Raw genomic sequence first — 46927 nt, 5'->3', positions numbered from 1 at the left:
GCCCCACGATGGCCGGCCACGGTGATACCGCCCGCTTCGGGTGGCATCACATTGGTCATCCATCACGGGGCAAAGGTTGCCTGATGCGGCACTAGGCTGGAAAGAGGACAGATCCCGTCCTAGATCGTCGCCGAATCGGAGCGCGCCTTGCCATTCGCGGCCGCGTGGGCGGCGTGCGGCGAAAGCCGAAGTCGCTCCGTGGAGGCGGGTTGATTACCGTCACTGACTGTAGTGAGGACCGCGGCCAAGTGACTCCCCATCAGGTGGCCGCCCGTGGGGAGATGCAACTGGCCGCTGACAGCGTGCCACGGCTGATGGGGCTCCCTGGACTTTCCGAGATCCTCATCACGGCTTCGGTCGGGTGGGGGTGGTCCGGCCAGGGCGGGCGTCAGGCGCGGCTGAGTTCGGCTGGCCTGATGTACGCGACGGAGCCGCTCCAGGCCCAGGGGTACCGGGGGTGGCCGGCTTCTTGGGCGCGGACGCACGCGATCCGGTGCGCGGCCTCGTCCGCCCAGTCGGGAGCGCGGGTGGCGGCTTCCAGGGCGATGACGACGCCGACCACGGCCCGCAGGGGTGCGAGGACCTGCCGGTAGAGGGTGCCGCCGTGGACGGTGGTGACGTCGAGGCCGTAGGTGGTGGCGAACTGGTCGTAGTGACGCGGGCTGCCTCCGAAGCCGTCGCGGGACCAGGCGAGGAAGGCCAGGTCGCACACCTCGGGGCCGTAGCAGGCGTACTCCCAGTCGATCAGCGCGGCCTCGTCGAGGTCGATCGTGATCGTGTTCTGGGTGGCGAGGTCGGCGTGGAGGACGACCGGCTCGCCGGGCCACTGCGTGGTGTCGAACCGCTCGCCGAGGGTGTGGACGTAAGTGGTCAGCCAGTTCCGGTCTTCGGGGTCGAGTACGTGGTCGGGCAGTTGCTCGATCCGGGCCAGCAGACTGGCGGCGGGGTCGACACGGGGCAGGTTCAGGTCGCGGGGAACGGGGAGGGCGTGCAGGCGGGCGAGCGCGCGGCCGAGGGCCCGCGGGGTCGCGGGGCCACCGGTGCCCAGATCATGCGTGAAGGTCACCAGGTGCTGGCCCGCGAGGACCGGCCAGCCGGTTCCGGCCGGGCGGGCGGTGAGGACCCCGTTGTCATGGAGCCAGTTGGCGGTCGCCACCTGCCGGGTAACGGCGAGGCGGTCGGTGCCCTCCTTATGGATCTTCGCGACGACCGAGCCGCTGGGGGTGGCGCGCGGTAAGCGGAGCACCCAGTGCTGGTTGTGGTGGAGCAGGGCGGCACCGTCGGTGTTGAAGCCCTGCGAGGCGCTGGCGCTCTCCAGCGCCTCTCGCACGGCGGGAGGCATACCCGCTGCTGCGGTGGTGTCGACCGCTCCACGCTGCGGGCCGCCAGGAGCACGTCCGGGCATCACGCGGCCCGCCCGGTGTCGGTGCTCGCGCCTGGGCGCGGCTTGATGGTGGGCGGGTTGGGGTCGGGCGGGCAGCTCATGATCGTCCTTCTGGATGGCGAGTCGGAGACGGCCCGGCGAGAGGCCGGCGGTCTCGGTTGGTTCGAGCGGGGCTGGCAGTGTTCAGGCGCGCGGTGCCACCCAGGGCTCCCAGTGCGCTCGGTGCTCGGCGTCCACGGAGGTGCCCTCCGGGAAGTCGTGCACTCCCTTGGTGGGGAGGAACGCGGCGAGCGGCCACTCCAGCTCCCAGACCAGCAGGAGCGGAGCGGCGCCGGGGGCCTGTGCCAGGGCGTCGAAGACCCGCCGCGCGACCGCGCGCAGCTGGTCGTAGTCCTTGTTCGGCTGCCAGATTTCGACCATCACGGGGTAGCCGTCGTAGGCGTTGTGCTCATCCGGCGGCGCGTCGGCGTGCTCGATGAAGACGTTCGGCTCGATGGCGCACGAGGTCCCGGCGGGGCCCTCGACCAGGCGCACCGCCGCCCGGTCGAGGCCGGTGAACTCCTGGTCGACGCGCCCGTCCGCGAGGCGGGCGATGTCGGCCGCGATGGTGGAGAAGGCGCGGCTGGTGACCATGAAGATCCGTGCGCTGTCAGCCACAGTGCGCTCCTCGGCTCTACTGCTCGTAGCGGGTGTTGCCCGGCTGGGGCCGGGCGGCGGGGGTGGCGGGGCGAGCTGGCTGCCGGTTCGCCACAGCCACGGGTAGACGAAGCCGGGAGTGCCCTGCCCGGACAGACAGGCGAGTCGCAGCAGGTACTCCGGGCGCCACTTCGGGTCGTGAACAGCGAGTTCGGCGGCGGTGATGACTCCCTCGGCGGCGGCGCGGGCGGCCAGCACCGCGTAGGTGCGGCCGGTGTCGTCGCGGGTGATGTCGTGGCCGTACTCGGTGTGGAACCGCGCGTAGTCCCGGGGGTCCGCGTTGAAGAAGTCGCGCCGGACGGCTTCAGTGGCCAGGTCGAGGCCGGGAGGGCCGACGGCGGCGGCCCTCCAGTTGATCAGGCGCGGGATGCCGTCGCGTCCGACGACGGTGTTCGACGCGTTGATGTCCCCGTGGATGAGGCGGCGGCGGGTCAGCGGCTCCCTACGCTTCCACAGCCGTTCGACTTCTTGAAGGTGCAGCCACACCTCCCGGCGGGCCGCACCGTTCATCACCGTGACAGGCAGGGCCTTGAGACGGCGCAGCAGGCGGGCGGCGGGCGCGACTTGGGGTAGGCGTAGGCCGGTGGGGGTGGGCAGGGCGTGCAGGAGGGCGAGCAGTACGGCTCGCTCCTCCGGGTCCGCCGTGCCGCCCGGTCCGAGGTCTTCTGAGAAGGACACCATCTGGCTGCGCACGGCGGTCGGGAGCCCGAGCGGCCGGGCGGTCGGTATCCCGTGCTCCAGGACCCAGGAGGCGACCGCGGCCTCCAGTAGAGCGGCTTCGCGGTTCGTCCCCGTGCGGTGGATCTTGGCGATGACGCCGGCGCCGTCGGCGGCGGCGGGGAGGCGGACCACCCCCACGGTGATCGGGGTCGCGCCGGTGGTGTCGAACTGGCGTCGGGAGGCGGCGACTTCGAGGGCGTGCCGTACGGTGGCGGCGAGTTCGTCCGGTGGTCCGGGTTCGGTCACCTCCGGGGCGCCGGCCGGGGTCAGGGCGGTCAAGGGCGTTGTCCTGTCAGCTGGTTGCCGCGGTGGCGGCGCGGGTGTGCGGGTGGTGGGGCTGGGGCGAGCAGCACGTGGCTGTCATCCACGGCGATGAGGGCGGTGCCTGGGACCAGCTCGGGCTGGCCGTCGCAGCCCGGCGCGGGCGGCAGGGCCGGACGCCCAGGCACACGGGGCAGCACCGCCGGCTGTTGCCCGCTGCGGGAGCCAGCGTCCAGCACGTACAGGCGCCCCCGCCCAGCCGCACCGCTGGCTCCGCCCGCAGGCGGGCCAGTGTGTGCAGTGGTGCATCCGGCGGCGGCGCGGGGCTGACCAACGGCACACCCACGCCTCGGTCATGGACGGCGCTTCGCGTGAGCCGCGAGAGCGCCGGTGGCCGTGGCCCGATCGGTGTGGAAGGCGTCGCCGAACAAGCCCGTGGCCTCGATGAGCAGTTCCATGGCGGCCTCCCGCTGCGCGGCCGGGAGGGTGGTGGCCCACCAGGTGAGGCAGCGGGCCCGCCACGGGTCGGCGCGGACGGCGGCGAACAGTCCGGCCGCCCGCTCGAAGCCGGCCAGCGCCTCCTCCCTGTCCCTGCTGCCCAGACCGGCCCTGATCCGGGCGATGTGGGCGAGCGCCCGCGCCTGGCCGAACACGTCCTCCGCTCGCGTCAGCATCGCGCCTGCGGCGTCGAGTTCGGCCAAGGCCCGCTCCGGGGAAGCCATATCCTGGTGGCACAGTCCGATCAGCAGCCGGGTGAGCGCCACCGCCCGCTCGTCGCCCACCTCCTCCCGCACCGCCAGCGCCTCGGTGAAGCGCTCGCGGGCGCGATCGGCTCGCCCGGCGGCCAGCAGCGCGCTGCCCAGGGCATGCAGGGCATCCCCCCGGTGGCGCTCGTCCCCGTCCTCCTCCGCCGAGTAGAGGGCGGCGTCCGCGTCGTCGCAGGCATCCGAGTACTTGCCGACCTGCCGGGCGGCGCCTGAGCGGGCGAGCAGCACCGCCCGGACCTCCTGCCTGCTGCCGCCATCCCGTACCGCAGGCACGGCCCAGTTCGCGCACAGCAGCTGAACACCGGGCTCGGGACGAACACGCCACAGTGTCCGGGACGCCGCCAGGGTGGCCCGCCAGGCGACGTGGTCCCACCGGAGCGCGGCAGCCGCGATCACCGCGATCACGCTGCCTTCTTGTGCGACCGCCCACGTCCGTGCCAGCTCGCAGCTGCCGAACGCGAGCGGCTGCACCGGGCTGTGGTCCCACCTTGGGGCGCTGGCCACCGGCCGGTGCCAGGGAGCGAGCTGGCGTTCCGCGGCGACCAGGGAGGCGAGCCACCACGCCACCGCCCGCCGGAGCCGGTCCAGTTGCTCGGTGGGGTCGGTGCGGCGGGCCGGCAGCGGGGACACCCGGCGTCCGTCCGGGAACACCCACAAGCCCTCGGCGAACGGGTGGGGGCGCAACAGCCCGGCGGTGGCGAGTCGGGGCAGGGCGTCGGCGACCGCGTCCGGGCGGGTGCCGAGCGCGGCGGCGACCAGGCCCGGCTCCAGCGCGGCGAACGGCAGGTCCACCAGCACCGAGAGGACGTCGGCGAGGTCCTGGGGGAGATCCGGTGGCGCAGAGAAGGGGCTCACGATCTGTTCCAGGAGGTTCGGGACGGGCGGGGGAACCGGGCTCACGCGGCCCGGCCGAAGGCATTCAGTCGCTCGGTCAGCTCTTGGCGGTCGAACGTCATGACGAGCAGCGAGTGGTCGGACAGCGACAGGTCGGTGTGGACCTCGAACGACCGAAGAGCGGGGGCGAGTCGCTCGTTGAGGTACGCGCGGTCGATGCGCTGGCCGCCGCCCTGGTCGGGCCTGCGCATCGACCCGGTGGGCGCGAGCGCCTCCGGCTGGCCGAGTTGCTCGGCCGCGTAGCGGGCCAGGTCCACCAGGCCGGCCCGGCGCAGGATCTCGTCCGGGACCGTGTGCGGGGTGCGGCCGTCCAGGGTGCGGTGCGCGGTGAACGGCCGGTCAATGACCGTGTCGAAGTTGGGCAGACCCTCGTCCTGGGCGGAGTAGGAGTTCATGTCACCGGTGACCAGCACGGCCCGCCTGCCCTCCATCCAGCCGGTGATCATGTCCGCCTCGACCTCGCGGGTGTGGGGCGAGCGCGAGGACAGGTGCACCGAGCCCAGGACCAGGGTCGCGGCGTCCGGCGCGGTGCCAGCCAGCCGGACCTCGACGGCGGTGGGGCCGTGCCACCAGTTCTTGTTCTCCGGCCACTCCCCCACCGGCCAGAACTCCCGGGTGTCGAGGAGCAAGCCGGTGGGGTTGCGGCTGGCCGGGGTCGGGGTCGGGTGGACGAACGGGATCAGGCCGCCGAGCGCGCTCCCCGCCTGCCAGGCCATGCGCCCCCGCCAGGTGAGGGAGTGGGTCATCTCCTGCCGAGCGACGGCCGCGAACGGCCCCAGTCCGGCGAGGAACTCGTGGGCGGCGTACCAGCGGTTGAGGTTGCCTCCGCCGCGGCCGTCGGACTCCCATCCGTCGTGCTCGATGTTCCAACTGGCGATCGTGAGCAAGTCGTTGTCGGGGTTCATGCTCTCTCTTTCTCTACAGGGCGGGTGTGGGCCCGTGGGTGTACGAGGACGAGGCGGGTTGGAGCTCGGTCCGGGCCCGGCGGCTGAGCCGCGAGAGCCAGCCGGGCAGGGTGGCGCCGAGCAGCTCGGAGCGCTTGCGGGGTCGCCGGTGGCTCGTCCGGGCGGGCGCGAGCAGGACCGGCCGGCGGGCCGCCGGGCGATGGGTCAGGGTCACCGCCGCAGCCACCGGGGCTGCCGGAGCGGGGAGTTCCGGGGCGGGGGCGGTTGTGCCGACCAGCAGTTCGTCCCAGAGCAGATCGTTGAGGCGGCTGATGCAGGTCGCGCAGGCGAACATCGCGGCCGTTGCGCCGACCACGGTGACCGGGCCGATCCAGATCACCAGGACGTTGTCGCGCCGGCAGTACAGCCAGCACCGGCCGGTGACCCACGGGTTGCCGTCGTTGGGCACTGGTGTCTCGGGACGGTCCGCTCGCGCGAAGGCGGCTATCCCGGGGATCACCAGCTTCGCGGGGAGGTTCTCGTCTATCGGCCAGGTCACGCCGGTTCTCCCTCGGCTGGGCTGGTCTGCCGCAAGGGCGGCCAGGCGTCGGCGGTCGTCACCAGACCGGTGCGGGCCGCGAGCAGGATGCCTTCGTGGCGGGTGCTCGCACCCACGCACCAGAGCGCCGACCTGGCGTGACCGCGGACGGTCGCTTCGGCGATGCCGAGGCGTCGGCTGATCTGGGGGTAGATGAGCCCGGCCGCCATCAGGGGGAGCACGTCCTTCTGGCGGCGCGTCATGTACTGGCCGGCCGCTCGGGCGGGCGGAAGCGCGTCGGCGGAGATCACCTCGAAGTGAATCGCGCGCAGGATCGCGGTGGCGCGGTCCGGGGCGCCCAGGCGCCGCACCGCCGACAGCGCGTTGGCGGACACGTCCACCTCCCTCATCGCCAGCCGGTCGGCCACCTCGCGGTCACTCAGGGCTCCCGCCAGCAGGCGCAGCACCTCGACCTCGTTCGGGGTGAGCTCGGCTGCCGCCGCTCTGAGCGCGGGATCGTCGGGTCCGGCGGTGCTGCCGGTCACGGGCTGGGCCGTGGTGCGGGCGTCGGTGGGCAAGGTGGTCTCCGGGAAGCAGCTGTCGAAGAGGGCGGGTCAGCGGGGAAGGTTGCGAACGATCACGTTGTCGGCGCGCCGGAGCGCGGCGGTGACTTGGCGTCGCTGTTCGTGGGTCGGGCCGTGGCGGCCGAGTCCGGCCTGCTCGACGGTCTCGGCCAGTACGTGCAGGTCCAGCGGTCTCAGCTGGGCGCGGATCAGCGGGTGCTGGAGGACTTCGCGGGCGGTGTAGGCGTCCGCGTGCTGGGTGGCGCGTTCGGCGGTGAGGCGGGCGGCCCGGTCGGTGAGCTCGGTGTCGCCGGTGGCGGTGGCGAGGTCGACGGTGGCCAGGCCGAGACGGGTGTCGGCCAGCGGGTCCTGGGCGCGGTTCATCCGCCCGAAGTGCGCCAGCATCGCCTCCCCCGCGTCGACGGCCGGGTGCCCCGCCGTGAGCTGGCACAGCACGGTGAGGGCCGCACCGACGGCGTGCTCCCAGGGCTCTTCGTGCGGGGTTCGGGCGAGCAGGTCCAGGGCGGCGGCGGGCCGGCCGCCAAGGGCGGTGGAGATGACGGCGACCTGGTGGCCGTCGAAGATCCGGCTGGTGATCCCGTCACCTTGGCGCAGGTGGGCGTGGGCCTGGTCCCAGCGTCCGGCACGAACGAGCGCGCGTGCTCCCTCGTAGAGGCGGACACTGTCGATCCACTCGACGCACTCGTGGTGGTCTGGGCCGGGGCGGGTCAGATCGGCGAGCGGTACCAGGTAACCGTCCAGCATGGCGTCGGTGCGCGAAGTCACCGCGTCCGCGAGGGTGTTGACCAGGTCGAAGGCCACGTCGGGCTCGTCGCACCTGAGCTTGAGGAGGACGAGGTTGACCAGCGGCTCCAGTGCGAAGGTGGCGTAGGGCATGGGCAGGGGGCGGGCCGCGAGGAACAGGGCGGCGTGTTCGTGGCACAGCTGGCGGGCTTCGGCCATCTGGCCGGTGTCGGTGGCCAGCAGGGCGGCCCGGTTGCGCACGCGGGAGGCGGCGCGTAGGTCGTTGTTGCGGTCGGCCTCGTCGGCGACGTCGGCCAGATCCCGCAGGCGGGCGGCGAGCGGGAGGGCGCGGGCGCGCTTGCGCGAGATGAGGGGGAAGCGGCGGATCGCGTCCGCGAGCGGGCCGGGCGCGGTCACCGGTCCTCCCCGTTGAGGATGCTCTCCGCAGCAGCGGCGGCCAGCAGGCCCTGCTCGTTCGCGCTGAGACCGAGCCGGTTGAAGTGGAACAGCAGCAGGTGCGCAGTGACCGCCCGCAGGCCGCGCGTCAGCCGGCCCTCCAGCGCCAGAGCGGCCAGATCCGCACCGGCCGCAAGGTGGCCCTCGAACCAGGTTGCGGCGTAGTGGAGTTGGCCCTTCATCAGCCTGGAGCCGGGTCCGCTGTCGACGCTGATCAGTTGGCGGGCGGAGTTCCGCAGGGTGGGGGTGGGTGCGGTGGCTGGGGTGCGGTGGTCGGCGATGGTCGCCCAGACGTCGCCCTGCTCGTACCAGTCCAGGCCCGCGCCGCGCATCAGCGCGGTGGCCAGCAGGAGAGCCAACTCCTTGCGCTGGTCGGCGCGTTCGCCATCGTGGACGGACAGAAGGTAGGTGAGGGTGTGGCGGCTGTCGGTGTGGAAGTGCCGGTGGGCGACCTCCATGGCGGCCGGGCCGCCGAAGGCGCGGCTTTCGGGTTCGTAGATCACCGGCCGCCACCCGGTCAGCGCGCTTGTGGCCAGGCCGGCCCGCAGCAGGGTGGTGACGGCGGCGGTGGCGGCATCGGCGTGCCGGTCGGAGGGGACCTGGTAGCGCAGGCGCCACCGCTCGCCCTTGCGCAGGAAGTGCCAGGAGACGATGACCCCGGCCTCTTCCAGGGCGGTCATGCCCGGACCCAGGCGCAGGGCGGCGAACATCTCGGCGAGCATGTCGGTGGGGTCGGCGATCAGGAGGTGCTGCTGGAGCCAGGGTGGGGCGGCCGGTGCCTGCGGCACCTCGGGCCGGATCGTGTCGGTGCTGGTCATGGTGGTCCCTCAGGTCAGCAGGAGGCAGGCGTCCCAGCCGGAGGCGGGGAGGTCCTCGCGGGCGGCGGTGTGCAGGGCGAGCGCGATCCCGGCGGCGCCTTCGAGCAGGCCGGCGTCGTCGGCGGCGGGTTCGCGGTCCGCGAGGCGTCCGGCGGCGAACAGCAGCGCGGCGCCTCGGTGCGGGCTGGCCGCGTCGGCGACGATCCGGTGGGCGGTCAGCAGGGCGCCGGTGGTGCCGTGGCACAGCGAGGTGTCGGTGAACTGCCCGGTCTGGCGGGGGTCGCCGAGCGCGGCGAGCATCGCCAGCTCCGCCCTCTTCTGCCGGGCGGTGTCCCCGGTGGCGAGGGCGGCGAGCTGCTGGGCGCGGGCGATGCCGGGGGTGCCGTAGCACCAGGACGGGCGGGCCGGGCGGACCAGGTGCGGGCGGCCTCGGCGTTCGTCGGTGGGGGTGATGCGGTCGGGCCACCAGGTGCCGTGGCCGCCGTCCTGCTGCCAGGTGTCCAGCCAGGCGGTGATCCGTCCGATCGCCTCCCGCTGGCCGGGCACCTCGATGCCGTCGCGCAGGGCCAGGGCCAGGAGAGCGAGCGGGCCGGTGATGCCGTGGGCGATGCCGAAGTTGCCGTGTCCGCCCGGGAACTGCGGGTCGGGCTTCCCGGAGGGGGCCAGGTCGGTCCACCAGCCGACCTCGCCGCCGGGCAGCGGCTCGGTCAGGCGCACCAGGTAGGTGAGCACGTCGCGCAGCAGGGCCCCGTGCGGGTCGCGCTGGCGCAGGAGTGCGCCGGTGCCGGTGAGGCCGTAGATCAGGTCGAACTCGGCGAACGCCGGCCGCTCGCCCTGGGTGATGCGGGCGTGGGCCTGCTCCAGCCGCGCGGTGGTGGCGTGCGCGACGGCGGTGTCCAGGGTGGCCAGGGCCTGGGTGTAGGCGCCGGGGCCGTGGGCGGCGGCGGTGTGGACGGCGAAGGCGACGGCTTCGGCACCGAAGAACAGGCCGGTGGCCGTGTCGGAGCGCACGGTTGAACGCATCGAGGCGCGCAGCCAGGTGTGGACGGTGTCCCAGTCGCCGAGGCCGGTGGCGGCCCGTTCGATGTGCAGCAGGGCGATGCCGGGCGAGCCGTGGGCGAGGGACTGGCCCCAGCTCGGTCCGCGGTCGGCCGGGGGTAGGGCCAACTCGGAGGTGAGGGTGCCGAGGTGGCGTTGGGCGCGGTGGCGCTGGGTGGTGTTCACCGGGCACCGGCCAGCTGCCGGGCGCAGGCGGCGGAGGCGGCGGCCCGTGCGAGGTGGTGGACCAGGCGCTCGCCGTCGGCGTCGATGCCGAGCATCCGCACGACGTGCAGGTGCAGCAGCGAGCCGACAACGGTCTCCGGCCTCAACTCGCCGCTCTGGTTGAGCTGGTGGCGGTAGTCGGCGAGGACGGAGGCACGGGCCGCCCAGGCGTGCAGCAGGTCCCGTCCCGCGGCGGACTCCCGCAGTTCGGCCCAGCCGCCGCTCAGGTCACCGAGGCGCACGGCCTGCTGGTGGAGGTCGCGGTCCACCCGCACCCCGATCCGGTGCGGGACGCGGTCCAGCAGCCAGTCCAGGCCGGCCCCGGTGCCGAGCAGGCCAGTGGTCAGCGCGCACAGCCCCGCTGCGGCCACTGCGCGCAGGTCCTTCTCCGCTTGCCGGGCGTAGGCGAGTTGGAGAAGGACGGCGCGGGAGTCGGCGGCGAACACCTGCTCCGCGAGGTCGAGCACCGCGCCGTGGCCGTAGCGGCCGGTCTCGGGCTGGTAGGTGTCCAGGGTCAGGCGGGTGACCAGGCCCTGCGCGCGCAGTTGGCGGGTCCACTCGCCGACCCGCTCGCCGGCCAGGGTGAAGGCGGCGGCCTGCGGAAGGCGAAGGCGCAGGCGTAGGTGGTGGCCGCCCTCGACGTGCCGAAGGAACCACCACTGCGGCGGGTTGATCCACTGCCCGAGCAGGCGGGGCAGGTGCTCGTGGAGGATCTCCTCCACGCGGTCCGGGTTGCCGTACAGGCGGGCGGACAGCCACGGGGAGGCGCCCGGCAGGTGGCCGCTGTCCGGGCGGACGGTTCGCACGGGGCAGCGGTGCCGTCGGTTCGGGAGCTGCGGGAGGGTGCTGTCCAACTGCACGGTGATCTCGTGCGCCCGGCCTCCGGTCCAGCCGTTCGCGCCGGGCACCGGGGCCTCGCTGAGGACGGCGTCCGCATCGTGCTGGAGGTGATCGCGCAGCAGCGCGAGGTGGGCGCTCTGCTGGAGGTCGAGCGGGAGCTTGAGGTCGCGCTGGCGCAGGTTGACGTGCTGCAGGACGTGGTAGGTGCGCAGCCACCCACGGACGGCGCTCTCCCACTGCGGCCACGTCGCATCAAAGCCGGGCAGGTCGGCGGCGGGGAGCCGCCACTGTGCCGGTGCCAGGACGATCCGGCCGTGGCGCAGGCGGGGCAGGAACGGTAGGCGGCCGGCCGCGCCCCAGTCGAAGCCGGTGTACTGCGGGGTGCGGGCGTTGGTGATCTCGCACAGGAACCGGACGACGGGATCGGTGACGGACCGGAACTCCGCCGCGTTCAGCATCCGGGGCTCCACCGGCAGGCCGTCGGCGAGGTGGACCAGCCACATCCGCCGCTCGTCCGCGCACACCCCCAGCTCCTCCAGCCGCACCCCCGCCGCGCTGCCGAGGCCCGGGTGTTCGCCGAGGTGGAGCACCGGCAGCACCTCCGGCGCGCGGGTGACGTTCTGGACCTTGGGCACCAGCGGCGGCGCGGAGACCTGCACCGCGACGGCGTCCTCCCGAAGCGTCGCCGCCGCCTGGGCCTGGGCCGTCCACTCCTCACCCAGCAGGTAGAGGAAGCGGCCGGTGGTGGTCGCGGCGGCGCGCGGGGCACCGGTCACCGTCAGCGTGAACGAGCTCTGGTCGAGCAGCGCCTGGTTGCCCGCCGCCAGGTGGAACGTGATCTCGGCGTTCGGCTGCACTGCGGCGGGCTCGGCGTCGGGGGCGAGGTGGTCCAGCAGATCGTCGTCCAGCAGCACCTCGACGCTGCCTTCCACGGCGGCCCGCTGGGCGAGGGCGAACAGCCGCTCGTCACGGCGGGACAGCCGCCGGGCCGGCTCGGGAAGCTGGGAGCCCCGGTAGCGGGCGGGCAGGCCCAGCCCGGTGTCCGGGTTGAGCAGGTCGGTGACCGCGACGACCGCGCCCGGACCGTAGAGGTCCACGAACCGGCCGTGGTACTCCGCCCAGGCCGGGTGCCCGTCGGGGCGGGGGCTCAGCCGGGTCAGCAGGGCGGCGGCGCGCTCGGCCTGCTCCCGAACCACCTGCGGCAGGGTGATCTCACCCGGCCAGCGCAGGTCCACCATCAGGCACTGGCCGGACTCCGGCATCAGCTCGCGCATCCGCGCGACCAGCACCCCGCGGGCCTCCCGCTGCGCGGCTGCGGTGCCCTGGTCGTTGTGCCAGCGCACATCCCGCTGCACCGCCCGCAGATCGGCCAGCACCTGCCCGACCTGCGGGACCTCGTCGGCCCGCACCGCGTCCAGGACGCCCAGCAGGTCCTCCAGCGGATCGACCGCCGTCGTCGGTGCCCGCAGCACGCTCAGCAGCACCCGGCTGTCCATCAGCGTGCCCAGCATCCGGCGGGCCGACGCCGCGCTCTGCTGGGGGAAGCGCGCCAGCAGCCGGTCCGTCAGCTCCCCGATGGTGCAGCCCTTCCGGGCGGTCTCCAGCACCAGCTCGACGGCCCCGGTCAGCCGCACAGATGCCTCCACCGGTCCGCTCGCCCCGGTGCCCGGGCGCACCGGCAGCACCAGCCGGCCACCGCGTACGACGCACAGGGTGTTCGCCGCCACCGGCAGCCGCTCCAGCAGCAGGTCTTCCAGACGGCGCACCACCTGGTCCAGCCAGATCGCGTCCACTCGGGCCACCGCTAACGGCTTCGTCCCCTCCGGCACATCGGTCCGGTCACCGAACCGGGCGGGGCCGACTCCGGCGAACAGGCCGAACGGCGTGGCCCGCCCCGCCCGCAGCGCGTAGCGCATCACCGAGAGGACCAGCCGCCGCAGCCGCACCGGCGCGATCGCGCCGCCGGCCACGATCGCGGCCACCCGCTCGGTGAGCTGGGCTCCGGCGGCCACCTCGATCGCCGACACCAACTCACCGTCTGTCCAGGCCGATTCGAGCCAGGCCCGCCACCCCTCGGCACTCGCTCCGGCCTCGCCGGTCAACTCCGGCCACTTCACGCTGAGCGATTCGGTCGGCCGGGCCGAGATCCTGGCCACGGCCGTGGCACCTGCGCGGTACATCGTGTTCCCCCCACGGGTTCGAAGACAGGACGGCCCGGTGCGCGGATCTGCTGGCCGCGCACCGGGCCACTGGGTACTACTCAGGTGCTGACCTGGATCAGACGTTGCCGCCGTTGCTGGTGCAGGCGCCGCCGCAGGTCTGGCCGCACCCGTCGTCGGTGCTGCGCAGCAGGTCGGCGACGACGTCCGCGCCCTCGGTGATCCGCAGGTCCAGGTCGAACTCGCCGTTGTTGGTCGCGGCGTTGACGTTCTGGGTCATGTCCCGTTCCCTCCCAGGTCGGTGGTGCTGTGGACCCCTGCCACGGGTTGTGGCCAGGGGATCGTGAGGCGGCCGTGCCGCTGGTGAAGTGCCGCACCGGGCTGTGCCCACCGGTGCCCTGCACGGGCCGGGATGCGGTCGGGGAAGGCGAACTCCCTCACGGGGCCCCTACCGGGGCGAAGCGCGGTTGCCCGGCCGCATCCCAGCTGATCACGTGGTGGATCAGACGTTGCCGGCGTTGCTGGTGCACGAACCCCCGCAGGTGGGGTCGCAGCCGTCGTCGGTGCTGCGCAGCAGGTCGGCGACGACGTCGGCGCCCTCGGTGATCCGCAGGTCCAGGTCGAACTCGCCGTTGCTGATCTCGGCGTTGACGGTCCGGGTCATATCCCGTTCCCTCCCAGGTCGGTGGTGCTGTGGAACCTGGCCGCGGACTACGGCCAGGAGATCGTGATGCGGGTGTTCCGCTTGTCGATGAAGTAGCCGGACGGGAGTTCGGCGTCGGGGGTGCCCGCCGGCTGGACGGTGAAGACCGGGTCCGCGCCGTAGCGGTGGGTGGTGTCCCAGGTCTTCACCTGCTCGGCGATCACCTCGGTCAGGCGTCCGGCCTCCGGGCCGTGCCCGGCCGCGCCGAGCTCGTACCGGGCCGGCTCCTCCGCCACCTTGCGCAGGGAAAGGTAGGCGAGGCTGGCACCGTCCACCACGGCCGGGCAGGCCATCTTGTTGGCCGGGGTGACAGTCTTGGTGTCCAGCTTCGGGTTCACCGACAGCTGGCCGAAGCGGCGATCCATGACCAGCCACAGGAACAGGGAGTCCAGCGGCTCCTGCTCGCCGACCTCCACCGACAGCCACACCTCGACCTTCGGCTGATCCAGCACGCCCTCCAGCCCGGAGGTGTCCGGCACCGGGTCCTCGTCGAAGCGCAGCCCCACCTCCTCCCCGCGCAGCAGCACCAGGCGCTCGTCGTGCGCGCCCCCGCCCTGCATCCGCACGAACCCGCACGGCCGCGCCGACTCGCTCACCAGGCGCTCCCCGTCCCGGCGCAGCGCGAGCGAGCGGGTGACGCCCCGCATCCGCAGCGGGACGACGATCACACCGTCCTCGGCGAGCTGGTCGGTCCAGGCCCGGGACAGGTCCCAGGCTCCGACGGTGACCACAATCCGGTCGAACGGACCGTGCTCCTTCAACGGCTCCTCGCCGTCCGCCAGCACTACGCTCACCCGGCTGTAGCCGGCCTGGTCGAGGAACCGGGCGGCACGGTCGGTGACGAACGGGTCGATGTCGACCGTCACCACCGAGCCGGTCTCTCCGACCAGTTCGGCCAGCAACGCTGCGTAGTAGCCACCCGAGCCGATCTCCAGCACCCGGTCACCCGGCCGCACCCCGGCCTGCTCCAGCATCGAAGCCTGGATCGAGGGAGCCGACACCGAGCTGGTCGCCAACCCGTGCTCATCCCGCCGGGTCACCACCGCTCGGCTCGCGTCGTACACGGCCTCCAGCTCAGCCTCCGGCGCGAACATCTCCCTCGGCACCGTGCGCATCGCCTCGGCGACCGCGTCGCTCCGGACCGCACCCTCCGCACGAAGACGGTCCACCATCTCCGACCGCAACACCTCGGGTCGGCGCTCGTTCGAGTCGGCCACGCTGTTCTCCCAACTAGTCGATGCAGCTTCGGGCGAAAGGGGGCTTCCCTTCACCCGCACGGCTTGGTCACCCTCTCGCGGGAACGGGACTGCCGCGTCACGCTGCCGTTCCAGGCAGACAGTTCCGCACCCGCGCCGAGACCGTCTTCCGGCCCCGCTCCGGCACAACGTCCAGGTCCGCGGAGCAGGCACGCACCAGCAGCAATCCCCGCCCGCGCTCCTCCGTCGCACCAGCAATCCGAGCGGTCGGCACCAGATCCGGCCGGGTGTCCACCACCTCGATCCGGCAGCCCCCGTCCAACTCCTCGACACGCACCGCGATCTCGTCACCCGGTCGCGTGCCGTGGAAGATGGCGTTCGCAAGGAGTTCCGAGCAGACGATGACCGCATTCTCAAGCGGCGCTCCGTCCCAACCCCAGCCGGCGAGTACGTCGGCCGCGAGGTGACGAACTGCCCGCACTGACGTCAGGTCAGAACGGACGAACGTCTCCCACTTCCGGAGAGGCGCTACCGGGCTTCGGGTCACCATGTGCGTCGCTCCCATGTTCAGGAGCGACGTACGCTCCGGCCTGGTTCGCTTGCGGGGATCAAGGATGCCGGTACTCGCCATAACGGAGCTACAACGCTGAGACATCACTTGACGGCCCGTCGGGTGAACCTCAGGTCCGGCCGATAACACTCGCTAACACTTCCTCCGTAGAGCGAGCGTGGTGCGTCGTCCGAGTGATATCCAGCGGGTAGAAGAACAACGAACCTCGGTGCGCGGACGGGAGGCCCCGGCAAGTGAAGACCCTGCTTGGCAAGTTAATCGACGACGGCCGCATGACCTTCGAGCGGTTCCTGGCCCTCTACAAATCCGCAGCTGCGGAGCTCTACAAGCTCACCAGTGAACGGGCGTTCGATGATCCAGTGCTCACTCCAATGACCCTCCACCGCTGGAAAGTCGGCGGCGTGTCGATGCCGCGCCATCCTGCACCAGAGATCCTGGAACGGATGTTCAGCATCTCTGCGCAGGACCTCTTCTCCTTGTGTACCGATGGGCCGTCCACCTTGCTGGACCCCATGCTCGATGAAAGCGAACTGCTCATGACTGCACGTCAGGCTGCTGCCCACGCAGGCGATGCCGCCGGAAACAACCTCCCCGACATGACCCTCAACGAGCTGGAGGACGACGCCAGGGCTTTGGCACGCGCGTATCTGAGCCAGCCTCCGGTCGCCGTGTACAGCAAGGGTCGAGACCTGCTGGCCGTGGCCCAGGCGATGTTGGATCGGACGCAGATAGTGGCGCAGCGAGCCCGGCTCTACCTCGTCGCAGGCCAGGCGGCTTCCATCCTAGCGACCACCGCCTTCGACCTTGGCTCTCTTTCCGCTGCTGTGTCGTTCGCTCGCTCCGCCGCGATGTACGGGCAGGTGATCACGTACGGCCCCCTCCAGGCACACGCTCATGGCACCCTGGCACTGCTCGCCTACTGGGACCATCGGCCGTCGCAAGCGGTGGAGTTGGTCCGGATCGCCCAGGGCTTCGATGGGCTCGGCGACACCGCCCGCCTGCGGCTGGGCGTGATCGAAGCTCGTGCGTACGCGCATCTGGGTGACTCGGTGCAAGCGCGTCGTGCCGCCGTGGCCGCGCTGGAGCCCGGGAGCGATGCACGCGATGAACTGCACGATGATGTCGCCGGCGAGTTCAGCTTCACCCGCCGCCGGGCGCTGATGAGCAACGGTACGACCTACCTCCTGCTCGCGGACGGGCCGAGTGCGCTCCGCTCAACGCAGGAAGCGATCAGCCAGATGACACCTGCGGGCTCCGGCGAGTCCACTCTGAGCCCGCAGGAGCAGACCGACCTGGCCCAGGCGTACGCGGACATGGCCCGCGCGCATATCCTGGCTGGCGAACTGGAGGGGGCCGCGGAAGTGGTAGCGCCCGTCTTCAACCTGCCGCGCGAGTGGAGGGTCGAAGGCGTGACGGACCGGATGAGCAACCTGCGCCAAGACCTGGCTGCGCACGCCCTAGCTGGGACCGGGACTGCGACTGCTGAGCTGGCCGAACGAATCGAGACGTACATGGCCGTGACAGCGAGTGCACAGATCGGTCCGATCCCGGCGATCGGGGCGTAGTTGCTCAGCCGAGGTCGGCGAGCACCTGCTCCTCCTTCTGCGAGCCGATGCCGTGGGCGTGGCGCCTGGGGTGGTCAACCAGTTCGCCGCCCTCCCTGAGCCACGCCCACGTCTCCGCGATGGTCTGCTCCACCGGTCGGCAGCGCAGGCCGGCCGCGACAGCCCGGCTGGAGTCGACGTCCCAGACGCCCTGGTGCGTCCGCCACAACGGCAGTTCGGTCCACTGCGTGACACCGTGTTCCGCGAGCAACTGTTCGTCTGCCCACACAGGCGTACCGGTGCCGCCCGTCGCCTTGAGGCACTCCAGAATGAACGCTTCGAAGGTGATCCCGGTCGGGTGGGTGATGTTGAAGACCCCGTCTTCCGACGCGGCTGCCCTGTCGACGGCGAAGGCGGCAACGTCGCGCACATCAACGGGCTGAATACGCCGTTCTGCTGGCGCAGGGGCGAGGATGCGGCCACCGCGGGCCGCTCGTCCAAGCCACCACGGCAGGCGGCCGACGTACTCACCCGGTCCGAGGATCACGCCGGGGCGCAAGAAGGTGCAGTTGCCGCCGAAGACGGCCCGGACAGCTCGCTCGCCTCCCGCCTTCTGGAAGCCATAGACCGTCGGAGAGCCGTCCGGGCCGGTGTACCCGAAGGTCTCGTCGGCGTCCGGGGGGCTGTCGAGAATCGGACCGTCCTCCGTCAGCCGGTGGTGCGGCCACCCCTGATAGACCGACACCGTAGAGACGTGGACCCACCGGGTGACGTGGGGTCGCAAGATCGTGGTACTGAGGAAAACCCCACGGGGGGAGAGCTCGGTGCTGGAAGTATCAATCACCGCGTCCCAAGGGCCATGGGTCGCCAGCCGCTCAAGATCGGCATGCCTGGTGCGGTCGCCCAGGACATGGCGAGCTCCAGCCGCTGGCACTCCGGACCGCCCCCTGGTGAAGGTGGTGACCTCCCAGCCCCGTTGCAGCGCCGCGTCCACAACAGCTCGGCCAAGGAACCAAGTGCCACCCAAGACGAGAATCCTCATGGCAGCGATCCTGCCAGTTCTGAGCACCACTCGGGGGGCGTACCCGTCTGTCTGCGGCCAAGGCGGCGTGCGCGCCAGCAACAGATCGGCTCCGGGTGAAGGTCGTGATGTCCCAACCACGAGCGACCCCGCCAACTGGTCCAACCGCAGTCGCCCCTGTCGGAGACCTCCACGTGGGTGGTGCCGTGGTCGCGTGCGACGGCGAGGGTGACGGCTTCCGCCCACGCCCGTATCGGCTCTCTTGATCCATTGCGTGGATGACGTGGGCGGTAACGGCTGGACTACCAAGGCGCACCCTTCAGCTGCCTTCACGCGCCGCTCTGGCGACTGCCTGGTCAGCAAGGCGCATGTTCTGTGCCATGAGGTCCAGCCCGGCCGCTACGTCCGCCCTCGTCACCTGCCACCAACCGGCCCGGTCGTAGATCCACCAACTCGACTCGTACCAGGCGAAGTCGCTGATCGTCTCGCTGAGGTGGCGGGCCGTGCCGTCGGCCAGGGCGACGTCCATCGCGGCATGACTGAGGTCTGCCTGCACGCCTGCTTCGGAACTGATCATCGCGTCCCCCTCACGGCCGGATGGTCGGCTGGATGGTGGGAGCCTGCTGTGCTGGAGGCGGTTGCAGGAGCGGGGCGGGCTCCACCTGCGGGGCTGGCCCGGTCATCCTGACGTCCGGGCTCAGCTTGGGCTCGGCGCCCGGGCCGCGGGTGGTCACGTCGATGCTGCCGAAGTCGGCCGCAAGCTTCGTCCGGATGTCCTCGGCCAAGATCTCCCCGCCCAGTTCGACAGCAGCACCGACGACGACCGCAGTGGTGGCGAGGCGGGCGAGGTAGTCGGGCCGTTCTTCCACGGTCACCTCGACCTTGACCTCGTAGCGCTCCGGGTCCTGCCGATACACCTCCCACTCGACGGTCAGCTGATCAACCGGCTCGCCACGCTCGGCGACAACGACGATCGCCTCGTAGACCTCCCTACGCAGTCCCGCCTCGAACGCCTCGGGGTAGAGCCAGGCGCTCACATCCCGGACACGCTCGGGGTGCTGGAGAAGGTCCGCAAGCACCGCGTCCTGGCGCTCAAGCCGGACGTCGACCTGCACCTCCTGGCCGTTGGTCGGCTGAGTACGCGGCTGGTACGGCTCGGGGGCCGGCTCGCTGAACCTGGCGTTTGGCTGGGCCGGTTCGAGCCGCTGGGCGAGCCGGTCGAGCGACGGTTCCGGCCCGCGCTGGCCAGCGGTGGTCGTGCGGAGCCGGTCGAGGTGGAGCGCGAGGTCGCGCCGGACAGCAGCCTCTTGCACGAGCCGGGCGTAGCTCGCGATAGTTCGGGGCTGCGGTGCGGCGTCGGCAATCCGTCGAAGGTAGTCGGCGCCGACTCCTCGGACGGCAGCCTTCTGAGCGACCAGTTCCGGCATCCGGGCAGCGGGTGCCGTGGGGTTGCTGGTCCGTGACTCGATCAGGGCGGTCATCAAGGCCCGGTTGGTTGGGTGGGCCATCCGGTCCGGGGTCAGGTAAGCGATCTGGTCGAGTTGTCGGGGATCGCGCAGCGCGGCACCGATGACGGCCTGCTCGGCGCGCAGCGCGAGGTCGGGGTGGGTCATCGGTTCGTCCTCGACTTCGATCCAGTGGTGGCTTCCCGGTAGCGGCGGGCTGCGTCGTCGGCGGCTGTCATCCGGGCAGCTGCCTCATCCAGGCGTTCCAGTAGGTCCTCGTTGACGACGCGCAGCCAGTCGCCGCCCAGTTCGACCGCCCACCAGGCATCGGCGAACCGCACGTACTCGGGGATGCCGGGGCTGATCGGTGCGGCGAGGCCGCGGGCGCGGGCGTCGTCCATCTGGACGGCGGTGAGGCGGTCAGGGCTGCCGGCTTCGGCGGTGTCCGCGTGGGCGGCGAGCAGCTTGCCCGGAATCCCGGCCCAGGCATCGGCTTCGGTCCACCGCTTCTGGAGTTCCGGGGACTCGGCGGCCCGGATCTCGGGTGCTCGGTGCCCGGTGCGGCAGGCCGTTGCGTAGACGCCGGTCGCGTTGGCCACCACCGCGCGAAGCTCGGCGTGCCAGTAGCGGGCCGCTTGGCCAACCTGCTGGTCTGCGCCGGCTCCGTAGATTTCCTCCCGCCAGACCTTGAGCGCCCACAGCTCCTCGATCAAGCCCGGGTGCTCGGCCCAGCACTGCGGTAGCCGTGATTCCACGGCTAGCTCGTAGCGGTCGTGCAGCCAGATCACCCAGTCGCAGAGGCCCGCCCACGCCACGACCCGCTCGGGGCCGGTCATAGTGTGCCACTCGACCAGACGCGTACGCGGGCCCGTCCCTGCGGGGCCAGCCCCAGTGCCGGTGGTGGCCGTGCTGTCGGTTTGGCGTCGGCGGATCGGGCGTATCCGCGCGTGCGGGCGGTGCTTGACCCGGCCGATCGGCGTGATCGCGGATTCGGTCATCTCTGGTCCTGGAGCTGGAGCTGGAGCTGGGCGGGCAGGGTGCGGGTGCTCTCGGCGGAGTCCGGCCGGCCCGTGGGGGCTCCGGCCTTCCAGTCGGTCATCACGAGGTGAACGGCAGCGTCGAGCGCCTCGACCGATGTGCTGGGCGTGAGCAGCAGTCGGCGAAGGTAGGCGGTGGTGTCCATCGTGGTAGCGACCAGGGTGGCCAGGCGCGGAGAGAGTGCCGCGATGCTCAGGCGGATGCGGCCCGCGATGGCCTCGGGGGTCACCGGGGCGGCCTCTGCGTGGAGCGCCAGCATCGCCTCGTAGATGCCGTACCGGACGTGGGTGGTGAACGCGTCCACCGGCACCCAGGTTCCGAGGTCGGCGAGTTCGCGCGGGCGCTGGGCGAGGTAGGCGAGCACGAGGTCCTCGTGGTCGGCTCGGGTGGGGCGCCATGTGCTGAGCGGGTGGAAGGGGCCGTCGGCGCTGGCTCGGTGGGTGGTCCAGTCGTCGGTCGGCCACAGAGCGGGCACGGTCTCCTGGTAGCCGGGGCTGAACACCGCCACGACGGGGGCGCCGGTGTGGTCGATACCGGCGTGGTACAGCGCGCCGTCGATGCCGCGTACCGGACCGCTCCAGCGGAGGGTGCAGTCGGTGGGGGCGGCGGGGCGGCGGAGCAGTCCCTGGTGGTGCCGCCGGTCGAAGCGGGCTTCCCAGAGGCGGTCGGCCTCGGTGCTCTGCTCGTGGTGGCCTGTGCTCCAGGTGGGTCGGGGCGTCATGCGGCCACCTCGGTCGGGTCGAGTTCGCCGGCGCGGTAGCGCTTCGCCCACTCGACGCTCTCCTCGTACACCTTCCGGTCGGCGCCCTCGTAGTGGCGCAGCATCCTGACCTTGGCGAGGGGCGTGGTGGCGTGGATGACCAGCGCCTCGCGCTTCTCCTCGTCCAAGGTGCGGATCTCGTCGGGGGTGACCGTCTTGCGGTCCTGGAGGGTGGTCTGCATGGTGGTGCCGTGGCTGCCGCTCTGGTACGTGGTCAGGGACTCGCGGTAGATCCCGGACAACTTCGAGAACTCTTCGAGTTCGGCGCCGCCGAGGCCGCCGAGCGCGATCTTGATGGTGGAGCTGCCCCAGAGCATCTCCGCTCCGTCGTGTCCCCAGATGGCACGGGCCTGGGCCATGTTCTGGAGCACGGCCAGGACGTAGATGCCCGAGCCGCCTGCGAAGCTCATCAGATCGGGGAGGTTCGGCAAGGGGGTGACGTTGGCGACCTCGTCCAGCAGCGCGCCCAGCGGCGGGTCGAGCCGGCCGCCCGGCGAGCGGTCCGCGATCCGCTTGGCGGTGCCGAAGACCTCGGAGACAAACGCGGAGATCAGCGGCGCGAGCGCCTTGGAGTCCTCCTTGTCGACCAGCAAGTAGATGGTCCCGTTGCTCCGCAACCACGCCTCGATGTCGATGCTGTTGCCGGCCTTGGGAACGAAGGTCCGGCGGGCCAGCGGCGAGAACAAGGGAGTCAGAGCGGTCTGGGCCGTGCTGAACAAGTTCGCTCTGGTCTCGCCGGGCTGCCGGTAGAGGGCATCAAGCATCTCGGCAACGCCGGGTTCGGCCCGGCGGGAGTCGGCGAGCAGCTTGATCGGCTCCTCGACGTGGGGGTTGAACGCCCAACGGAGAACGTCCTCCATCGTGCGGTCGGTGATCTCGGCTGCGTGCAGCCAGGCGGCCAGCAGACTCGTTGCGGTCGCGCCGAAGAAGCCGGCACCGCTGGAGTCGGAGGTCTCACTCTTGCCGATGCGGACCATGAGGTCAGCCCGCTGCATGGCCTTGCCGAAGTCCGCGCATCCGCTGGCCGGTGACCACTGGACCTGGTCGGGCCACTCGACCATGCCGGTCGGGGTCATCGCCAGGGTGGGTCCGAGCTTCCGACGGATCAGCGCGGTCGCATCGAGGAGGTCGCCGCGGACGCTGGTGACCAGCATCGGCCCTCGCCACGCCTTGATCCACGGGATGATCACCTGGCTGGTCTTGCCCTGGCGGGGGGCTGCGAGCATCAGCACCGACGACTCGATGCAGGCCCACAGCAGCATCCCCGCCATGGTCCGACCGAGTCGCACGGCGACGTCGTCGGCCTTGATCCGGCGCCCCTTGAGGGAGGGCCGGACGATCGGCCCACGGCGGACGACGGCTGCGGCGGACATCGTCTTCGCCAGCTGTGCCGGGGAGGCATAGCCGCGCACCGAGCGGTTGCGGCGGAGGCGGCGGAGGGCGAAGACACCCGCCGTGATCATCGCAAGGACGACGATCGCGGTGGCGATGGCGAAGCCGAGCGGGCCGGGCAGGTCTGCCCTGGCCGGCTCGGGCCAGGCCAGCTTCGGGTCAGCCAGGTGCTGGGGGACCTGCTTGGCGACGGCGAACGCGTCGCCGAACTGGACGTCGGGCCAGGCGGCATGGGTGATCAGGCCAGCGACCTGGCCGGTGGCCCAGGTTCCGGCGGTGACGGTGACGACCACGATGATGAGCGCGACGATCAGGTAGTCCGCCGGTCCGTCCAGCACCGGCCGCCGGGCGACTGTCGAGTTCGAGGCGGCGGCCATGTCAGATGGCCATCTTCTCGTTGGTGTAGTAGAGCTGGCGCTCGATCGGGCTGAGGATGGTCTGGACCACATGGCTGGAGGTCCGGCCGATCTTCCAGATCGCGCGGCCGATCTGCTCACCGCTCCAAGAGGCGATGTGCGCGCACTCCGTGTCGGTCAACCCGATCGCGTCCCTCGTCATGGCGAGGGGCGCGGTGTCTTGCCGCAGGCAGATCCGCACGTCACAGGACGCGATCAGGTTTCGCGCGATGCTGACCTCTTCACTGCCCTGCGCGCCGACGGCCTCGAAGTCGGCGAGCCTGTGCGTGCTCAAGACCTGGATCGTGCCCTGGGCGCGGGAAAGGCGGAGGTCGCTGTCGAGCTTGCGGATCATCGCGGGGACGCGCATCGCACGCCACAGCTCGTCGCGGACGACCAGGCGGACGGGGCCGCCGGGCTCGTCAATCGCGGCCTGGCCCCAACTGCTCACGCAGGCCAGGGTCATGGCCACGGTCTCGTCGCCGCGGCCGTCGATCCGGGAGAGGTCGACGGTCTGGATCGGCGCGTCGAAATCCGGGCGGACGGTGGTCGGCCCGTCGAACAGGCCCGACAAGCTGCCGCGGACCATGTTGCCGAGCGCATCTGCGGCCGGGCGGATCATCTCCCGCAGCTCGGCCACGTCGGCGCCACGGACCCGGAGGTCCTCCGCCATCTCCGGCAGCGGGTCGCGCAGCAGGGCCCACACCTGCGGGATCGTCGGGTCCACCAGGTGGCTGGCACCGGCGGCCTGGCCGGAGGCGTGCTGGATCGCCAGGGAGAGCGCGGCTTCCTCGGTAGGCGTGAGGTTGCGGCCGAGCCGCATGACCAGCAGGGAGGACAGCAGGGTGATCCGGCGGCGGTGGACTTCGTCCAGGCGCTCGCGCAGCTCCTCCGGGTCGGCCGGCAGGTTGCTGCCGAGCGGTCCGGCGTCCAGCGGATTCAACCTGTTGCGCAGGCCGGGACCGAGCTCGACGGGCTCGACACCGAAGGCGCGTGCGAGCGGCGCGTACTCGTTCTTGATGTCACCGAGAACAAAGGTTCGAACTCCGTAGGCAGCGAGCCTGGTGGCCAGCACCTTGACGGTGGCGCTCTTGCCGGTGCCGGGCACGCCGGTCACCAGCAGGTTGGGGTTGGTGATCAGGCCGCGGTGCAGCCACTCGATCGGGTGGCACGAGAACGCGCCGCCAGCGAGGCAGTCGACGCCGATGTAGGCGCCGGCCGGGGGCATCGAGGCGCCGTACAGCCAGGGGTAGAGGCCCTGGACCTGGCCGGTGCTCCCCCGGAAGACCGGGATCTCAGGCATCCGGGGGGCCCGTCCGGCGAAGGGACGGGCGTAGCCGCGCCGGGGCGCGACCGGCTCGCGGCGCTGCTTGGGCGCCTTCTGCGCGACGGGCTTCGAGGCGGCCGGGGCCGGTCGGCCGAGCACGTCGGTCAGATCGAGGACGGGGAGGTCGGCTGAGCGTCGGCGGGACATCAGGCCACCCGCTTCCGGGGCAGGCCCATGCCGACGGGCAGCGCGCCGAGCGCGAATCCGATGTCTTGGGCCATCCACATCCGCTGGATCTCGATCCGGCCCTGGTTGGCGTCGGCCTCCAGGGCCGCGCAGGCGTCTTCGAGATCGGCCGGGTTGGTGACGGTGACAGTGCAGTAGGCGGTGTAGCGAACCAGGCCGTGGCCGGCGGCGCGCTCCTGGTCCTGGGCTTCAGCGTGCCGAAGTGCCTGCTTCTCGTGCTCGGGGATGATCTGTCCGGTCTTGTGCCGCATGCTGACGGCGACCTCGCGGGCGGTGCGTTCCTGCATCACCTCACGCTCGGCGGCGCGGGGTCCGCGGGGTTCGATGTGGAGGTTGAACGCCCGGCGGTACTTGCCTTCGCCCAGCAACGGGGAGAGTGCGGTGGAGTAGATCTTGTTCTTCGGCCAGTTGCGGACGGCGTAGGTGACGCTGAGCGCGCCGTCGTGCTCGTAGCGTCCGCGCCAGCTCTCGGCGGCGGAGGGGCCCGCCGCGATGGGGTCGACACCGGGTTCGAAGGGGACGTCTTGGCCTCGGAACGCGGCAGCGGTGGCGGCGGCCCGGCGCTCGGCGAGCATCCGGCTGCTGTGCGGGTCGAACGCGGTCCGCATGACCTCGGCGAGTTCGCGCGGGCTCAGCCAGCTTTCGACCTGGAGGTCCGCGGAGGCGATACCGGACGTGAGGGCCCGCAGGTGGCGGACAAGGACGGTGGCGGCTCCGGCGGTACCGCCACCGGCCGCCTTGATGGGGCCGGCCGCCCGGGAGGCGTCCATGGTGATCGCCAGGTACGCCTCGCGGTGGCTGGTGGCCAGGGTGGCGGTGGACAGCAGCGACTTGGTGATGTCCACCGCGACATCGGGCGCCTCGTCGGATACGTGGTCGGCGTGCCAGCGCTGGAGCGCGGCTCCGGACTCGGGGACCAGGCGCTGGAGCGCCTGGATGCGGATGATCGGATTGCCTTCCGTGCACTGCGAGTTGAGCAGCTCACCCCAGCTGGCGACGCGCTGGTCGCGCCGCTGGGAGTCGACCAGGCCGATGCCAGGGAAGCGCACTCGGGCCACGGCGGTGAAGGTGCGGTCGAGTTGGTGCTGGATCACGGCGATCGGGTCGCCGCCGCCTCCGTCCGCTTCGAGGATCGCCAGCGGCGCGAGGATGCCGGGCAGGTCCATCTTCGGCTCGTCCGAGGTGGCCTTGCGGGGCGAGAAGGCTCCGGAGAGGAAACGATTCTGCCCGCGCATGCGGAGGATTTCGAAGGACACAGCGGAGACCGCCCATTCGTCAACGGTGCGGCCGGCGGTCCGGACGAACGCAAGAAGGAAGAGGACAAGGGCGACGGGCCACGTCACGAGGCCCGCCCGGACGTACGAGATCGCGAACGGCCAGATCGCCGCCAGGACCGCGCCGCCGAGCATCGCGGCCCGCTGGACGCTCAGGCCGAAGAGGAAGGCGACCTTCTCCTGCTGCCATCCGAAGTAGGTGCGTGTGGGAGCTTGGGTGCTCATGGCTGGTCGCCTCCTTCGGGCTGGTCAGTGTGGGTGGACGCGACGGGTGGCGTGGCCTGGGCCGGCGGAGCGGCGGGGCGCTCGGCTGGTGCGGCCTCGGGCCTTACCGCGCTGGGGCTCGCGGCTGGAGCTGGTGCCGGAGTGCGTTCCGTCTGTTCCGGAGTGGCGGCGGACCTGGCGGCGGGTGCTGGACGGTTGGTGTTCAGCGGAGCCGCTGCGGCGGAGGTCGATGACGTTGCCGGGGCCGGGGCCTTCGGCTCGGTGGGGGCAGGCGACGTCGTAGCGGGTGCGGCCGGGCCCGGGTTGCCAGGCTGTGCGGTCCTGAGCGGGGAGCCTGGGACGGTGCCGCCTTGCGGCGCAGGGCTGGGCAGAGGCGCGGCGCTCGATGCTGCGGAACCGGCGGGCGGGCCTGCGGGAACCGGGGGCATCTCGATCGTCGGAGGGTCCTGGCGTGGCGCGCTGGCGACCGGCAGGTCCGGCGTCGAGTCCTGGAGTGCCTGCTGGTGGTCGGCCTGCCGGGTGGCCGGTTCGGCGGGCTCGAGCTGCTGCTCCTGCTGCCCCGACCAGTCCGGCTTCGGCTGGTCCGGCAGGTATCCGCTGGTGGGCAGCGGTGCCCCCGCATGACGGTTGACGTAGCCCGCTGGCTGGGCGGCGTAGGGATTCGCTCCCTGCGCACCCGCGTGGCCGGCCATCTTCTCCATGCCGCCCGCCAAGCTGTTGACGGCCTGCTGGGCGAGCCGCACACCGGCTGCGGCGGCCATGCCGATCGGGCCTGCGGCGGCACCGGCGCCACCGGCGGCGGCTCCCGCTCCCCCGGCACCGCCGGAAGCGGCACCCCCGGCCGCACCTCCGCCCTTGCTGGCGAAGTTGGTCATCGTCCGGGCGGCGCTGTCCTGGCCGAAGGTGTCCGGGGACGCACCGGTCGGCGGGCCCCCGGCTGTGCTGAGTCGGCCGCCGGCGAAGCCGAGCAGCGCGGCGAGCCCCGCACCACCACCGACCTGGACGGAGGCGAAGGTGAAGAAGCGAGCCACCGCCGGCCAGGCCAGGGCGGCCAGCAGCAGGACGAGCATTCCGGACAGGGTGGTGTTCAGGTCCTGGCTGTCACCCGCGAGGTTGAAGCCCAGGGCGAAGACGAGGGCGATGATGGGCTTCAAGATGATCAGCTGGAGCGTCATCGAGACGAGCTTCGACCACCACGTCTTGGTGGAGTCCGAGACCTGGCCAGCCGCGCTGATCGGCGAGGTGGCGATGAGCACCGCGATGGCAGCGCCGCGCAGCAGCATCTCGAACCAGAGCACCAAGGTCATCAGGATGCCGATGATCGCCAGGATCAGCAGCAGGGAGGCCGAGTTGCCAGGGTTCCAGGCCACGAGCTTGGCGATCTTGTCGCTGAATGCCTGCTGCCCACCCAAGCTGTTGTCAACGATGTACTTGGTCAGCTCATCGCTGGCCGCCAACGTGGTGGACGCGACGATCAGGGTGAGCAGGAAGGCGAGCACGGCCTTGCCCAGGCCGACTGCCGCGGTCGCCAGAGGCCGGCCGTCGTGGGTGACGGCCGTACGGACGACCTGCCCGATGACCAGCAGGCAGGCCACGAGGGCGGCCACGCCGAGGGAGATCGCGTAGACGCTCCTGACCCCGTTGGACGCGAGGTCGGGGCCGGGCATCTTGACGAAGGCCCCGGAGAAGGTCTTCAGCAACTGGACCATGGCGTCGGCGAAGGACTTGCAGATCGACTCCCAGGCCGAGTTCGCCATCTTGCCGACGGCGTCGCCCGCCAGGCCGCCGAGGACGGTGTCGGTGACGCAGCCGACGGGGTCGGTCAGGCCGCAGGGCATGCCGGCCTCCTGGATTTCGTGGTGCTGGCCATGGTTATCGCTTCAGTTCGTTCCAGCCCTTGGCCGACGCCTGGGCACTGCCCGGCTCGGCGACGAGGCTGGTGTAGTCGGTGGTGGACGTTCCGGAGGGGGCGGGGATTCGCCAGTCGCCGCCGGACCAGACGAGGTCGAGCGGGTAGACGCCCATGCGGGTCTGCATCCCGGTGCCCGGCACGCTGGTCGTGTAGGTCGACAGGAGCAGCACTTGGATGCTGTCTGCGCCGACGGAGCGGACCTGGTACTCGACCGGGTTCAACGTGACGGACGTGCCAGGGTCGAGCTGGCCGCTCGCGGGAAGGCGGAGTGCCTTGCGGGTGGCGGCCGGCCCCTTGGCAAGGGTGTCCGGGGCGTCGGACCAGTCGGCGTCCGCGACGACCCGGGCGACGGCTGCGGCCCGGTCGGGCTCAAGGGTGGAGCCGAGCTGACGCCAGTACTCGACCGCCGCCGACACCGCGCCTACGCTGGAGTGTGGGTAGCCCACCGCGACGCCGTTGACCAGGCGTGCTCCACGAACGAGCTGGAGCGGGCCTGCAAGGGCGGGTGAGGTGGACTCGGCGTTGGGGTCGATGCCGGTGACCGAGCCCGGAGCCGGGATCGCAGCCGGCGGTGAGTAGGTCTTGGGCCCGCGGGGCCCGTTGTCCGACTCGATCGCGACTCCTACGCCGATGGCGGCCAGGAAGACGAAGATGCCGAGGAGCAGGAGCGGAAGAATCCGCCGACGCGGGCGGCGGTCGAGGAACTGGTTCATGGTGTTCCTAGGCCGCGGCGCCGAAGACCGTGTTGACCACCGGGATGGCACACGCGGTCACGATCACGCCGCCCAGGCTCCAGACCAGGCTCCGCTTGCCCTTCTCGGCACTGTCCGGGCGGTTCGACAGGTGTCCTATGCCCATGAGGCCACCGGACACGACGGCCGCGACGGCGCACGCGATCAAGGCGCCCCACTTGGCGTACGAGAGAAGCAGGTTGGCGCCTTTGGACCCGTTGGTCGGGTCGGCCGGTGCGGGGTTCTGGATGTCGGCGAGGAACTGGACGACATGCGCAGTGGTGGACATGGAGGCTCCCAGAAGTGCGGACGTGCCAGCTGCCGCTACGGGCCGCTGGCTACGAGGAGCCGCCCCGACTCGATCGGCGGGGAGGCAGGAAGCCCGGCTTCGGATTCGGCACGTCAGGTCAGTGCCATTCACTCTGGCTAATGGGCTGTGACCAAACGATAGGCAGGAGTGAAGTAGTTCCGTCAACCAAAGTGAATGTGAGGAGGCTCACTCCGCCACTCTCTGTTTTCTCTGGCTAATGACAGTCACTGTGCGCAACGATGAGGCGAAGTCAGCCGAGAGGAGTGCTACGCGCGTCATGCCTGACGAGAACCCCGCTGAGGGCGGGGTGGTCGCACAGCGGCTCACCCACCTGTTCAGCACCGTCCACCCCGCCGGCCGGAAGCCCTACGGCACCACCGAGGTCGCGAAGGCGATCAACGAGAAGGCCGGGGAGCAGATCCTCAGCCCCACCTACTTGTGGCAGCTGAAAACCGGCAAGCGCACGGACCCAACTCACAGCCGCCTCAAGGCGATTGCCGACTTCTTCGGCGTCCAGGTCGCTTACTTCTACGAGGACGACACCGCCCGGCGGACCGACGAGCAGCTGGAGCTCGCGGCAGCCCTGTCGAACCCCCTCGTTCGACGACTGGCGCTCGCCGCGAACGGACTCTCCGGCGACAGCCTGGACGCCATGTTGACCATGATCCAGACCGCGCGCCGGATCGAGGGCCTGCAACCCGCCGAATCCGAAGGCGCGTGACGCACGCCACCCGCACCGAATCATCACAACTTCATACACTCGCCCCACTCTCGGCAATCGTTCGCATACGCTTCTGCGAGTCGGGGGCGAGTGACCGAACGACTACGTCAACTCGTAGCAAGTGCCTCCCGACCAGGGAGGCATTTTCATGAGCGCGATCCGCTGCAAGGCCCGGCAGGACGGCCCCAGTCAGACGTCGACACAGGTCGTCCTTCGTATCGTCGCCGCCCGTCGCGCCGTCGCTTCGGTGCGCTCCGCGTCCGCCGCCGACCATGCGACCGAAGCGTCCTCGGCAACCGCTCCGACCGCACTCATTCCGACCTCGCTGGCCGCCGCCTTCCCCGACCTGAGCCCTGCGGCCCTTCAGCACATCCTCGGACTCTGATCGCGGGAGTCGGACCGCATCCCCCCGGAGACCGTCGCGCCCCTGCCTCGCCCTTTTCACTATGGCTAAGACGTGGCGGCCATCACGTTTACTTTGGTTGACTTGAAGCTGTCGCATCAGCCTATGGTTTGGCACCAATCCATTAGCTGAAGTGAAAAGGCCAGCGCGCGCAGCGCGCCGGCTCCGAGGTGGCTCGTGAAGAAGGCAGCCCAGATGGCCGTCGTGGCGGTCCTCGCCCCCTGCGGGGTCGTGTTCGGGGTGACACTGACCGGCGGAACGGCGTCGGCAACAACTCCGTCTATAGCGGCGGGCAGCGGCGTCGGCGGGATCGGCTGCTTCAAGCCCGTGGCACCCGGCGACGCCGTCGCTGATGGCCAGAAGCTGACCACCGAGCAGATCAACAACGCCCAGATCATCTACCAGGTGTCGGTCCAGCTCCAGCTTCCCGCCCATGCCGCAGTGGTGGCCATCGCGACGGCGATGCAGGAGAGCACCCTGACCAATCTGTCCTGGGGCGACCGGGACTCCGTGGGCTTGTTCCAGCAACGGCCGAGCCAGGGGTGGGGCACGCCTGCCCAGATCATGGACCCGGTCTACTCCTCCAAGGCGTTCTACGCGCAGTTGGTGAAGGTACCGCTGTGGGAGGCGTTGCCGGTCACCGTGGCCGCGCAGAGGGTGCAACGCAGTGCCTATCCCGATGCCTACGCGAAGTGGGAGGGACTGGCCGGGCAACTCGTCGCAACCTTCGGCGGATCGGCGACCAACTGTTCTCTCGGCAACGGCGCGGGCGCCGGGGAGGCAATCACCGAGGCGGTCAACCTGCCAGCGGGCTTCTCGCTCCCAGCGGGCACTCCGGTCCAGGTGGTCACCGCGATCACCTTCGGGATCTCGAAGCTGGGCATGCCGTACCAGTGGGGCGGGACGGGGAATCCGAGCTACGACTGCTCGGGCCTGTTGATGCGCGCCTACGAAGCCGCTGGGATCAGCATCAGCAGGACCACCTTCGAGCAGGTCTACAACGGGACCCCGGTCTACGGCGCCAACCAGCTCAAGCCGGGCGACCTGATCTTCCTCGCCGGTTCCGACGGCACCCCTTCGTCTCCCGGACACGTCGGGATGTACCTGGGCTCGAACCTGGTCCTCGACGCGCCGCGCACGGGAAAGAACATCCAGATCACCCAGTTCACCGGCGGGTACTGGGACGCGGAAGCCGTGGCGTTCCGACGCATCGTCCCGTCGTGACCGCCCACCGGCCGGGCGCGGCCTCGCCGGCACAGCAGCCCGTGCTCGTCGTCCGCGATGAATCACGGGAGCTGCTCAGGTTGGCCTCCGATCCCGGTAGAACGGCCACCACCTGGGACGGGCACTCCGAGATGGTCCTGGAGCAGTCGCTGGCGGAACTGGCCCAGCAGCCCCGGATCAACCTCCGCCTACGGCCCGGCCCTCGCCGGCTGTCCTAGCGAACCACCTTCCACACCTACGAACCGAGAGAACGAAGCCCATGCAGAGTCCTCCCCTGTCTGACAAGGCGCGTCTCGCCCTGGGCCTCGCCGCAGGTGCGGGAACGCTGGCCCTGGTCGCCTCCGTCACCAGCTCGCAGTGGCTGGTCGTCGTGGCGATCGGCACCGTGCTCAGCGCGGTAATGGCCGCTTTTCAGGCCGACCGCCGAAACGTGTGGGTGGCCTGGGCAGGCGGAGCCGCGGTGGCCGCCATGCTCGCCCGGATCGTTCCGAGTATGAGGCCCATCCTGCTCTTCGTGAGTGCCGTCGAGGGCGCAGGGGCTCTGGTGCTTGCGCTGGCGAGGCACCGGCCCACTCGCTGAGGCGGCAACACGAGCGGCTGGCGCGAGCGGTTCGACCGCGTGTTAGTCGGCAACTCGACAGAAGGCGGAGGCCCACACCGTGAACGGTGTGGGCCTCCGCCTTCTGTCCTCTATTACTCCCGGGCGAGCGTTCCTCGGTCCCTGGAGGTCCACCGTTCGGTGGGCGCCCCTCCCCCTGACGCTAGCCACTGAACAAGCACGGCGCCGGGGCGGACGTCGAGAATCAGGCCGCGCAGGTAGCTGCCGGAGCCGTCCTTGGTGGTGGAGAGCCAGTGTCGCCCGATCCAGGTGGTGGGCGGCTGCTGGGCGTAGCGGTCATGAGTGAAGTTCTGCATGGTGTCTCCAGCGGTGGTGGTGTCGATGTCCGGGCCGTGCGACCGAGTTCGGGCCGCACCTGATCACGGCGGCCTCGGCGGTCGCGGGGGAGAGCACCGTTCACCGAAGTCCGTCGGCCAGGAGGCGGAACTGCTGGCCAACCGTCGGCGGGTCATCGCGCCTCTCCGTTCCAGCCGCGGTGGTCGCGCACCAGGCCGGTCGAGGCCCAGAGCCGGACGTCGGCCGGCCGGTAGCGGCGGACGCCGCAGGAGTCTTCGGTGTACCTAGGGCCGACGCCGACGGCACCCAGCTCCCGCAGGTCCGAGGTCGTGATAACGAGGTAGGAGGCCGCCTCGTCCACTGACCACCAGGGGCGGCGGGGCACGCTGCTCAGCCGCTTCATCGCCCGCTCCCCGCGTCGGAGGATCGGGTTTCCAGCCACTGCTGCACATCGCGCGGGTCGTACCGCCGATGCCTGCCCACCTTGAAGGAGCGCGGGCCGGTCCCCTTCCAGTTCATCTGGTAGATCGACTGCTTCGGTACGCCCAGGAACTCCGCGAGTTCCTGCAAGGTCCACAACTTGTCCGTACTCATGAGTACTCACATTCGCTTCGTTCGTCGCTTCGACAACTTGAGTCGTCGTTTGAACAACCGAGATGAGCATCAGCCAGAGTGGTCAGAGTTGTCAATACGGCGCACGAACTTGTCGATTCGACGCACGGACTGCCAGCGCAGCGCACTGCGACTGCCATCGGTCGCATGAGCGTCGAATCGACGCAACCGCAAGGTGAGGGCTGCTTGTCGATTGCACAATCGAGAAACGATGGGTAGAGTCGCCGATACGACGAGCGAGGAGGCCAGATGTCCAGCGGCTCAGCTCCCCCGACCCTGTCGGTGAGCGACGCGGCAGCAGTCCGGCTAAAGGAAGCCCGGACGCGACGCGGGTGGACCACCAAGCAGCTTGCCGACGCCTGCGGCGCGGCCGGCGCGGTCAAGCTGACGTCCGCTGCGCTGAGCAACATCGAAACCGGCCGGAGGGACTCGGAAGGCATTCGAAAGCGCGAGTTGTCGATTGACGAACTCGTCGTACTGGCAGTGGTGTTGGATATCGCGCCGGTCCACCTGCTGGGCCTGCCCGACAACTCCGAGCCAGGGACCACGCTCCAGCTGACTCCCAAATTGGCAGTCAGCGACGCCGAGTTGCTACTGGAGTGGTTCTGCGGGCAGAAGGCTTTGCCCCAGAGCGACTCCCGACAGTTCTACTCGGCGGCGCTCCAGCGGATGCCAGCCAACGACGGCCAGCAGGCCATCGCCGACCTCACCCGCTCGGTGCTCCAGGACAGGGCCGCCGCCCTGTCGGAGTCCTTCAACTCGGAGATGGCAGCGACTCTGGAGAAGATCAACGCTGCGGTTCAATCGGGCGCGAGCCCGGAGGAACTTGCCGCCCTACTCAGACCGGGCGAGACCGGCCCCAAGTAGGCCCTGCGTCACCCCGGCGTCCGGCACGGCCGCGACGCCAGTTCAGCGAACCCGATTGCGAGACCAACCGGTCCCGCACCCGCACGGGCAGAGAAGAGGACACGATATGGCATGCACGATTCAACGATTGGCAGAAGATCATGTTCCCCGCTCGAACCGAGGATCGCGCTAAGCACGCGGACTACCAGCTGGCCGTCACGCGCGCTCGTGCAACTGGCCGCACACCGCCGGCCCGCTGCCGCGTCTACTGGCGCGACGAGACAGGCTCTCGCCGAAGCTTGAGCCTGCCCACCCGGCTCCTCGTGCAGGCCACGCAAGGCGACATCACCCACAACTGGGTGCCGCTGTCGCTCGACCGCCTTATTGACACTGTTCCACAATCCCGGCGATTCCCCCCGGCTCGGACCGCCGCAGCTCCCCAGCCGGTTGGCCGCTCGACCTACACGCTGCTGCATCTCGGAACCAGGCTTGCCATCACGATCACGCGAGCGAATGTCGAGGGTCCGCTGTCACTGCGCGCCCCTGCGGCCCGATGTGTGCTGCAACGGCAAAGGCCCCCCGTCGTATCGACAGGAGGCCATCTGACCAGGCAGTTTGCCGATCCCCCTGGCCTGAACCAGGTGATGGGAGCCGCCTTACAAAGGCCAGGCCGACTACCTCTGGAGGTTGATCGGCCCAGCCCTCAGTACCGCTGTGCGCCCGGCAGGATTCGAACCTGCGACCCTTCGCTTAGGAGGCGAACGCTCTATCCCCTGAGCTACGGGCGCTTGCACCTTCGCCCTGCGAGACAGGCGCGAAGCATGGACGCGTCCGCATGCGGTCGCCCTCGGGCCATGCTACCGGTTGCGGCGGCAGCCTTGGACGAGAGTTACCGAGGTGGGCGCCGATCACCCCGGATGCCCGCTGGCGCAGCAGTGCCAAGCAGTACAGAGGTGCGGTGTCTGATGATGCATCCGCCGCACTGAGCGCATAACCACCCCCCTTGCCAGGACGAGCAGCACGCTGCTCCCCCGTCGTACTTGGCAAGAGGGCCAAATTCCCTGTCATGCATATATCAAAGCAAGGTGCAGCCCATGGCCCGCGTATGGATCGAAGACCGCAACGACCAGCCCGACTACAGAGAGGCGCTGGAGAAGGCCAAGAAGAACAAGCAGCAGGGCCCGGGACGCTACCGCGTCCGCTGGTATGACCAAGGCAACAACGAACGCCAGAAGACCTTCCGCAAGAAGGGCATGGCGGACGACTACCGAGACGAGATCGCCAAGCGACTTGGCGATGGCAGCTACCGCGACCCCGCCGCCGGCCGCGCCACCGTCGCCGCAGTGGCAGAGGACTGGTACACCGCTCAGATCAACTGGGCGCGCTCCACCCGTGCGCGCTACCGGGGGGTCCTGGACAAGCACGTCCTCCCACGATGGGGCACAACTCCTGTTTCCCGCATACAGTTTGACGACATCGCCCAGTGGATGTCTCAGCTACTCAAGGAGTCCACGGAGGCGGAGAAGCCGCTCAGCCCGGCTGCCTTGAAGAAGATCCACCTCGTACTGAAGAGCGTCCTCGGGTACGCGGTCCGGTCGAACAGGATCGCCTTCAACCCCGCGATCGGCGTGCCGCTGCCGAAGCACCAGCCGAAAGAGCACGTGTACCTGGACAACCTTCAGGTGGAGGCTCTGGCCAATGCTGCTGGCGAATACCGGCTGCTGGTCCTCTTCCTCGCATACACGGGCGTGCGCTGGGGCGAGGCGACGGCGATCCGCATCAAGCGGGTTGACCTGGCAGCGCGGCGAGTCCGAATCTCGGAAGCCTGGGCATACGACCACGAGCTCTACCTGAGCACGACCAAGACCCATGCAAGCCGTACGGTGCCCATTCCCGCATTCCTCGCCAAGGAGCTGATAGCCCTCGTGGAGGGGCGAGATGGCGAGGAGCTTCTGTTCACCGCTCCGCGCGGCGGCACCGTGATGGTCAGGAACTTCGTTCGCCGCGTCTTCAACAAGGCGATCACCGCAGCTGGCCTGGACGGCATGGGGATCACGCCGCACAAGCTCCGGCACACCGCGGCTTCCCTCGCCATCGCCAGCGGCGCCAACCCGAAAATCGTGCAGACGATGCTCGGCCACAAGACCGCCACGATGACGTTGGACGTCTACGGGCATCTGTGGCCGGACAGCCTGGACGAGGTTGCCGACCGCATGGACGAGCAGAGGAAGACCCTCCTCGCCCAGGCACGGAAGCGCGCCGAAGAGGCTGCCGCGGAGGCGGCAAGGCTGGCGGCCGAGCTCGCCGAACTCGAACAGGCGGCCTGATCTCTCTCGTTGTCATCCGGGCGAAATCCGGGCGCTGAGCGCTCTGACGACGGTAACTACGCGTTACATGGCCTCTGACCTGCACGTTCTCTGGCCGGGGAGGCTCCTAGGGCCGCATGACACAGGCTTTAGGAGAGCTGTGCTCTATCCCCTGAGCTAATGAGGCGTAACCGGTAACAGACTAGCGGATCGTGCGCCCGGCTCTCGCGCTCTTTCCGCCGCCGCCTCCCGGCCCACGCCCCGTCGGGGGGTCAGGATTCGGCGGCTTCCTCGGCGGCCCTGACCTGCTCCGCGAAGTCCTCCGCCGGGAGGCGCTCCACGGTCGCGCCGTGCTCGGTCGCGAACTCCGCGACGGGCGACGGGGACTCCTCCTTGATGTCGAGGACCAGCAGTCCGGTGCCGTCCGCCACCCGGGGACCGAGCACGATCAGCCCGGCGCCGCCGGTGGCGCCGCGCTCCTGCTCGGCGGCGTTGCCGAGGGCGGCCCCGGCCGCGAAGCCGAGGAAGACGCCGACCGGGCCGCCGAGCATCCCGATCAGTCCGCCGACCACGCTGGAGCCTACCGTGGGCACGCCCGCGCCCCGGGCGAAGCTGTCGCCCATCTCCAGCAGGCCGTCCGTCGAACGCTCCAGCACCGCCGCCTGCCGCAGGCCCGGCAGGTGCTTGGCGGGCTCCAGCGCGGCCCGGCAGGTGTCGGGGTCGGCGAAGGCGAGCAGGACGACGTTGTGCTGGTCGGTCATCGCGTTCCGATCGGTCGGATGGGCACCGGGAGGACTGGCGCCGGAAATGACGGGCAGCCGTTCGGTGCCGCTGTCAGGCCATCCTGGACCCGGCGGTCCTGACGGTGCCACAGGCCACGCCCATTCAGGGCGTGCCGGGAACCGACGAGATGTCACCCCGGCGTCGTGGCGGGCGGGTGGTGCTGATGGGGTTGGGGCAGGATCGGGAGGGAGCCGGGAAATGGGTCGGTCGGTGGAGGGTGCGGTGCGGGCACAGCGGTGGGCGCAGGTGGCGGTGGGCTGTGCCGGGGCGGCGGTCCTGGTCCTGGTGACCCTGGTCGGGCTGCGCGGGATCGGGGTGATGGTGGTCGGACTGCTCGGGCTCGGGGTGGCGGCCGCCGGCGTCTGGTGGGCACTGGCCCACCGGGGGGCCACCCGGCTGTTCGGCGTGGTGCTCGCGGTGGCGGCACCGGTCTGGGTGCTGGGCTTCCTGGTGGACAGCGGGATGGGCGTGGCCTCCCTGCTGGCCGTGGCGCTCTGGACCGGGGCGATGACCGCCGCGGCGGAGGCGCTGCGGCAGGACCGCAAGGAGCGGACCGTCCGGGAGACCCCGGCCGCGCGGCCCGCCCGGCCGGTGCTGATCATGAACCCGAAGTCCGGCGGCGGCAAGGTCGAGAAGTTCGACCTGGTGGCGAAGGCCGAGGCGCTCGGCGCCCGGGTGCTGCTGCTGGACGGACAGGACGTCAGCGAGCTGGCCCGGCAGGCCGTCCAGGACGGCGCCGACCTGCTCGGCGTGGCGGGCGGCGACGGTACCCAGGCCTTGGTGGCGGCGGTGGCCGCCGAGCACCGGCTGCCCTTCCTGGTGATCTCGGCCGGCACCAGGAACCACTTCGCGATGGACCTCGGCCTGGACCGGAACGACCCGGCCCGCTGCCTGGACGCCCTCACCGACGGCACCGAACTGCGCATCGACCTCGGGTCGGTGGCCGACCGGCCGTTCGTCAACACGGTCTCCTTCGGCGCGTACGCGGAGATCGTGCAGAGCCCGGAGTACCGGGACGCCAAGGCCGCCACCGCACTCGGCGCGCTGCCCGACCTGCTGGCCAACAAGCTCGGCGCCCGGCTCACCGCGCAGGCGGACGACACCCGGCTGGCGGACCCGCAGGCGCTGCTGATCAGCAACAACCCGTACGAGACCGGCGACCTGCTCGGCGCGGGCAGCCGCCCCCGGCTGGACGGCGGCAGCCTGGGGGTGCTGAGCCTGCGGGTGGACGGCGCCGCCCAGGCCGCCGAGCTGGCCCTGCGCGGCGAACAGGCCCAGGGGCTGACCGTGCTGACGGCCCGGCAGGTCACCGTGACCGCCGACACCGAGGAGATCCCGGTGGCCGTGGACGGCGAGGCACTCACCCTGCCGACCCCGGTGCGGTGCGAGATCCGGCCGGGGGCGCTGCGGGTGCTGGTGCCGCGCGACCGCCCCGGGGCGACGGCGGTCGCCCCGCTGCGGAACTGGCGACAGGTCGGCAGGCTGGCCCTGGGGCACTGATCGCGGCGCGGGTGCGCGAGGATGACCGAACCGGAACGGAAGAGGAAGTGGCGAGTGATGCGTAGCCCGACGGCCGGACCGATCGTGCTGGACCTGGCAGCCCTGGACCGGGCGGTGTACGGCGCGATCGCGATCACCCCGACCCCGTCCCTGGACGGCGCGATGCGGCGGCTCTCGCACACCGCGAACCACTCGAAGATCTCCTTCGCGCTGGCCGGGCTGCTGGCGCTGCGCGGCGGGCGCGCCCGGCGGGCCGCGCTGCTCGGGGTGGCCGCGATCGGGGTCGCCTCGGCGTCCGCCAACCTGCTGGGCAAGAACCTGGTCCGGCGGGAGCGGCCGGATCGGCTCGGCGCGCTGGTGCCCGAGGCCCGGCACGTGCGGATGCCCACCTCGGCCTCCTTCCCGTCCGGCCACTCCGCCTCGGCCTTCGCCTTCGCCGTCGCGGTGGGCGCCGAACTGCCCCGGACCGCCGTCCCGCTGTGCCTCCTGGCCGCCACCGTGGCCTACTCCCGGGTCCACACCGGCGTCCACTACCCGGGCGACGTCATCGCGGGCGCCCTCCTCGGCGTGGCCTCCGCCACCGCCGTCCGGATCACCCTCGGCTAGCTCAGCCTTGTGCAGGGCGCTCGGTCCTACGGTCCAGGGGCTCGGGGAACGGCGACGGTTCGTGGCCGGCGGGTGTCACTGCGAAAGTGCCTGACCACCTACGCGACGATCACCTTCTACGCGGCCGGCGTCGCAGTTCCCCGAGCCCCTGACTCCTCCGGACCACCTGCCAGAAAGTCGTCGCCGCCCACGCGGCGGAGCCGCACGACAACCGAGCCCCGAGCGCAAGTGCCCCGGCCCCGGATGGGGCAAGCCGGGAGGTGGGGTCGCGCCTGACGGGGTGTGATGGGGGTGTGGATTTCTGGGAGTTCGTCAGCAGCCGTCGGGAGCAGCTGCTTTCGGATGCGTTCCAGCACGCCAGCGCGGTCTTCCAGTGCATGCTGGTGGCCGCCCTCGCCGGGGTGGCGATCGGGGCGCTGACCTACCGCAGCGACCGGGGCGGCCGGATCGCGGTGCTGACCACCGGCACCATCCTGACCCTGCCCTCGTACGCGTTGCTGGGCCTGCTGATCCCGGTGCTCGGCCTCGGCGTCCCGCCGACCGTCACCGCGCTGGTGCTGTACGCGCTGCTGCCGATCGTCCGGAACGCGATCGTCGGGCTGCGCGGGGTGGACCCGGCGCTGGTGGACGCGGCGCGCGGGATCGGGATGACCGGTGCGGCCCGGCTGCTGAAGGTGGAGCTGCCGATCGCGTGGCCGGTGATCCTGGCGGGCATCCGGGTCTCCACCCAGATGAGCATGGGCATCCTGGCGATCGCGGCGTTCGCCTCGGGGCCGGGGCTGGGCAACGAGATCTTCTCCGGGCTGGCCGGTCTCGGCAGCGCCAACGCGCTGAACGAGGTGCTGGCCGGGACCCTGGGCATCGTGCTGCTCGCGCTGCTCTTCGACGCCGCGCTCGTGCTGCTGGGGCGCCTGACGGTATCGCGAGGACTGCATGGCTGACGTCACCGGCGCGACCATCGAGCTGGAGCAGCTGACCAAGCGCTACCCGGGGAGCCCGAACCCGGCGGTGGACTCGGTCAGCATGGAGATCGCGGCGGGCGAGACGGTGATCCTGGTCGGCCCGTCCGGCTGCGGGAAGTCCACCACGCTGCGGATGATCAACCGGCTGATCGAGCCGACCTCCGGCCGGATCAGGATCGGCGGCGAGGACGTCACCGACATCGACCCGGTGAAGCTGCGCCGCCGGATCGGCTACGCGATCCAGTCCTCCGGCCTGTTCCCGCACCTGACGGTGGCGGAGAACATCGCCCAGGTGCCGAGGATGCTCGGCTGGGACAGGCGCCGGGTCAAGGACCGGGTCGAGGAGATGCTCGACCTGGTCGGGCTCGACCCGCGCGAGTTCCACGACCGGTACCCGCGCCGGCTCTCCGGCGGGCAGCAGCAGCGGGTCGGGGTGGCCAGGGCGCTGGCGGCGGACCCGCCGGTGCTGCTGATGGACGAGCCGTTCGGCGCGGTGGACCCGATCACCCGGGACCACCTGCAGGACGAGCTGATCCGGCTGCAGCACGAGCTGCACAAGACCATCGTCTTCGTCACCCACGACTTCGACGAGGCGATCAAGCTGGGTGACCGGATCGCCGTGCTGCGCGAGCAGTCCAGGATCGCCCAGTTCGACACCCCCGAGGCGATCCTGACCAATCCGGCGGACGAGTTCGTCTCCGGTTTCGTCGGGGCGGGGGCGGCGCTGAAGCGGCTCAACCTGACCCGGGTTCGGGACGTCGGGGTGGCCGACTGGCCGGCCGTCTCGGCCGACGAGCCGCTCCAGGTGATCTTCAACCGGCTGCGGATCGGCGGGGTCAGCGAGCTGCTGGTGCTGGACCGGCACAGCCGCCCGTACAAGTGGCTGCGCCGGGGCGACCTGGCCCGGGCCCGGGGGTCGCTGGCCCGGGCGGGCACGCCGGTGACCCACACGGTGAGCCGGGACGCCACCCTGCGGGACGCGCTGGAGGCGGTGCTGACGGACAGTTCGGGACGGGTGCCGATCACCGGGCGGCGCGGCGAGTACCTCGGTGTGGTGGACATGGAGACGCTGCTCAACTCGGTGCACGAGCTGCTGGAGGCGGACCGGCTGGCCGCGCTGGAGGGCCACGAGGAGCTGGCCGAGCACCAGCAGCCGCACACCCGAGCGGAGTTGGAGGGCCGGTGATCACCCGCGGCAGACTGCTCACCACCCCGGCCGTGCTGGCCGGGGTGCTGCTGGCGACCTACCTGTGGATCGTCAACGCCCCGCTGGACTCGATCGAGCGGAACGCGCTGAACGGCGGCCAGGTCCGGCTCTACCTCTGGCAGCAGGTCGAACTGACCGCCGTCTCCACCTTCTTCGTGCTGCTGCTGGCGCTGCCCGCCGGGGTGCTGCTGACCCGGGGGTTCGCCCGGCCCGCCGCACCGGCGGCGGTGGTGCTGGCCAACCTGGGCCAGGCCACCCCGGCGATCGGGCTGCTGGCGCTGCTCACCTTCTGGCTCGGCATCGGGGCCAGGACCGCGCTGGTGGCGATGGTCGCGTACGCGGTGCTGCCGGTGCTCAGCAACACCATGGCGGGGTTGCGGGCGATCGACCCGGCGCTGCTGGACGCCGCCCGGGGCATCGGGATGTCCTCGCCCGGGGTGCTGGCCAGGGTCGAACTCCCGCTGGCGGTGCCGCTGATCCTGGCGGGCGTGCGGACCGCGCTGGTGCTGAACGTCGGCACCGGCACGCTCGCCTCGTTCGCGGGCGGCGGCGGTCTCGGCAACCTGATCACGGCGGGCATCACCACCCAGCGGACCAGGGTGCTGGTGGTCGGCGCGGTGCTCACCGTCTGCCTGGCCCTGCTGGTGGACTGGCTCGCCTCGCTGGCCGAACTCCGGCTCAGCCCGAAGGGGTTGGAGGTCGGGCGGTGAGGCGGTCGGCGGCCCTGGCGGTGGTGGGCGCGCTGCTGCTGGCCGGCTGCGGCCTGCACAGCGGCAGCGTGATCCCGGCCGACGTGTTGCCCGGCTCGCTCGGCCAGGGCCGGCCACTGGCCGGGGCCGACCTCACCATCGCCTCCAAGAACTTCACCGAGAACGTGATCCTGGCCGAGATGATCGGCCTGGTCTGGACGGCCGCCGGGGCCACGGTCACCGACCGCACCAACATCTCCGGCTCGATCGGCGCCCGGCAGGCGATCGTCTCCGGCACCGCCGACGCGATGTACGAGTACACCGGCACCGGCTGGATCACCTACCTCGGCCACACCGACCCGATCACCGACCCGCAGCAGCAGTGGCAGGCGGTGCACGACGCCGACCTGGCCAACGGCGTCACCTGGCTGCCGCAGTCCGCGCTGAACGACACCTACGCCTTCGCGGGCAACGCCGCCAACGTGGCGAAGCACGGGCTGCACACGCTGTCCGACCTGGCGGAGCTCTCGCACCGCGACCCGTCCGCCGTGTCGCTCTGCGTGGACAACGAGTTCAGCGTCCGGGACGACGGCCTGCCGGGGGTGACGGCGGCGTACGGGATGACGGTGCCGCGTTCCAACATCCGGACCATGGACGCCGGGATCGTCTACACCACCGTCGCCGACGGCTCGGCCTGCATCCTCGGCGACGTGTACAGCACCGACGGCCGGATCGCCGCGCTCGGCCTGAGCGTGCTGGCGGACGACCGGCACTACTTCCCCAACTACAACGCCGCCCCCGAGCTGCACAGCGCCACGCTGGCGAAGTACCCCGTGCTGGCGGAGCTGCTCGACCCGGTCTCGGCCCGGCTCGACAACACCGTCGCCCAGCGGCTGAACTCCAAGGTGGACGTGGACGGCGAGGACCCCCGCCAGGTGGCCCGGGACTGGCTGATCGAGCAGGGCTTCATCACCGCGGGCTGACCAGCAGGGCTGCCAGGTACTCCTCCGGACGGTCGGTCAGCACGGCCGGGGTGAGGTCGGTGCGGCCCAGCTCGCGCCAGGGGGTGGCGACCTGCTGCGCGTCGGGGGCGTAGGCGAGGGCGTCCAGCAGCCGCCAGTACAGGTGGGCCTCCGGGTCCGGGTCGAGGACACCCCCGGCGGCCGTGTAGCGGGCGGCGAACCGCAGGCCCTCGGCCGGGCCGTGCAGCAGCGCCAGCGCGGTGGAGCAGTGCGCCACGTCGAGGTCGGCCGGGCCCCAGGAGGTCTCCGCCCAGTCCACCACCCCGCTGATCCGCAGCTCCGCGCCGGTGCCGCTGAACAGGATGTTGCCGGGGTGGAAGTCCCGGTGCAGGTCCCCCGGTACGGCGGCGGGTCCCGGCGGATCACCTGCACCGCGCGCTCCCAGAGCTCGGGACGGGCGGTGTCCTCGGGGATCCGGACCCGCTCCGGCCCGGTCCAGGGCTGGTACTCCCGGGGGCGGGCGGCGACGGCGGTCCGGTGGATGGTCACCAGCTGACGGGCCGGCAGCTCCGCCCGGGCGCCGGCCTCCCCGTCGTCCAGCCGCACCGTGCCGGGCAGCAGCGTCATCAGCAGCGAGGGGTGGTCGCAGTGCAGACCCGCCGGGTCCACGGCGCGCAGCCCGGCGGCGGGCCCGCCGTTCGGCCGGTCGATCCGCAGCCGCCGCATCTCGGAGGTCCAGCCCCCGCGCAGCCGTTCCACCGCCCCGATCCGCTCCCCCGCCCCCAGGGTCGAGGTGACCCAGGCCCGGGTGGTGGACCAACAGTGATCGTCAACACGCTCTTCCTCGGCCACGGCGGCGAACCTATCGGGCAAGGTTAGGCCGATGACGGGTCTTTCCGGGGAGGGTGAGTTGACGGCGGATCGGATGATCGGGCTCCTGCTGGACCAGGGGAGTTTCAGCTGCTGGGACCAGCCGGTCGAGTACGACGGGGACGAACCCTCGTACGGGGCGACGCTGGCCAGGGCGAGGGCCAGGACCGGCCTGGACGAGGCGGTGACCACCGGCCGGGGCCTGCTGGCCGGCCGGCCGGTGGCGGTGGTGGTCTCGGAGTTCGGCTTCCTGGGCGGCTCGATCGGGGTGGCCACCGCCGAGCGGATCACCAGGGCGGTGGAGCGGGCCACCGCCGAGCGGCTGCCGCTGCTGGCCCTGCCGGTCTCCGGCGGCACCCGGATGCAGGAGGGCACCGCGGCCTTCCTCTGCATGGTGCGGATCTCCGCCGCCGTGCTGGCCCACCAGGAGGCCGGGCTGCCCTACCTGACGTACCTGCGGAACCCCACCATGGGCGGGGTGTTCGCGTCCTGGGGCACGCTCGGCCACCTGGTGCTGGCCGAGCCGGGGGCCCGGCTCGGCTTCCTCGGTCCCCGGGCCCACCAGGAGCTGCGCGGGGTCGAGCTGCCCGCCGAGGTCCAGCTCGCCGAGACGCTGGCCGGGCGCGGCCTGATCGACGCGGTGGTGCCGCCCGAGCAGCTGGCCGAGGTGGTCGGGCGGGCCCTCACGGTGCTGGCCGACCCGGCCGGACCGGCCCCCGCAGCAGGCCCCGCGCACTCCCCGGCTCCGGCCGACGCCTGGGAGTCGGTCGGCCTCAGCCGACTGCCCGGACGGCCTGGGACGGACGCGGTGCTGGCGGCCGCCGACCCGGGCCGGGTGGAACTGGCCGCCCCGGACCGGGCGTTGGTCCGGGCGCTGGTCAGATTCGGCGGACAGCCCGCCGTTCTGGTCGGCCAACGCCCGGGCTCGGCACACCCGTTCACCGCGGCCGACCTGCGCGCCGTCCGGCGGACGGCCGGGATCGCCGAACAGCTCGGACTGCCGCTGGTCACCCTGGTGGACACCACCGGGGCCGAACTCTCGGCCCAGGCCGAGCTGGACGGCCTGGCGGTGGAGATCGCCCGCTGCCTGAGCGCCCTGGTGGCGCTCCGCACCCCGGTGCTCTCGGTGCTGCTCGGCCAGGGCTCGGGGGGTGGCGCGTTGGCGCTGCTGCCCGCGGACCTGGTGCTCGCGGCCGAACACGGCTGGCTGGCCCCGCTGCCGCCCGAGGGCGCCTCGGCGATCATGCACCGGGACGGCGCGCACGCGGCCGAGCTGGCCCGCTCCCAGGGGATCGGCGCCACCGACCTGCTGGCGGCCGGTCTGGTGGACCGGATCGTCCCGGAGCGGCCGGACGCCGCCGAGGAACCGGATGCCTTCGCCGACCGGGTGGCCGGGGCGATCGCCGCCGCCCTGGGCGAGCTGACGGACCGTCCGATCGAACAGCGGACGGCGGACCGCCGAGCCCGCAACCGTCGGCTGGGGAGCGGCTGAACAGGGCGAACGCGGAGCCGGCGGAGGGGATTTTTACACTGATCATCCGGGCGCTAGGCTGAATTCGATTAGTCACCATTCAGACGGATGATCAGATCAGATCTTGAGTCACCTCAGAAACCTCCTCCGTAGCGTCTGGCTGTGGCCTGCCCTGGCCATGCTGCTGGTCGGTCTGCGCCACACCACCCGCCCCGAACTGTGGCGCGACGAGATCTCCAGTTGGAGCGCCGCCACCCGCGACCTCGACCAGCTCTTCGGGATGCTGGCCAACGTCGACGCCAGCAACGGCGCCTACTATGTCCTGCTGCACTGCTGGGCCGCGGTGTTCGGCGACTCGGTGCTCAGCCTCCGGCTGCCCTCCGCGCTGGCGATGACCGGAGCGGCCGCCTTCACCGCGCTCGCCGCCCGGCGGCTGTTCGGCAGCCGGACGGCCGGCCTGGCCGCCGGGCTGCTGCTGGCCACCGTCCCGCTGATCTCCCGCTACGCCCAGGAGATCCGCTCCTACGCCGTGGTGACCTGCGCCGTGGCGGCGGCCTGCTGGCTGCTGCTCCGGGCACTGGACCGGCCCGGAGTGGGCCGCTGGTCCCTGTACGCACTGGCGATGGCGGTGGCCGGCTGCTGCCACCTGGTCTCGCTGAGCAGCCTGGTCGGTCAGGTGTTCCTGGTGCTCGCCCAGTGGTGGGCCCGCCACCGGGAGCCGCGCGCGGCCCGGGTGCTCTGGCACTTCCCGCTGGCCGTACTGGTCGCTCTGGCCCCGGCCGTCCCGGTGGCCGTGTACGGCGACCGGCAGGCGGGCCGGCAGCTCGGCTGGCTGCCCAAGCCCTCGGAGCTGGAGCTGCACTACTTCTGGCGGAGCCTGCTGTCCCCGCTGGACCTGCTGTACTTCTTCGGCGCCTGCGCCGTGGTCGCCCTGCTGCACCCCCGGTTCACCCGGGGCGCGGCGCAGGCGCTGCTGCTGGCCGTGCTGCCGGTGCTGGCGGTCTGGCAGGCCTCGCAGGGCACGTCCTCCTACTTCCTGGACCGCTACCTGCTCTTCACGGTGCCCGCGCTGGCCATGCTGGCGGGTGGCGGCCTGGGCGCCCTGGCGGACCTGCTGGGCCGGCCGGCAGCGGCACCCCGTCCACTGGCCGTCGGCACGGCGCTGGCCCTGGTCGCGATCCCGCTGCTGGCCGGCCAACCCCTCCAGGAGCAGCAGCGCACCGTGTTCGCCCACGGCGACCGGGACTTCGCGGGCGGCGCCGACGTGATCGCGGCGGGCTACCGGCCGGGCGACGGGATCGTCGTGACCGGCGGCGCCCAGGCCTGGGCGATGGTCGGCCCCGGCCTCTCCTTCTACCTGCCGGACTCGGTCCGCCCGATCCCGCTGATGATCGAACGGGACGCCACCCGGGCCGAGGACCTCTACGACATCCCCTGCCCGGTGGCCGAGCGCTGCGTCGGTGACACGCCCCGGATCTGGGTCGTTACCATCGACGCGGGCGACAGCCCCTACCAGGGACTGCCGAGCGACCAGACCGCAGCTCTGCAGCACGCGTTCGTCCCCACCCAGATCCAGATCGTGCCGGGTCTGCGGGTGTCTCTGCTGGTGAGAAAGGCATAAGCGTGACCACGGCTGACCTGGAGAGCTCCTTCGCCGATCTCGGTGAGGTGTTGGTGATCATTCCGACGTACAACGAGGCGGAGAACGTCGAGCGGATCACTGCCCGGGTGCGGGCGGCGGTGCCGGAGGCGCATGTCCTGGTGGCGGACGACAACAGTCCGGATGGTACGGGTGACATCGCGGACAAGCTGGCGGCTGGGGACGGGCAGGTGCATGTGCTGCACCGTCGGGG

The 46927-nt window shown here is 71.3% G+C and carries 46 protein-coding genes and 1 tRNA gene; 16 read left to right on the top strand and 31 right to left on the bottom strand.

Features of this window, described 5'->3' with window-relative positions; translation table 11 throughout:
- Positions 1–388: 388 nt before the first annotated feature.
- From ACIRPK_RS33410 to ACIRPK_RS33345, 14 genes are all read right to left on the bottom strand, one after another.
- Positions 389–1330: a phosphotransferase gene (locus ACIRPK_RS33410; protein WP_403045765.1), complete on the bottom strand. Its 942-nt coding sequence runs from the start codon at positions 1328–1330 to the stop codon at positions 389–391.
- Between the two features lie 237 nt (positions 1331–1567).
- Positions 1568–3079, bottom strand: a complete 1512-nt coding sequence (locus tag ACIRPK_RS33405) for a phosphotransferase family protein (protein ID WP_403045763.1) — start codon at positions 3077–3079, stop codon at positions 1568–1570.
- A gap of 335 nt (positions 3080–3414) precedes the next feature.
- Positions 3415–4683 (bottom strand): hypothetical protein, encoded by a 1269-nt coding sequence (locus ACIRPK_RS33400; protein ID WP_403045760.1) that lies wholly within the window; start codon positions 4681–4683, stop codon positions 3415–3417.
- A gap of 41 nt (positions 4684–4724) precedes the next feature.
- Positions 4725–5627 carry an endonuclease/exonuclease/phosphatase family protein gene (locus ACIRPK_RS33395; RefSeq protein WP_403045757.1) on the bottom strand — a complete coding sequence of 301 codons (903 nt, stop codon included), beginning with the start codon at positions 5625–5627 and terminating at the stop codon, positions 4725–4727.
- A 13-nt stretch (positions 5628–5640) separates the two neighbouring features.
- The gene (locus ACIRPK_RS33390; protein WP_403045755.1) at positions 5641–6165 is read right to left on the bottom strand and encodes a hypothetical protein; all 525 of its coding nucleotides are present in this window, start codon (positions 6163–6165) and stop codon (positions 5641–5643) included.
- Positions 6162–6722 carry a LuxR C-terminal-related transcriptional regulator gene (locus tag ACIRPK_RS33385; protein WP_403045753.1) on the bottom strand — a complete coding sequence of 187 codons (561 nt, stop codon included), beginning with the start codon at positions 6720–6722 and terminating at the stop codon, positions 6162–6164. Before ACIRPK_RS33385 ends, ACIRPK_RS33390 begins: the two co-directional genes overlap by 4 nt.
- Before the next feature lie 36 nt (positions 6723–6758).
- The gene (locus ACIRPK_RS33380) at positions 6759–7868 is read right to left on the bottom strand and encodes a hypothetical protein (protein ID WP_403045750.1); all 1110 of its coding nucleotides are present in this window, start codon (positions 7866–7868) and stop codon (positions 6759–6761) included.
- Positions 7865–8725 carry a thiopeptide-type bacteriocin biosynthesis protein gene (locus tag ACIRPK_RS33375; RefSeq protein ID WP_403045747.1) on the bottom strand — a complete coding sequence of 287 codons (861 nt, stop codon included), beginning with the start codon at positions 8723–8725 and terminating at the stop codon, positions 7865–7867. Before ACIRPK_RS33375 ends, ACIRPK_RS33380 begins: the two co-directional genes overlap by 4 nt.
- Positions 8726–8734: 9 nt before the next feature.
- Entirely contained in the window at positions 8735–9949 is a 1215-nt protein-coding gene (locus ACIRPK_RS33370) for a lanthionine synthetase C family protein (RefSeq protein WP_403045744.1), read from the bottom strand.
- Positions 9946–12984 (bottom strand): lantibiotic dehydratase, encoded by a 3039-nt coding sequence (locus tag ACIRPK_RS33365; protein WP_403045741.1) that lies wholly within the window; start codon positions 12982–12984, stop codon positions 9946–9948. Before ACIRPK_RS33365 ends, ACIRPK_RS33370 begins: the two co-directional genes overlap by 4 nt.
- Before the next feature lie 121 nt (positions 12985–13105).
- Positions 13106–13267, bottom strand: coding sequence for an FxLD family lanthipeptide (locus ACIRPK_RS33360; protein WP_403045738.1), 162 nt, complete (start codon positions 13265–13267; stop codon positions 13106–13108).
- A gap of 222 nt (positions 13268–13489) precedes the next feature.
- Positions 13490–13651: an FxLD family lanthipeptide gene (locus ACIRPK_RS33355; protein ID WP_403045735.1), complete on the bottom strand. Its 162-nt coding sequence runs from the start codon at positions 13649–13651 to the stop codon at positions 13490–13492.
- Positions 13652–13698: 47 nt separating this feature from the next.
- Entirely contained in the window at positions 13699–14907 is a 1209-nt protein-coding gene (gene fxlM / locus ACIRPK_RS33350) for a methyltransferase, FxLD system (protein WP_403045732.1), read from the bottom strand.
- 97 nt (positions 14908–15004) lie between these two features.
- A complete protein-coding gene (locus tag ACIRPK_RS33345) occupies positions 15005–15436 on the bottom strand; it encodes an ATP-binding protein (RefSeq protein ID WP_403045729.1) in 432 nt (143 codons plus the stop codon).
- 254 nt (positions 15437–15690) lie between these two features.
- Here ACIRPK_RS33345 and ACIRPK_RS33340 point away from each other — a divergent pair, with 254 nt between their 5' ends.
- Complete coding sequence (locus tag ACIRPK_RS33340) at positions 15691–17022, top strand: hypothetical protein (protein WP_403045727.1); 1332 nt, start codon at positions 15691–15693, stop codon at positions 17020–17022.
- Between the two features lie 4 nt (positions 17023–17026).
- Here the strand turns inward: ACIRPK_RS33340 and ACIRPK_RS33335 are convergent, their stop codons facing one another.
- From ACIRPK_RS33335 to ACIRPK_RS33285, 11 genes are all read right to left on the bottom strand, one after another.
- Positions 17027–18043: an NAD-dependent epimerase/dehydratase family protein gene (locus ACIRPK_RS33335; protein ID WP_403045724.1), complete on the bottom strand. Its 1017-nt coding sequence runs from the start codon at positions 18041–18043 to the stop codon at positions 17027–17029.
- Positions 18044–18341: 298 nt separating this feature from the next.
- Positions 18342–18599: a hypothetical protein gene (locus ACIRPK_RS33330; protein ID WP_403045722.1), complete on the bottom strand. Its 258-nt coding sequence runs from the start codon at positions 18597–18599 to the stop codon at positions 18342–18344.
- A 10-nt stretch (positions 18600–18609) separates the two neighbouring features.
- Complete coding sequence (locus ACIRPK_RS33325; RefSeq protein ID WP_403045719.1) at positions 18610–19635, bottom strand: DnaB-like helicase N-terminal domain-containing protein; 1026 nt, start codon at positions 19633–19635, stop codon at positions 18610–18612.
- Positions 19632–20465 (bottom strand): hypothetical protein, encoded by an 834-nt coding sequence (locus ACIRPK_RS33320; protein ID WP_403045716.1) that lies wholly within the window; start codon positions 20463–20465, stop codon positions 19632–19634. Before ACIRPK_RS33320 ends, ACIRPK_RS33325 begins: the two co-directional genes overlap by 4 nt.
- Positions 20462–21226, bottom strand: coding sequence for a hypothetical protein (locus ACIRPK_RS33315; RefSeq protein ID WP_403045713.1), 765 nt, complete (start codon positions 21224–21226; stop codon positions 20462–20464). Before ACIRPK_RS33315 ends, ACIRPK_RS33320 begins: the two co-directional genes overlap by 4 nt.
- Positions 21223–23034, bottom strand: a complete 1812-nt coding sequence (locus ACIRPK_RS33310; protein WP_403045710.1) for a type IV secretory system conjugative DNA transfer family protein — start codon at positions 23032–23034, stop codon at positions 21223–21225. The genes ACIRPK_RS33315 and ACIRPK_RS33310 overlap by 4 nt, the downstream gene beginning before the upstream one ends.
- Before the next feature lies 1 nt (position 23035).
- Entirely contained in the window at positions 23036–24526 is a 1491-nt protein-coding gene (locus ACIRPK_RS33305; RefSeq protein ID WP_403045707.1) for a VirB4 family type IV secretion system protein, read from the bottom strand.
- Positions 24526–26064, bottom strand: a complete 1539-nt coding sequence (locus ACIRPK_RS33300) for an SCO6880 family protein (RefSeq protein WP_403045704.1) — start codon at positions 26062–26064, stop codon at positions 24526–24528. The genes ACIRPK_RS33305 and ACIRPK_RS33300 overlap by 1 nt, the downstream gene beginning before the upstream one ends.
- Positions 26061–27902: a hypothetical protein gene (locus ACIRPK_RS33295; RefSeq protein ID WP_403045702.1), complete on the bottom strand. Its 1842-nt coding sequence runs from the start codon at positions 27900–27902 to the stop codon at positions 26061–26063. Before ACIRPK_RS33295 ends, ACIRPK_RS33300 begins: the two co-directional genes overlap by 4 nt.
- A 34-nt stretch (positions 27903–27936) precedes the next feature.
- Positions 27937–28689 carry a hypothetical protein gene (locus ACIRPK_RS33290; RefSeq protein WP_403045700.1) on the bottom strand — a complete coding sequence of 251 codons (753 nt, stop codon included), beginning with the start codon at positions 28687–28689 and terminating at the stop codon, positions 27937–27939.
- A 7-nt stretch (positions 28690–28696) separates the two neighbouring features.
- Positions 28697–28996, bottom strand: a complete 300-nt coding sequence (locus tag ACIRPK_RS33285; RefSeq protein WP_123556167.1) for a hypothetical protein — start codon at positions 28994–28996, stop codon at positions 28697–28699.
- A gap of 298 nt (positions 28997–29294) precedes the next feature.
- Between ACIRPK_RS33285 and ACIRPK_RS33280 the strand changes: the two genes are divergently transcribed.
- The 4 genes from ACIRPK_RS33280 (at position 29295) to ACIRPK_RS33265 (ending at position 31945) form a co-directional block, all read left to right on the top strand.
- Positions 29295–29738 carry a helix-turn-helix domain-containing protein gene (locus ACIRPK_RS33280; protein WP_403045698.1) on the top strand — a complete coding sequence of 148 codons (444 nt, stop codon included), beginning with the start codon at positions 29295–29297 and terminating at the stop codon, positions 29736–29738.
- 148 nt (positions 29739–29886) lie between these two features.
- Positions 29887–30123 (top strand): hypothetical protein, encoded by a 237-nt coding sequence (locus ACIRPK_RS33275; RefSeq protein ID WP_403045696.1) that lies wholly within the window; start codon positions 29887–29889, stop codon positions 30121–30123.
- 195 nt (positions 30124–30318) lie between these two features.
- Complete coding sequence (locus ACIRPK_RS33270; protein ID WP_403045693.1) at positions 30319–31365, top strand: C40 family peptidase; 1047 nt, start codon at positions 30319–30321, stop codon at positions 31363–31365.
- A gap of 259 nt (positions 31366–31624) precedes the next feature.
- On the top strand, positions 31625–31945 hold the full coding sequence (locus ACIRPK_RS33265) for a hypothetical protein (protein WP_403045690.1): 321 nt from the start codon (positions 31625–31627) through the stop codon (positions 31943–31945).
- A 113-nt stretch (positions 31946–32058) separates the two neighbouring features.
- Here ACIRPK_RS33265 and ACIRPK_RS33260 read toward each other — a convergent pair whose 3' ends face one another.
- The 3 genes from ACIRPK_RS33260 to ACIRPK_RS33250 all read right to left on the bottom strand — a co-directional run bounded on the left by ACIRPK_RS33260 (position 32059) and on the right by ACIRPK_RS33250 (position 32854).
- Positions 32059–32280: a hypothetical protein gene (locus ACIRPK_RS33260; RefSeq protein WP_403045688.1), complete on the bottom strand. Its 222-nt coding sequence runs from the start codon at positions 32278–32280 to the stop codon at positions 32059–32061.
- Between the two features lie 152 nt (positions 32281–32432).
- The gene (locus ACIRPK_RS33255; protein ID WP_403045685.1) at positions 32433–32663 is read right to left on the bottom strand and encodes a hypothetical protein; all 231 of its coding nucleotides are present in this window, start codon (positions 32661–32663) and stop codon (positions 32433–32435) included.
- Complete coding sequence (locus ACIRPK_RS33250; protein ID WP_403045683.1) at positions 32660–32854, bottom strand: helix-turn-helix transcriptional regulator; 195 nt, start codon at positions 32852–32854, stop codon at positions 32660–32662. The genes ACIRPK_RS33255 and ACIRPK_RS33250 overlap by 4 nt, the downstream gene beginning before the upstream one ends.
- A gap of 267 nt (positions 32855–33121) precedes the next feature.
- Here ACIRPK_RS33250 and ACIRPK_RS33245 point away from each other — a divergent pair, with 267 nt between their 5' ends.
- Positions 33122–33739, top strand: coding sequence for a helix-turn-helix domain-containing protein (locus tag ACIRPK_RS33245; protein ID WP_403045680.1), 618 nt, complete (start codon positions 33122–33124; stop codon positions 33737–33739).
- Between the two features lie 694 nt (positions 33740–34433).
- Here the strand turns inward: ACIRPK_RS33245 and ACIRPK_RS33240 are convergent.
- Positions 34434–34506, bottom strand: a tRNA-Arg gene (locus tag ACIRPK_RS33240).
- Between the two features lie 306 nt (positions 34507–34812).
- Between ACIRPK_RS33240 and ACIRPK_RS33235 the strand changes: the two genes are divergently transcribed.
- Positions 34813–36045, top strand: coding sequence for a tyrosine-type recombinase/integrase (locus ACIRPK_RS33235; RefSeq protein ID WP_403045678.1), 1233 nt, complete (start codon positions 34813–34815; stop codon positions 36043–36045).
- 251 nt (positions 36046–36296) lie between these two features.
- Here the strand turns inward: ACIRPK_RS33235 and ACIRPK_RS33230 are convergent, their stop codons facing one another.
- Positions 36297–36785 carry a hypothetical protein gene (locus ACIRPK_RS33230; RefSeq protein ID WP_403045675.1) on the bottom strand — a complete coding sequence of 163 codons (489 nt, stop codon included), beginning with the start codon at positions 36783–36785 and terminating at the stop codon, positions 36297–36299.
- Positions 36786–37005: 220 nt separating this feature from the next.
- Between ACIRPK_RS33230 and ACIRPK_RS33225 the strand changes: the two genes are divergently transcribed.
- The 6 genes from ACIRPK_RS33225 (at position 37006) to ACIRPK_RS33200 (ending at position 42754) form a co-directional block, all read left to right on the top strand.
- Positions 37006–38307 carry a diacylglycerol/lipid kinase family protein gene (locus ACIRPK_RS33225; RefSeq protein ID WP_403045673.1) on the top strand — a complete coding sequence of 434 codons (1302 nt, stop codon included), beginning with the start codon at positions 37006–37008 and terminating at the stop codon, positions 38305–38307.
- Positions 38308–38364: 57 nt separating this feature from the next.
- A complete protein-coding gene (locus ACIRPK_RS33220; RefSeq protein WP_403045670.1) occupies positions 38365–38913 on the top strand; it encodes a phosphatase PAP2 family protein in 549 nt (182 codons plus the stop codon).
- A gap of 293 nt (positions 38914–39206) precedes the next feature.
- Complete coding sequence (locus ACIRPK_RS33215; RefSeq protein WP_403045668.1) at positions 39207–39854, top strand: ABC transporter permease; 648 nt, start codon at positions 39207–39209, stop codon at positions 39852–39854.
- Positions 39847–41061 (top strand): betaine/proline/choline family ABC transporter ATP-binding protein, encoded by a 1215-nt coding sequence (locus ACIRPK_RS33210; protein WP_403045665.1) that lies wholly within the window; start codon positions 39847–39849, stop codon positions 41059–41061. The genes ACIRPK_RS33215 and ACIRPK_RS33210 overlap by 8 nt, the downstream gene beginning before the upstream one ends.
- A complete protein-coding gene (locus tag ACIRPK_RS33205) occupies positions 41058–41792 on the top strand; it encodes an ABC transporter permease (protein ID WP_403045662.1) in 735 nt (244 codons plus the stop codon). Before ACIRPK_RS33210 ends, ACIRPK_RS33205 begins: the two co-directional genes overlap by 4 nt.
- Entirely contained in the window at positions 41789–42754 is a 966-nt protein-coding gene (locus ACIRPK_RS33200) for a glycine betaine ABC transporter substrate-binding protein (RefSeq protein ID WP_403045659.1), read from the top strand. Before ACIRPK_RS33205 ends, ACIRPK_RS33200 begins: the two co-directional genes overlap by 4 nt.
- Here ACIRPK_RS33200 and ACIRPK_RS33195 read toward each other — a convergent pair.
- Entirely contained in the window at positions 42741–43553 is an 813-nt protein-coding gene (locus ACIRPK_RS33195; protein WP_403045657.1) for a phosphotransferase family protein, read from the bottom strand. The genes ACIRPK_RS33200 and ACIRPK_RS33195 overlap by 14 nt on opposite strands.
- Before the next feature lie 63 nt (positions 43554–43616).
- Between ACIRPK_RS33195 and ACIRPK_RS33190 the strand changes: the two genes are divergently transcribed.
- The 3 genes from ACIRPK_RS33190 to ACIRPK_RS33180 form a co-directional block, all read left to right on the top strand.
- Positions 43617–45095, top strand: a complete 1479-nt coding sequence (locus ACIRPK_RS33190) for a carboxyl transferase domain-containing protein (RefSeq protein WP_403045655.1) — start codon at positions 43617–43619, stop codon at positions 45093–45095.
- 103 nt (positions 45096–45198) lie between these two features.
- Positions 45199–46695, top strand: a complete 1497-nt coding sequence (locus ACIRPK_RS33185; RefSeq protein ID WP_403045654.1) for a glycosyltransferase family 39 protein — start codon at positions 45199–45201, stop codon at positions 46693–46695.
- Positions 46696–46697: 2 nt separating this feature from the next.
- A partial coding sequence (locus ACIRPK_RS33180) for a glycosyltransferase (protein ID WP_403045652.1) occupies positions 46698–46927 on the top strand: 230 nt, incomplete at its 3' end.

The sequence above is a fragment of the Kitasatospora sp. NPDC101801 genome (genome assembly GCF_044766665.1).
Taxonomy (GTDB): Bacteria; Actinomycetota; Actinomycetes; order Streptomycetales; family Streptomycetaceae; genus Kitasatospora.
The sequence above is the reverse complement of the archived record's forward strand: the minus strand, read 5'-3'. Positions and strand labels throughout refer to the sequence as shown.

Coding starts and splice junctions, on each gene's coding strand:
- ACIRPK_RS33395 (WP_403045757.1), bottom strand. CDS start 5,627: ATGAACCCCGACAACGACTTGCTCACGATCGCCAGTTGGAACATCGAG.
- ACIRPK_RS33375 (WP_403045747.1), bottom strand. CDS start 8,725: ATGACCAGCACCGACACGATCCGGCCCGAGGTGCCGCAGGCACCGGCC.
- ACIRPK_RS33360 (WP_403045738.1), bottom strand. CDS start 13,267: ATGACCCAGAACGTCAACGCCGCGACCAACAACGGCGAGTTCGACCTG.
- ACIRPK_RS33355 (WP_403045735.1), bottom strand. CDS start 13,651: ATGACCCGGACCGTCAACGCCGAGATCAGCAACGGCGAGTTCGACCTG.
- ACIRPK_RS33345 (WP_403045729.1), bottom strand. CDS start 15,436: ATGGTGACCCGAAGCCCGGTAGCGCCTCTCCGGAAGTGGGAGACGTTC.
- ACIRPK_RS33335 (WP_403045724.1), bottom strand. CDS start 18,043: ATGAGGATTCTCGTCTTGGGTGGCACTTGGTTCCTTGGCCGAGCTGTT.
- ACIRPK_RS33330 (WP_403045722.1), bottom strand. CDS start 18,599: ATGATCAGTTCCGAAGCAGGCGTGCAGGCAGACCTCAGTCATGCCGCG.
- ACIRPK_RS33325 (WP_403045719.1), bottom strand. CDS start 19,635: ATGACCCACCCCGACCTCGCGCTGCGCGCCGAGCAGGCCGTCATCGGT.
- ACIRPK_RS33320 (WP_403045716.1), bottom strand. CDS start 20,465: ATGACCGAATCCGCGATCACGCCGATCGGCCGGGTCAAGCACCGCCCG.
- ACIRPK_RS33315 (WP_403045713.1), bottom strand. CDS start 21,226: ATGACGCCCCGACCCACCTGGAGCACAGGCCACCACGAGCAGAGCACC.
- ACIRPK_RS33310 (WP_403045710.1), bottom strand. CDS start 23,034: ATGGCCGCCGCCTCGAACTCGACAGTCGCCCGGCGGCCGGTGCTGGAC.
- ACIRPK_RS33305 (WP_403045707.1), bottom strand. CDS start 24,526: ATGTCCCGCCGACGCTCAGCCGACCTCCCCGTCCTCGATCTGACCGAC.
- ACIRPK_RS33300 (WP_403045704.1), bottom strand. CDS start 26,064: ATGAGCACCCAAGCTCCCACACGCACCTACTTCGGATGGCAGCAGGAG.
- ACIRPK_RS33295 (WP_403045702.1), bottom strand. CDS start 27,902: ATGCCCTGCGGCCTGACCGACCCCGTCGGCTGCGTCACCGACACCGTC.
- ACIRPK_RS33290 (WP_403045700.1), bottom strand. CDS start 28,689: ATGAACCAGTTCCTCGACCGCCGCCCGCGTCGGCGGATTCTTCCGCTC.
- ACIRPK_RS33285 (WP_123556167.1), bottom strand. CDS start 28,996: ATGTCCACCACTGCGCATGTCGTCCAGTTCCTCGCCGACATCCAGAAC.
- ACIRPK_RS33280 (WP_403045698.1), top strand. CDS start 29,295: ATGCCTGACGAGAACCCCGCTGAGGGCGGGGTGGTCGCACAGCGGCTC.
- ACIRPK_RS33275 (WP_403045696.1), top strand. CDS start 29,887: ATGAGCGCGATCCGCTGCAAGGCCCGGCAGGACGGCCCCAGTCAGACG.
- ACIRPK_RS33265 (WP_403045690.1), top strand. CDS start 31,625: ATGCAGAGTCCTCCCCTGTCTGACAAGGCGCGTCTCGCCCTGGGCCTC.
- ACIRPK_RS33260 (WP_403045688.1), bottom strand. CDS start 32,280: ATGCAGAACTTCACTCATGACCGCTACGCCCAGCAGCCGCCCACCACC.
- ACIRPK_RS33255 (WP_403045685.1), bottom strand. CDS start 32,663: ATGAAGCGGCTGAGCAGCGTGCCCCGCCGCCCCTGGTGGTCAGTGGAC.
- ACIRPK_RS33250 (WP_403045683.1), bottom strand. CDS start 32,854: ATGAGTACGGACAAGTTGTGGACCTTGCAGGAACTCGCGGAGTTCCTG.
- ACIRPK_RS33245 (WP_403045680.1), top strand. CDS start 33,122: ATGTCCAGCGGCTCAGCTCCCCCGACCCTGTCGGTGAGCGACGCGGCA.
- ACIRPK_RS33235 (WP_403045678.1), top strand. CDS start 34,813: ATGGCCCGCGTATGGATCGAAGACCGCAACGACCAGCCCGACTACAGA.
- ACIRPK_RS33230 (WP_403045675.1), bottom strand. CDS start 36,785: ATGACCGACCAGCACAACGTCGTCCTGCTCGCCTTCGCCGACCCCGAC.
- ACIRPK_RS33225 (WP_403045673.1), top strand. CDS start 37,006: ATGGGTCGGTCGGTGGAGGGTGCGGTGCGGGCACAGCGGTGGGCGCAG.
- ACIRPK_RS33220 (WP_403045670.1), top strand. CDS start 38,365: ATGCGTAGCCCGACGGCCGGACCGATCGTGCTGGACCTGGCAGCCCTG.
- ACIRPK_RS33210 (WP_403045665.1), top strand. CDS start 39,847: ATGGCTGACGTCACCGGCGCGACCATCGAGCTGGAGCAGCTGACCAAG.
- ACIRPK_RS33190 (WP_403045655.1), top strand. CDS start 43,617: ATGACGGGTCTTTCCGGGGAGGGTGAGTTGACGGCGGATCGGATGATC.